The following is a 54,961-nucleotide window of genomic DNA, read 5'->3' as shown; positions in this document are numbered from 1 at the left end:
TGTCGCGCGAGGCGTAGTCGTAGATGCCGTCTGAGGCGCAGCCGGTGACGTGGGGGTCGATGAGGGTGACGCCGCGCACGCCCTTGACCCAGATGCCCCATTTGCAGTTCTCGACGACGACAGAGTCGAGGACGGTGCGGGTGAAGGCGGTGACGGTCTCGGCGTCGGTGACCGTGGTGGAGCTCGAGACGCGCAGGCCTACCTGGTGGCCATTGACGATGCGGATGTCCCGCAGGACGGCCTTGCCGGTCCAACCGGTAGAGGTGACGGCGAGGTAGATGCCGACGCCTTGCGTGTCGGCGCCCGGGGCGAGGGTGTTCGCCTTGTTCAGGTCGATGGTCAAGCCGGTGGCACTGAAGGGCGCCGCCGACTGGAGGACGTTGAGGGTGGCGCTGAGCCCGTCCTTGACCTTCAGGGTCGAGGAGTTTCCTTCGATGACGACCCCGGCCGGGTTGAGGGTGGCGGACACGATGTGTGTCTTGCCGAAGCCGAACTTGATGCGGGCCTTGGCTGCTCGGGCGGCGGTCAGGAGGGACTGGATCGCGGTGGTGTCGTCGGTGGCGCCGTCGCCTGTGACGCCGTAGTCGCTGGCGTTGAAGATCAGGGCGCCCTTGTCGACCTTGTTGCCGGCTGACACTGTCGCCGATGACGCCGCAGCAGCAGCTGCGGTTGCGGAGTTCGCCGCATCGGTCGCCGAGGACGAGGCCGCTGCCGCGGAGGACGCACCAGCGGTGATGGCTTCGAGGGAGTGGATGACGACTGTCCCGATGCCGAAGTCGACCTGCACGGAAGGGATGTCGGTTGTGGTGAATGCCGGGATGAGCCCGTTTGCGTCGGACTCGATGTACCCGGCCTTCGTCGTGCCGCCCTGCACGACAGTGGCCGTTGCCCCCGCAATGGTCGTCACGGGGAAGGTGCGGGACCGGGCGGCGCCGATGCGGCCGAACTGTCCGGGGGAGCCCCAGACGGGGACGGGCTTGAAGGTGTAGGTGCTCATGGTTTCCTTTGCGAGAGTGTGGAGGTCGTCAGATGCCAGCTGCGAGCGCGGCGTCGATCTGACGGGACGACACGGTCGTGACGATCGGACGCGTCGACAGGATCGCGGCCAGCCGGTGCAGCGACGCATCGGACAGGTCGACCTTGCCGCCGGCGGCGCCACCGACGACACCGAGGGTCGCGCCGTTGTTCGCAGCCTCAAGCGCCGCCTGATTCCGGCGGCGAGACGCGTCTGTCGAGATGAACTCGCCATTGCTGACCCGGATCAACTCCGGCGTCCCAGCGATGCCAGCGAGGATCGAGTCGGACCGGCCCGAACCCGGGCCGATGATCGTGCCGCCCGCGTAGCCCGGGATCCGCGACCGGACCGTGCCACCATCAGCGAACGTCTGCCCGCCAGCCGTGGACACGCCACCGTTCGGGCGTCGCCCCTCGTACGCATAGCGGACCGTCGCTGTGACCGTCTTCCCGCGCAGTTTGTCGATGGCCGTCTGGAACGCCTTGAGGCTGGCGAGGCCCTGAGCGGTCTGCACCTCAAGCTTCGTCGGCGGAACCTTCTTCGGGATCGCGTACAGCTTGTCGATGTACGCCTGCACCTTGCCCGTCAGCCGGCCCTGCGACCGAAGCGTGTCCTCAAGCTGACCCTTAGACGTCTTCAGCGACTCCGTGCCGGCCTTCGTCGACCCCGTCGCCTTCGCCGTCGCCTCCGCCAGGGCCTGATCCGCGCTGATCTTCGCCTCGATCGCGCGCCGGTTCTCGATGCCCTTCTGCGTGTTCGTCGACAGCGTCGTCCCGTTGTCCTTGAACGACTTCGTCAGGCCGAGAGTCGCCGACGCCGCATTGGTCTGCGCCTGAGCCACATTCAGCGACTTCCCGTTCAGCAGATCCAACTGCTGCTTGAGCAGGCCAGCGGCATCACCCTGGAGCTGCATCGCCAAGGTGGCGTCGTTGGCCGTGTTACCGGCCTTGCGGTTCTTCTCCTCGAGCGCCGCGAGGGCGGCGTCGGTGGTGCCGAGCCCGGCCGCGAGCGGGGATTGGATGTTGGCGAACGCGACGGCCGAATCGGTGTTCGCCGCGAGGGCGGCGCTTGCCCGGTCCGCACTGCTGGAGGTGTCGACGAAAGCCGCACCGAGCGCACCCCACGAGCCGGCGCTAGCGTTCAGCACCGGGATGCCCTTGCCGATCAGCGTCATCGCCTGCCCGTTCACGGCGAAGGTGTCGACCATCAGCTCACCGATCGGGGCGAGCGCCACCGCTAGATCCTTCACGCCGACGACGAGGTCGCCGATAGCCGAAGCAACCTCCGGGAGCTCTCGCCGGGCGTACGCAACGAAGTCCTTGAAGTCCTGAGAGGCAGTGAAGTCCGCAAACTTCTGCGCCAGAATCTCCGCGTACTTCCCACCGTCCTGAAGGAGCGGCATCGCGTTCTCGAGCCCAGAAATCAGCCCGGTCGTCGAGGTGCGGAACGCCCGACCCAGCGACGCCGACAGCATCGCCACGTCATCGTTCAGCGTGGGCAGGTAGTCGTTGAGGTCGTTCAGACCGGCCAGCACCCCGCCCGACATCGACGACGACGCCGTGCGCGACAGGCCCTCGAGCGTCGACTGCAAGCCACCGATCTGCTCCTGCAACGCCGACCCCAGAGCGGTGCCGTCCTCGATCTCCTTCTTGTACCCCTGGAACGCGAGTACGCCGGTCCCGACCACGCCCGTCAGACCGGCCACGCCAGCCGTCGCAGCGCCCGTCACAGGCCCCAGCAGCGCCACCGCCGCCGCCAGCCCGCCAACGATCACCGCAGGGCTGTAGATGCCTCCACGGGTCAGCCCGCTGAACGAGTCCGATAGACCACCGACGGCGTCTCCTGCGCCGCCAGCGGCCCTGCCCGCGACCTTCGCCGCAGAACCCACCTTCAGCAGGTCGCGCTCAGCAGAACGCGATCCCTTCGCTTCGACGTGGACCTTGGCGTCCATCCCCTTGAGGACTTTCACCTCAGCGATGGCGCGAGTGATCTCCCGGTGGAAGTCGTCCGCGTCCAACTTCAGGTAGCCCACGATGCTCCCGACCACTTCTGCTCCAGCCATGCCCATCTCCTCTTCAGTCGTTCATCAGGCCCGCGGCGGCACAGTGCCGGGCGAGCTCTCGTCTGTATCGGTCCCCTCGAGCAGGGTCCGCATCTCCTCACGCAGCCGGGCCACCTCGGATGCCCAGAAGCCGACGACCTCGTCCACTCCGCGCCGCCCAAAACCGCGGGCGACATCCAGCCGGGCATCCTGCTCCGCCCGCATCGCCCGAGTCAGCAGCACCTGAGCCCGCCGAATCGCGTACTCCGCCGCCCGTCGACACGTCGGCGAGCAGTACACCGCCGGCCGGCCCGGACCCGACGGCGGAGCCAGCGGCCCAGAGCACTCAGCGCACGCCATAACGGGTTTCTCCACCGTTTTCGAAAGACGAGCGTTTGGCCCACGCAGATAGTGTGCTGCCAACCCGCATCGCCTTCCAACCCTTGGGGTGGGGGACCCTGCCCCCACCCCTTCCGGTGCGCGATGGGGTTAGCGGCTGACCTTGGCTACGGGTCTGGGGCTTCAGGCTTGTGCCTGCCTCAGCGGCGGAAGAGTCCATTGCTCTCTCGCATACGGTCGGCGACCTGTCGGTTCCTTTCGGCCCACGCAGCGCCTTCCTCGCGCAGTGCAGCCGTGAAGCTGTCCTCGAGCTCGCGTCGCTGGCGGTTGCGGTCGGCCTCTTCGGCTGCGCGCTGCTGCATCGTCTTGGTGGGCCAGCCGTTGCTCCCGGCGATCTGGGTGTAGAGGGCGTCGGCTTCTGCGGCCTGGACGTCATCGGGGCGGGGGTCGGGGGTTTCGCGGGCCCACTGGTTGAAGCGGTTGCGGGCGTCGCGGAGTCCGTCGTGGCCCACTTCGGCGCCGGGGTGGCCGGCGAACTCGTCGAAGTAGCCGTGCACGGTGGGCAGGTCCGGGGCGGAGGCGGCGGCGTGCCTGACGCCGTAGGGCAGTCGCATGAGGAGGTTGGGGTCGATGCCGGAGGCGGTGACGCTGGGCAGGTCTCTGGTGCCGCCGTCGAAGAGTTTGGGCGGTTCGGTGACGGAGGCCTGGGCCTTGGCGTGGCCTGGCTGGGCGGCGGTGTACTCGTCCATGAGGGGGTTGGGGTTGTAGCTGTAGTGCTTGTCGGTGCTCATGTCTTCTCCTGCTTGGGGTTTGGTGTTGCTTGGGGGTTGTGCGGTTCTTGGGGTGGTGTTGTGCGTTGGCGGGGGGCGTGAGTCGGTCATGTGTGGTCCTCCATCTGTTCAGCGGCGTCTTGGGTGGCTTCGTCGATGACGCGGTCGATGAGGTTGGCGAGCGAGCGGAAGGCGTCGGTGACTTCGATGACGCTGGCCGGCCCGGCATCGGCGAACTCCCTGAGGAGTGAGGCCGCCGCGGTGAGGTACTGCAAGTCCTCAAAGCTGAGGGCGATGCGGCGGGTGGTCATGCCGCCTCCCTCGCGCAGTCGGGGCAGCCGGTCCCGCGCCAGGACACGGGGTGGTCCGGGTGTGAGCGGCAGCGGTAGCGGCCGAGGCTCGCCACTGGGGGGTCCGGCAAGGGCGGGGGTGTGGGCGCCGCAGCCAGGGTGTCCCGGTACGTGCCGAGCCGGATGGCGCAGTGCCGGCAGGTGCGGTTCTGGGGCTGGCAGTTGCCGCCACAGCCCTCGCACACGCCGGGGACGCTGTGCGTCGTGGTCACGCGGCTCTCCTTCTGCTGGGGGTTCATGACGCAACCTCGTCGACGGGGGAGTGGTCAGTGATCGGACCCGCCCCCACCCCCACCCCTCCCCTATAGGAGGGGTGGGAGGGGTTGGGGTGGCCATCCCGGGGATGGGTTCGGGAGGGGTTGGGATGGGTTGTGGGGATATCGATGGCGAAGTGGCGCGAGCGCTTGCCCGGGCCTCCGTCTTCGATCAGCAGCAGGCCCTGCTCTCTCGCGTACTTGGCCGCCTTGGACACCTCGCCGTTGCGGACGCCAGGGCAGTCGTCCATGACCTTCACCGCGGTCTCGAGGTCGGCAACGCTGGCGCCCGGCTCCTCACGCGCCGCCCGGACCACCAGCACTGCGAGCTCGGACAGCCGCTTGGTGGCGGTAGCGGCCTTCCTCGAGCCGAAGCCGCTGAGGGAGAGGGTGCGTGTGGTCTGGTCGAACGCCAGCCGGTCTTCTGCGACGTCGATGTCGCGCCCGACCGCGCGCAGGTATCGGGCGTCGGTGGCGTCGTCCCGGGTCATGGTGACGATGGCGTCGGCCCAGTCCTCAAGCGCTGATGCGCCGCGGGTCCGTTCGCCGTTCCAGCCAGCGTGCGCGGTCAGGACCAGGTCGACGGCGCCGACCTCGGAGCGGACGAACCGGTCGAGGCTCAGCAGCCACGAACCGACCTCGCCGGAGTCGTTCTGGCTCTTGCCCGAGAACGCGCGCCCGAATGGGTCGACGATGACCGACTCGACACCGAGCGCCCGGAACGTTTTGGCGAGCGCGTCGCGGTCCTGCGGGTCGTCCAGAGGGTTGCGCCGGCCACGCACGTTCGCGATCACCAGACGGTCTTCGTCGACGCCATGCCCGGACGCCCAGCGGGCGAGCTGGGCAGCAGACACCTCGTAGTTGAGGACCGCTACACGGCCCGCGACGGGCCTGGTCTCGAACGTGCCCAAGAACTTCTCGCCCGTGAGGAGGCACCGCACGAGGTTTAGTACAAGCGTCGTCTTGCCGGTTTTGCGCTGCGCGACAACGAGGGTGGACGCGTCGGACGGGATGAGCCCGTCTACGCGCATTGGCGGCTCGTCCGGCCGCGCCAGGAGGTCACCGAGGGTTGCGACGTCCGCAAAGTCTCCGGGGTTGCTCTCGCGCTTCTCCGGTGGCTTCCGGCCGAGGATCACGGCTCGAGCGAGCCGGCCATTGATGACCTTTTCTCGGTTCTCCAGCCACCGGTCCTCGCCGCGCCAGGAGTCGGGCATCGGGTGTGCGTCGCACTCGCAGGACAGGCACCACGGGTGCCGGCCGGCCACGTGCTCGCCGTCCTCATGGTCCGCGTACGCGTCATCCCCGTACTGAGTGGCGAGCTGCTTCTGGCGGTCGGTGATGAAGGCATCCGACGCGCGAAGGTCGTCTTCGGTGAACCCTGGATACAGGTCGGGCCAGGCCATCAGCGCACCCCCCGCGGACGGACGGTGTAGCCGTCGATCTCAAGCTGGGCGACGAGGTCGGCCAGCCGCTCACGGCGGATCCACCAGCCGCGCTCGACGGCGGACCGGGTCGCCGGGATGCCGTTGCGCCTCAGCCAGTCACGGATGGGACCGCAGACGAGGACGTGACGGCCGGTGTGCTCGTAGATGTAGACAGGCAGCCGACTCATGAGGCCCACCGCCGTTCACGGCGTGCCGCGGCCTCGCGTGCCGCTTCCCGGTCCACCTCAGGCAGGCCGGCCATCAAGTGCACGACTCGCACGGCCTCGCGGTGCAGAGATGCGGCCTGGTCGTCGGCGAACCGAACGCCGGCCTCGTGACCCTGGCAGTAGCCCGACTGGTAGCCGCTCCAGAACAAGTCTCGCTCGCGTGGCGTGAGCGTGACGAGGTTGACCTGTGGGAGAATGGAGTCCGAACGCTCGCCCGTGTTCCTGATCGCCGTCCCGTTGCCCGCGGGGCGGCTTTCGTTTTCCCGCCTCATCCGACGGCACCTCCCATGTGCTGGGAGGTAGACGTACGCCACGGCCACCGCCGGGGAGTGCGCGTGAAGATCAGGTCACCGCGACCACGGCGCGTCAGCTCGGCGTCAGCGAGGGCGACGTGTGCGCGAAGGTCGCGGTCTGAGATGCCATTCACGAAGGCCCGCAGCCGGCGCACCCCGGTCGTCGACCAGTAGCCGAGGAGGTCGCGCACGTCCTCCTCAGTGGCGCCGTGGGCCTTGAGGCGGAACGCGACGTGGCACACGTCTTCGTCGGTCCAGGTGCTGGGGGTCGAGCGGGGAGCGGCATCCCTGATGGTCCGGGTCGTGCCCGGCGGCGCGGTCACGCGGGGACCGCCGTCGCGGGGATGGGCTCGAGGAGGGCGTCGACGTCTCGACGGCGGATGCGCACGGGGCCCGGGCGGCTTTTGCCGTTGCGGATGCGCGAGGCGGGGAGGACCCCGCGAGCGATGAAGTTTCGGACCGTGCGGTCCGTGACGCCGAGGAGGTCAGCGACCTCGGCCTGGTTCAGCCACTCCCGGGGGGTGGGTGGGGCAACAGAAAGGGCCACAGCGACTCCTTCAAGGAATCGGTGCGGCCCAAGCGATCCGACGGTACCCGCTTAGCAGCGGAGGCAACTTGCACCACTGTACACCGCCTACAGGAAACGGCATGCAGCGGCGTGTCCGCGTGTCACCCCAAACGCAGTCGGGTGGGATCTTCGACGTCAACGACGACGATACGAGTCGTGCCGCACCCTCCGCAGATTGCTTCCTCATCGCTCAAGCCCACAAGCCCGGAGGCGCGCAAAGTGGTCAGGTTGACTGCACGCGGACAGAGTCGCGGCGACTCGACGCCCTCGCGTAGCCGCGCCGCGCGACCCAACAATTCGCGGCCGTTGGCCTTGATCTCCTGTGACCACGGCAAGCCGACTGGGTACTCGGCATCCCTTTCGCCGTCGGCCTCCAAGGTCTGAGCGAGCGCTTCGCGGCTACCAGCGCGCCCCTGAGGGAGGAGCAGGATCACCTCATCGGCGACCGCCAGGGCGACTGCGAGGGTGCCATGGCAGCGTGGACACCAGGCCTGCGCGAGAACCCGCCACCTTTGGGTCTTTTCGCGCCGATCACGCTTCCACTCCGCATGAAGCAACGTCGCGTCGGGGATGTAAGCGGAGTGAGGGGACGGGCGGGTCATGTGTTCTCCTCAGCGAGGTTGGAGAGGCGTGACGCGAGGTCTTGCATCCGATCCTGGGCGGCGTGCTGGTAGCGCATCGCGGCCCCGGCGGTGGAGTGCCCGGCCATCTGCATGAGCTCGGCGAGGGTTGCGCCGACGGTGGCAGCGTTCGTGAGCCCGGTGTGGCGCAGGTCGTGAAAGCGAAGGTCTGGGCGGCCCGCAACGCGGCGCGCCTCGAAGTAGCCGTGTCCGCTGCGTCGCACCGTGCCCTGGTCGTCGAGGGCAGCGGCCCGCCCATAGAACGCGCTCGTCGACAGGTGGGCGCCGTCTCGGCCCGGGAAGAGCAGGCCCTCCCGCCCAGGTGCCGCGTGCCGCAGGAGGTGGTCTCGAACGTCGGCGAGCAGGTGTGGCGGGATGGGCACGTCCCTCACGCCGGCGGCGCTCTTCGGGCCCTTCACCTTCCGGACCATCCGGACGCCATCTTCGTCCTCGAGTCGCACCCTGACCACGCCACGGCGGACTCGGATGACGCCCTGCTTGGTGTCGACGTCCTCGCGGCGCAGCTCGGCCAGCTCGCCGAAGCGGAGGGCGCACCACGCCGCGAGCGCCACCATCAGGCGCCGCCGTTCGGGCATAGCCGCCACGATCACCGCGAGCTGCTGCGTGGTCGCCGGCCGGACCTTCTTCGCTCGCGACGTCGAGCCGCCACCGCGGATCTGGGCCGGGTTCGCGGTCTTGATGAGCCGACGCTCGACCGCGGTCCCGAGGATCGTCCGGACGAGGCTGTAGGCGTGCGCCTGGGTAGTGGGCTTCCCGACGGCGCAGATCTCGTACCAGCCGTCAACCATCTCCGGGGTGATATCGGCCAACGGCACGTCGGCGAACGTCGGCAGGATGAAGCGGTCGAGCAGGTCGCGATAGTGGTCCCGGGTCCGGTCGGCGAGGGGCCGGCCACGGACCTTGCGGCCGGCGAGCCAGGCGTCGGCGTAGGGGCCGAAGGTCAGGGGAGTGGTGCGGCGGGCGGCCTTGCGTTCGGCCGGGGGGGTCCAGGCACCAGCAGAGATCAGGCGGCGCTCGTCGACGAGCCACGCCTCGGCGTCGACCTTCGCGTCGAACGTCGTGGGTGCGGGGTGGCGGACGGGTGTCGCGGTGCCGGAGCGGCTGACCGTGGTGCGCCCGTCGGGGTCGTTGTAGAACGCCTGCCAGCGCCCGCTGGGGAGCTTGCGGACGCGGCCGAAGGTGCGCCGCCCCTGCTGTCCGGCCATCCAGAATCGCCTCTCCGTGCTACGAACGTGCTACTGGAGACACCATAGCGTTGCCGTTGCTTTCCGACCGCTTCCTAGATACTGTGTCGCGTATCAGCAGGTCAGTGACCTGTTTCGGCACGTCAGCCCAGTGATGGGTGACAGGCGGGCGGTCTGGTTCAAACCCAGTATCGCCCACCAGAGAGAACGGCCCCGGACCACCAGGTCCGGGGCCGTTGTCGTGTGCTCCGGGTAGGCCGGGACATGGCGAGGTTCCGCGCCGTCACCGTGACGACGCGGAACGTGGGTCGTGACGCGGATGCATCCCCGCCGCCGAGGAAGTTCCGCGCCGTCAGCGTGACGTGGATCGAAGCGCTCCTGCCCCTCAGACCGTGACGTCGCGCTCGCCCTGCAGGACGCGGCCGAGGACCGGGCCGGGGTCGTCGCCGAGCAGGGTCGCGGCCACCCACTGCGCGGCGAGGCCGTCGAAGTCGGCGTGGTGGCGCAGCATCGAGTGGCTCCCACCCCGCACCGTGACGAACCCGGTGCGGGCCGATGCCTCGAGCCGCCGGGCCGCGGCCATCGCGGGTGCGATGCGGGCGACGCGGTCGGCGTCACCGTGGACGAGGAGGACGTCGCGCGCCGGCAGCGGACCGATCGGCTCGCTGCCGCTCAGCCAGGTCGCGAGCCCGACGACCGAGCGCACCTGCGGGTCCGCCGCGGCCAGGAGCGCCGCGCGCCCACCCAGGCTGTGTCCGACGAGGGCGACCGGCACGTCGTCCCCGAACCGCTCACGCACCCGCCCGAGCGCCCAGCGCACGTCGTCGACGGGGGTGGGCCGCTCGCTCCACCCGCGCGCCGAGTTGAGCAGCCGCCAGACCGCCAGCCGGCCCTTCCCGGCGCGCGCCACCCGGGCGGCGACCGGCACCATCCGCAGGACGGAGAGCTGGGCCGGGCTGACCGGTGCGGACCCGCGGCCGCCACCGCCGTGCAGGACGAGCACGACGCCGTCCGGACGGTCCGGGGTGGCGGTCTCCACGAGCCGCGAGCGCACGTCGGTCATGCCGGATGTCTACCCGACGACCGTCCGTCGCACCCGGGCGGCGGTCACCCGCACGGTGACCCGGGGGTGGACCCGGGACGGACGCCGGTCAGGCGAGCCGCTCGGTGAGCTCGTCGAGGAAGGCCCGGGCGTCGCCCAGCGCCGGGTCGTCCGGGGCCGCCCGGCGCACTGCACCGTGCAGGATCTTGGCGGCCTGGGCGACGTCGTCCCTGCTGTCGGCCAGGACCATGGCGTCGAGCAGCGTGCTGCGCAGCGGCGAGGACTCCGGCTCGACCGTCGCCTCGCCCGAGGACATCACGCGGATCCAGTTCCCAGCGGGGTCGACCAGGCTGAACCCCGACAGGCCGCCGGCGTTCTTGCGTGGCCGGGGCCGGGTGAAGGGGGACGCCCGAGACCGGCAGCCTGCCGTAGCGCGCCCGCAGACCGGCCGCGAAGGCCTCGAAGAGCGGCCCAGGGTCGGGTACCGCCACCCCGAAGGTGCTGTGCGAGTCCTCGGCGCGGTGCCCGGGCATCTCGTAGTAGTGCACCGGGAAGCCGTGCCCCTCGAGCGCGAGGTACGGGTTCGGCCGGACCTGCCGGTAGGTGACCGCGAAGCCCAGCGGGACGAAGAACGCCCCGATCTCGTCGATGTGCGCGCACGGGAGCATCGGGACGACCTGGAGCGGCGTGCCCGCCAGTGTGCCCACCGGCCGCCGGGGTGGACAGGGTGAGTGCCGCTCATCCGGGACCCGCGCCCGTGCCGAACCACCGGCGTGCACGACCTCACGTACCGCCTCGTCGTCCGGCTGGCCCGCGTCCTGTTCCGGGTGCTCGGGCTGCGCCTCGACGTCCGGCACGCCGAGCGGGTGCCCTCGACCGGTCCGGTGGTCCTGGCCGCGGACCACCAGAGCTTCCTCGACTTCCTCGTCGTCGGGCTCCCGTCCGTGCAGCGCGGCCGGCTGACCCGGTTCATGGCCAAGGAGTCCGTCTTCCGGGTGCCCGTGGTCGGCGCGGCGATGCGGCGGATGGGGCACGTCCCGGTCGACCGTCGCTCGGGTGCGGCCGCCGCGGTCCGGGCGTACCGGGCGCTGCTGCGCGGCGAGGTGGTCGGCGTGTACCCGGAGGCGACGATCGGGCACGCCTTCGCCGTCAAGGACCGCGCCGACCTGCGGCTCGGGGCCGCCCACCTCGCGATCGCCACCGGCGCGCCCATCGTGCCCGTGGCGCACTGGGGCCTGCACCGCGTGCTCACGGTCGGCCCGCACGGGTCGCTGCGCCGGGGCCGATGGGTCGGCGTCGTCGCGGGCGAGCCGCTGGTGCCCCGCCCGGGCGAGGACGCCGCGGCGCTCACCGACCGTCTGCACGCCGCGCTCACCGACCTCGTCGAGGAGCTCCTCGACCGGTATCCGGACACCCCGAGCGAGCCAACGCAGGAGTGGTGGTGGCCGGCGCACCGCGGTGGCGCCGCGCCCGGCGCCGACGAGGCCCGTCTCCTCGACCTCCGGGCCATCGCCGTCGCCGACGGCCTCGACGCTGACAACGTTGTCGCACAAGCGAAATCGTTTACATCACACGTAACCGGTGAGTAGGTGTGAGCAGGATCTCTGGTGGGTGCACCGATGTGACGAAGGACTCCCGGGTCGAACCGGTTCGACGGTGGACCCTCCACCCGCCGCTACGGTGCAATGGCTGTCTCGCAGGGCGGACACACGGCGTCGTGGGTCGGCCCTCGGGTTGACCTGCGCGACGACCGAAAAGGGTGAGCATTGTGGCCGACCTGGAGAAGTCCCTGGATGATGCGGGGCTGACCAACAGCAGCGTGAGGGAGTACGTCCTGCACTGGGCGCAGTTCCTCGGCGCCGAGCGCATCGAGGTGGTCAGCGCGTCCGACGACGCCCGCCTCGTCCAGGAGTCCCTGGACGCCGGGGAGATCCAGCCGGCCGGCGACGGTCTGTACTACTCGCGCAGCTACTCCAAGGACACGGCTCGCTCCGAGGAGCGCACCATCGTCGCCACGAGCCGCCCCGAGGACGAGGGCGTCTACAACAACTGGCGCCACTCCGACGAGATCCGCCCGGTCGTCGAGGGGCACATGAAGGGCGCCATGGCCGGCAAGACCATGTACGTCATCCCCTACCTGATGGCCCCGCCCGGCAGCCCGCTCGAGCGCTTCGCCGCCGGTGTCGAGATCACCGACAACCGCACGGTCTGCCTCCACATGATCCGGATGGCGCGCGTCGGCGTGAACCACATCAACCAGCTCGCGGACCAGGACATGTTCGTGCGCGCGGTGCACGTGACGGGCGACCTGCCGAACCTCGGCCAGGGCACCCCGGACGACAAGCGCTACTTCGTCACCGTCGCCGACGAGCGGACCATCCTGCACTTCGGCTCCAGCTACGGCGGCAACGCGCTGCTCGGCAAGATCGCCCACGGCCTGCGCCAGGCGGCCTACGACGGCTACGCCTCGGGTGAGTTCCTCGGCGAGCAGTTCATGCTCCTCGGCATCACCGACAAGGAGACCGGCGAGACCCACCACGTCTGCGGCGGCTTCCCGAGCGCCTCCGGCAAGACCAACCTCGCGATGACCCTCGCGCCCGACGCCCTCGGCGACCGGTACCACGTGTCCTTCTACGGCGACGACATCGCGTGGCTGTGGGTCGGCGAGGACGGCAACCTCTACGGGCTCAACCCCGAGAACGGCGTCTTCGGCGTCGCCAAGGACACCAACGAGAAGACCAACCCGACCGCGCTGGACTCCATCGCCGAGGGCACCACCGCGCTGTTCACGAACGTCGCGTACAACGAGGACACGCACGAGGTCTGGTGGGAGGGCAGGACGCCCCACCACCCGCAGGACGCCACCGGCTGGCGGGACTGGAAGGGCGAGCTCATCAGCGAGCGCAACCCCGACGAGGCCGGCGACCCCTGGGCGCACCCGAACAGCCGGTTCACGACGACGCTGGCCAACGTGCCGAACGTCGCGCCGGACTTCGAGGACCCCAAGGGCGTCAAGATCGACGCGATCATCTTCGGCGGCCGCACCCGCGACCGCGAGCCGCTCGTGCGGGCCATCGACGACCTCGCCGAGGGCGTCTACGACGGCCTGACCCTGGGCGCCGAGGCCACGGCCGCCGCCGAGGGTGTCGAGGGCAAGCTGCGCTACGACCCGATGTCGATGCGCCCGTTCATGTCCTACCCCGAGGGGCCGTACGCGGCGCAGTGGCTGAAGATCGTCGGCGCCGCGAAGGACCAGCCCGTGTTCGCGCACGTCAACTGGTTCCAGCGCGACCCCGAGGACGGGCACTTCCTGTGGCCCGGCTACCGCGAGAACCTGCGCGCCCTGCTCTGGCTCGTCCAGTACAAGAAGGGCGAGGTGACCGGGCGCCGGACGGCCGTCGGCACCATCCCGCTCAAGGAGGAGCTGAACCTCGACGGGCTCGACATCGACGCCGGCGACCTCGACACCATCCTCGACATCGACGTCGAGCGGTGGCGCCAGGAGATGGGCTTCCGCGAGGAGCACCTCAAGCAGTTCCCCGACCTGCCCGAGGAGATCTGGGAGGCGCACCGCCGCGTCGCCGCCGCCCTCGAGCAGGAGGCCACCGTCACCGCCTGACGAAGGGTGACGGGCCGGCCGCCCGCAGCGCTACGCTGCGGGCGGCCGGCCCGTCGCGTTCGGGCCCCGGAGCGCGGAGGCGGGCATGACGAGCGCGTCGACACGGTGGCGGGCCTGGCGCTCGGACCCCGTGGACCGGTTCGGCGTCGTGCTCTTCCTCGTCGTCGTGACGATCGTGGTCTCCGCGCTGGTCGACGTCCGGGCCTCGCCGGTCGGCACCGTGGTCGTGACGGCCACGAGCGGCGCGGCCCTGCTCGCGGCGTCGCGGGCGGTGGGCCTCGGGGGTCGGACCGTGCGCGCCGTGGCCGCGTTCGTCGTCGTGGTGGTCCTCGGCTCGGCCGTGGCCGCGGGCCTCGCGGGCGCCGGCCCCGCCTGGTCGGCGACCGGGAACGTCCTGGCCCTCCTGTGGCTGGCCCTCGTGCTCGCGGTGCCGGCGCTCGTCATCCGCCGGATCGTGGCGCACCGGGCCGTCGCCGTGCGCACCGTGCTCGGTGCCGTGACCGCCTACCTGCAGATCGCGGTGGCGTACGCGGTCCTCCTCCGGGCGCTGGACTGGTGGAGCCCGACCCCCGTGCTGGGCGCCGAGCAGCCCTCGACCGCCTACACCTACCTCAGCCTGACGACCATCTCCACGCTCGGACTCGGGGACCTCACCCCGCGCACCGACCTGGCCCGTCTGGTGGTCGCGTCCGAGGCCGTGCTCGGCCAGGTCTTCCTCGTGAGGGTGGTGGCCGTCGTGGTCAGCCGCTTCGCGGAGTCGCACCGCCCGGGGTGAGCGGGAGGGGGGCGGACGACGATGCCCCGGACCCCTACGATGCAGGGCGTGGCGGAGGCGAGGTTCGGGTCGCTCGTGGCCCGGGGCGTCGAGGCCGTGGTCCACGACCCGGCGGCGATGACCTCCGGCTTCTGGGCGGTCGTCCTCACCTTCGAGGGCGCGCTGACGGCCGTCCGGCTGGGGGAGGTGCGCCGCGAGCGTCCGGATGATCCGGCCCCCCCGGCGGCGGGCCCCTCCTGGCCCGCGCTCCGTGGCACGTGGCGCTCCAGCCTGGACCGGCACGCCTACGTCGCAGGGGTCGACGAGGTGCGCCGGCGGATCGCGGCGGGCACCGTCTACCAGGTCAACCTCTGCCGGGTGCTCGAGCACGACCTCCCCGAGGACGCCTCGATGTCCGCGCTCGGCCGGGTGCTCGCCCGCGGCAACCCCGCGCCGTACGCCGCGACCCTCGACCTGCCCGAGGCCGGGCTCGAGGTGGCCTGCGCCTCGCCCGAGGCCTACCTCGTGCGCCACGGCGAGCGGCTGACCTCGAGCCCGATCAAGGGCACCGCGACCCACGCGGAGGCGATGCTCCCGAAGGACTACGCCGAGAACGTGATGATCGTCGACCTCGTCCGCAACGACCTCGGCCACGTCTGCCTCCCGGGCACGGTCGACGTCGAGGCGCTGTGCCGCCTCGAGGAGCACCCCGGGCTGGTCCACCTCGTCTCCGACGTCACCGGCAGGCTGCGCCCCGGGACCACCTGGCGCGACGTCCTCGCCGCGAGCTTCCCGCCGGGGTCGGTCAGCGGCGCGCCCAAGCACACGGCGCTGCAGGCGATCGCCGACCTCGAGCCGGTTCCGCGTGGCCCGTACTGCGGCGCGGTGGGGTGGGTCGACGCCGACCGCCACGAGGCGAGCCTGGCGGTGGGCATCCGGACGTTCTGGGCGGACCGGACGCCCGCGGGGGTGCGGGTGCTGCGGTTCGGCACCGGCGCCGGCATCACGTGGGGCAGCTCCGCGCAGGCGGAGTGGGACGAGACCGAGCTCAAGGCGGCGCGTCTGGTCGCGCTTGCCACGGGTCGGCACCCGGTGTCTGGGAGGCTGTGACGCATGAGTGACATCCGCGTGTGGGTCGACGGCGCCCTCGTGCCCCGCGGCGAGCCCGCCGTGAGCGCCGTGGACCACGGCGTGACCGTGGGTGACGGTGCGTTCGAGACCGCCAAGATCGTCGACGGCGTGCCGTTCGCGGTGAGCCGCCACCTGGCGCGGCTGGACCGGACGATGGCCGGCCTCGGCCTGCCGCCCGCCGACCACGACCTGCTGCGCGAGGGCATCGCCGCGGTGCTGGGCGCGGAGCCCATCGCCTTCGGCCGGCTCCGCTGGACCGTCACCGGGGGCCACGGGCCACTCGGGTCGGACCGCCTCGACTCGGCACTGACCCACATCGTCACCGCCGTCGCCCACGACCGGCCGCCGGAGTCGGGGGCCGTGGTCACGGTGCCGTGGGTGCGCAACGAGCGCTCGGCGACGGCCGGGCTGAAGACCACGTCGTACGCCGAGAACGTCGTGGCGCTCGCCCGGGCCGCCGAGCAGGGAGCCGTGGAGGCACTGTTCGCCAACACCCGCGGCGAGCTCTGCGAGGGGACGGGGAGCAACGTCTTCGTCGTCACCGACGGCGTCGTCCGCACCCCTCCGCTCGAGAGCGGGTGCCTCGCAGGCATCTCGCGGGCGCTCGTCGTCGAGTGGTGCCGGGAAGAAGAAGTCGAGGTGCGCGAGGAGGCGTTGCCGATGTCGGTGCTCACCGAGGCCGCCGAGGTGTTCATCACCTCCTCGGTCAAGGACGTCCTGCCGGTCTCGGCGGTCGACGGCCGTTCGCTGCCGGCGCCGGGTCCGGTGACGGCGCGGGTGCGCGACGTCTGGGCCGCCCACGAGGCACGGACGGTGGACCCGTGACCGAGACCCGGACCAAGCGGCCGTTCTTCCGGCCCGCCGACGACGACGACCACTGGGAGTGGCGACGCCGGCTGCGCTCCAACTCGACGACCCGCCCGGTGCTGCGCACGGCCGTGGCCCTCGTCGGGCTCGTCCTCGTGCTCGGCGGCTTCGCGCTCGTGCCGCTGCCGGGGCCGGGGTGGCTCATCGTCATCGTCGGTCTGGCCGTGTGGGCCTCGGAGATCGAGCCCGCCGACGACCTGCTCCAGTGGGTCAAGCGCCGGGTCCGCTCCTGGGAGGAGTGGGTCAAGCGCCAGCCCCTGTGGGTCAAGGCGGTCGTCGGGCTGCTCACGTTCGTCTTCGTGCTCGCCGTCGTGTGGCTCGCCCTGCGGCTCACCGGTGTTCCCGCGTTCCTCCCGGACGGCGTCGAGGGCTGGCTGCACACCACCGCGGGGCTCTGAGCCGCCGACCGGGGGCCGATTTCCGCCTGCCCCCGGCCGTTGGGTATCCTCGGCAGGCCGCACGGCACCCGGATGTGTAGCTCAGTTGGTTAGAGCGTTCGCTTCACACGCGAGAGGCCGGGGGTTCGAGTCCCTCCACATCCACCGAAAGCCCCCGTTCGCGCCAGCGAGCGGGGGCTTCGGTGATGTGGGGGAGCCGGGAGCGGATGTCAGTTGCGTTCGTAGCCGGTGCGGAGCCAGCCCTCGAGCTCGGCGTCGACGTCGTCGACCGAGCGCACGTCGACCGTGTGCGAGCACATCCCCGTGGCGGCCGTGAGCCGCTCGGACGTGGGATGGTCGCGCAGCTGCAGACCGAGGCGGATGCGCGCCGCGCTGGCCGGCTCGACGAGGGCGAACTGCTTCGAGCGGCGCAGGGAGACACCCGTCTTCTTCGGGGCGACCTCCACGTCGGGTCCCAGCGCCCGGGCGGCGTTCACCAGCGCCTCGTAGACGGGTCGGAGAGCCGCCTTCGCCCCGCTGTACTGCGCCTCGACGAGGTCGTCCGCCGCGGACGAGGTACCACGCGACCGGAAGGCGAGGGCGATGCCGTTCGCGAAGCCGTGGCTGACACCGTGCTCGCCCTTGAGCCAGGCCATGATCTCGCCGTGCTTCTGCAGCCCGCTGCCCTCGAGCACGGTCATCCACTTATCCATCGAGCGGCCGGTCCGGGCCTGCAGGTTCTGGAAGGGGTCGTCCATGTCGCCATGATCCTGCAGACCGGTCCGGACGGCCAGAGCCCACGGACGGCACGTCCATCGATCGACACATTCGTCGATCGATGGACAGGGACGAAAGGCTTGGGGATTCCTGAGGGCCGCAGGGTGATCGGCGGGAAATGCAGTGGACGCAAGAATGCGTTCCGGGTGTATGCATGAGCCCATGACGATGTCGGTGCGGAGCATCCACACCTTCCCGGAGCGTCGGGCAGCCGGCCACGAGCACGAGCAGGCCGACGTGCGCGCCGACGGCCTGGTGGGGGACCGGCCCAAGAGGGCGGCGGTCTCGGTCGTCGGCAACGACTCGCCCCACACCCGGGCCAACCTCGTCCTCGACGCCCCCACGGCCCAGGTGGAGGCGCTCACCGGGCGCGTGGTGCGGGTCGGGGACGTCGTGCTCGCCGTGGAGGCCACCGGCAACGCGTGCGCGGGACTGTACGGCGCGGTCGGACGCTCGGGAACGGTGCGCGTCGGCGACCCGGTGGAGGTCGTGGAGGACGCGTCGTGACCCTCCCCGCCCCCGCGACCACGGGGACCGCCCTGCACGACACCGGGGTCCAGCGACTGGTGGCCAGCTACCGGGCCATCCCCGAGGGTGCTCCGGTGCGTCTGGCCAAGCGCACGAGCAACCTCTTCCGTGCGCGGTCCGCCACCGACGCCCCCGGGCTCGACACGAGCGGGCTGACGGGGGTCGTCGACGTCGACCCGTCGGCGCGGACCGCGGACGTCCAGGGCATGTGCACCTACGAGGACCTCGTCGACGCCACCCTGGCGCACGGCCTGACGCCCCTCGTCGTGCCGCAGCTGCGCACCATCACGCTCGGGGGAGCGGTCACCGGGCTCGGCATCGAGTCCGCGTCGTGGCGCAACGGCCTGCCGCACGAGTCGGTCCTCGAGATGGACGTGCTCACCGGGACCGGCGAGGTGGTCACGGCCGACCGCACGAGCCGGCACACGGACCTCTTCCGGGGCTTCGCCAACTCCTACGGCACCCTCGGGTACGCGACGCGGCTGCGCATCGAGCTCGAGCCCGTCGGGCGCACGGTCTCGCTGCGGCACGTCCGGTTCCACGACCTCGACGCGCTGCTCGCCGCGGTCGACGAGGTGATGTCCACCGGCGCCCACGACGGCGAGGACGTCGACTACCTCGACGGCGTCGTCTTCACCGCCGACGAGTCCTACCTCGTCCTCGGCCGCCGGAGCGACGAACCCGGGCCGACCAGCGACTACACGGGGCAGCGCGTCTTCTACCGGTCGATCCAGCACGACCGACCGCGCCCCACCCGCGACACCCTGAGCACCCTCGACTACCTGTGGCGCTGGGACACCGACTGGTTCTGGTGCTCGCGGGCCTTCGGGGCGCAGAACCCCCTCGTGCGCCGGGTGTGGCCGCGCCGCTGGCTCCGCTCGAGCGTCTACTGGAAGCTCGTCGCCCTCGACCGGCGCTTCGACGTCGCCGACCGGCTCGAGGCCCGTAGGGGACGGCCGCCGCGCGAGCGGGTGGTCCAGGACGTCGAGATCCCGCTCGAACGCACCGCCGAGTTCCTCCGCTGGTTCCTGCGCGAGGTGCCCATCGAGCCGATCTGGTTGTGCCCCGTCCAGATCCGTGACGACCGGGCGTGGACGCTGTACCCCCTCGAGCCGGGGGAGCGGTACGTCAACGTCGGCTTCTGGTCCACCGTGCCGGTCGACCCGGCCGGTGGGCCCGGTGCCACGAACCGCCGCATCGAGGACGCCGTGAGCGACCTCGGTGGCCACAAGTCCCTGTACTCGGAGGCCTTCTACGACGAGGAGACCTTCTGGCGCCACTACGGCGGTGCCGACTACCCGGCGCTCAAGGAGCGCTACGACCCCGGACACCGGCTGCCCGACCTCTACGCCAAGGCCGTGCGCGGTGCCTGACCAGACCAGGAGGAGCACGTGAGCATCGCCCAGATCGTCGAGTCCGTCGTCGACGGACCCCTGCCGCTGCGCGTCGAGGCCTACGACGGGTCCGCCGTCGGGCCCGCCGAGGCGGCCCGCCGTCTCACCGTCTCGACGCCGCGCGGTCTCAGCTACCTGGCGACCGCCCCCGGCGACCTCGGGCTCGCCCGCGCGTACGTGTCCGGCGACCTCCTGGTCGACGGCGTCCACCCCGGCGACCCGTACGACCTGCTCGCCGACCTCTCCGGGGTGCACTTCCGCAGGCCGGGCCGCGAGCAGGTGCTCGAGCTGTCCCGGATGCTCGGCGTCCGCGGGCTCACCCCGCCGCCGCCCCCGCCCCAGGAGAGCCTGCCCCGGTGGCGGCGCCTCGCGGAGGGGTTGCGGCACAACCACACCCGCGACGCCGAGGCCATCCACCACCACTACGACGTGTCGAACCGCTTCTACGAGATGGTCCTCGGTCCGTCGATGACCTACACCTGCGCCTGCTACCCGAGCACCGACGCCACGCTCGAGGAGGCGCAGGAGAACAAGTACCGGCTCGTGTTCGACAAGCTCGCGCTGCGACCGGGGGACCGGCTGCTTGACATCGGCTGCGGCTGGGGCGGGATGGTCCGGTACGCCGCCCGGCAGGGCGTGAGCGTCCTCGGCGTCACGCTCTCGCGCGAGCAGGCGCTGTGGGCGCAGAAGGCGATCGCGGAGGAGGGCCTGGCCGACCTCGCCGAGGTGCGGCACAGCGACTACCGCGCGGTCACCGAGACGGGTTTCGACGCCGTCTCCTCGATCGGGCTCACCGAGCACATCGGGGTGCGCAACTACCCGACGTACTTCGGCTTCATCCGCGACCGGCTGCGCACCGGCGGGCTGCTGCTCAACCACTGCATCACCCGTCCGCACAACCGGCGCACCGAGACCGGCGCGTTCATCGACCGCTACGTCTTCCCCGACGGCGAGCTCACCGGGTCCGGCCGCATCATCACCGAGGCGCAGGACGCGGGTCTCGAGGTCCTGCACGAGGAGAACCTGCGCGAGCACTACGCGCTGACCCTGGCCGGCTGGTGCCGCAACCTCGTCGAGCACTGGGACGAGTGCGTCGAGGAGGTCGGTGAGGGCACGGCCCGGGTCTGGGGCCTCTACATGGCGGGTTCGCGACTCGGGTTCGAGCGCAACGAGATCCAGCTGCACCACGTCCTGGCCGCGAAGACCGACGCGGACGGCCGTCACGGCCTGCCCCTGCGCCCGTGGTGGAGCGCCTGAGGCGGCTCAGCCGCGGGGTCGCAGCCCGTCCCAGACGAGCGTGGTGAGGTCGTCGGCGAGGGCGTCCGCCGTGCGCGCCCGGCCGCCGTCCGCGAGCCACGCGTCGGCGGCCGCCCGGACCATCCCGACCAGGGCCACGCCCCAGAGGCGGGCCGTGGCGTCGTCGACGGTGCCCGGGCCCTCCACACCGCCGACGATCCCGGCCACGTGCTCGGCGATGCGGCCGGTCATGCCGGCGGTCACGTCACCCTCCGGCCGCTCGCCCGGGGGCAGGAGCGGGGCGTTGACGATGAACCGGTAGACCTCGGGGTCGTCCTCGACGAGGTGGAGGTAGGCCGCGATGACCCCGCGCACGACCTCGCGCGGCGGGGGCGGGGCGCCGTCGGCACCGCTCGCCGCCCGGGTGATGCCGCGGATGATCGTGCCGTCGACGCGGTCGGCCACAGCCGCGTACAGGCCGGCGCGGTCGGTGAAGTGCCGGTAGACCACCGTCTTCGAGGTGCCGGCGGCGGCCGCGACCTCGTCCATCCCGACGCCCGCGCCGTGCGCGCGGATGGCGCCCACGGTGGACTCGACCAGCGCGCGGCGACGGGCGAGGCGGTGCTCGTCCCAGCGCGCGCTGCGGCCGTCGGTGGGGGAGGCGGAGGTCACGGGTCAGGACGGTAGCAGGAACTCCCGGTACCTGTTACCGTCGGTACCGGATACTCGCGACGCCGACGACCGTCCGCGCCGCCCCCGACGCACCAGGAGCCAGACCGGTGACCACCACGCGCCGCGCCGCCGTCCTCGGCGGCAACCGCATCCCCTTCGCCCGCCAGTTCGGCGCCTACGCCGAGGCGTCGAACCAGGACATGCTCACCGCCGCCCTCGAGGGGCTCGTCGCCCGTCACGGGCTCGCGGGGGAGCGCCTCGGCGAGGTCGTCGCCGGCGCCGTCATCAAGCACAGCCGCGACTTCAACCTCACCCGCGAGGCCGTGCTCGGCTCGAGCCTGTCGCCCACGACGCCGGCGTACGACATCCAGCAGGCCTGCGGCACCGGGCTCGAGGCGACCATCCTGGTCGCGAACAAGATCGCCCTCGGGCAGGCCGACTCCGGCATCGCCGGTGGGGTCGACTCCGCCTCCGACGCGCCCATCGTCGTGCCGGAGAAGCTGCGCCGGAAGCTGCTGCGGCTCAACCGGGCCAAGACGCCGGCCGACCGCGCGAAGGCGGCGCTCACGCTGCGCCCCACCGACCTCGGCATCCAGGTCCCCGCCGCGACCGAGCCCCGCACCGGGATGTCGATGGGCGAGCACATGGCGATCACGGCGGCGCGCTGGGGCATCACCCGCGAGGCGCAGGACGAGCTGGCGCTGGCCAGCCACCAGAAGCTCGCCGCGGCCTACGACCGTGGGTTCTTCGACGACCTGCTCACCCCCTACCTGGGGCTGACCCGGGACCAGAACCTGCGCCCCGACTCCACGCTCGAGAAGCTCGCCTCCCTGCGCACGGCCTTCGGGTCCGGGCCCGACGCGACGATGACGGCCGCCAACTCCACGCCGCTGTCCGACGGCGCCTCCACGGTGCTGCTCGGCTCCGAGGAGTGGGCGGCGCAGCACGGGCTGAAGCCGCTGGCCTACTTCGTCGACGGCGAGACCGCCTCGGTGGACTACCTCGGCGGTGACGAGGGGCTGCTCATGGCGCCGGCCTACGCGGTCCCGAGGATGCTCGCCCGCCAGGGCCTGACGCTGCAGGACTTCGACCTCTACGAGATCCACGAGGCCTTCGCCGCCACCGTGCTCTCGACGATGAAGGCCTGGGAGGACGAGGAGTTCTGCCGCGACCGGCTGGGGCTCGACGCCCCGCTCGGCTCGATCGACCGGGCGAAGCTCAACGTCAACGGCTCGTCGCTGGCCGCGGGGCACCCGTTCGCAGCGACCGGTGGACGCATCGTCGCGTCGCTGGCCAAGCAGCTGCACGAGAAGGGCTCCGGTGCACGGGGACTCATCTCCGTCTGCGCCGCCGGTGGGCAGGGCGTCGTCGCCATCCTCGAGGCGGCCTGACGTGCCCCGCTCCGACGGCTACACCTCCTTCGTCAACAGCGGGTTCGGCAAGAAGCTCGCCTCGACCCTCGGTCTGCCGCAGCCCGTCCCGCTCCGCCGACACCGGCCCGGCCGCCCGCTCGTCGACGGGCCGGTCCTCGTGGGCGGCCACGCCGACACCCCGGCCATCACGGCGCTGCGCGACGGGCTGACCTCCGCCGGAGCCGTGCTCGTCGACACCGTGCCCGAGGGCGTCCGCCTCGGCGGGGTCGTCGTCGACCTCACCGCCGCCGAGACGCCGGCCGACCTCGAGTCGCTGCGCGCCACCCTGGCCCCGGCCCTCAAGCGGCTCGGGCGCTGCGCCCGCGTCGTGGTCGTCGGCCGTGACCCGGCGCGCGCCGGCTCGGTCGCGCAGCGGGCCGCCCGGCGGGCCCTCGAGGGCATCACCCGCTCGGTGGGCAAGGAGCTGCGTGCCGGCGCCACCGCCAACCTCGTCCTCGTCGCCGACGGCTCGGAGGCCGCCGCCCTCGGGACGGTCACCTTCCTGCTCTCGGCCCGCTCGGCGTACGTCGACGGCCAGGTGTTCCGCGTCGGCGAAGGAGAGGCCACGGCCCCGGCCGATGCCGACCGCCCGCTCGCCGGGAAGGTCGCCGTCGTCACCGGCGCGGCCCGCGGCATCGGCGCCGACATCGCCCGCACCCTGGCCCGCGACGGCGCGACGCTGGTCTGCGTCGACGTCCCCGCGGCCGGGGCCTCGCTCGCCGCGGTGGCCAACGAGGTCGGTGGCACCGCCCTGCAGCTCGACGTCACGGCCGCCGACGCCGGCTCGCGCATCGCCGAGCACGCGCGCACCCGGCACGGTGGCCTCGACCTCGTCGTCCACAACGCGGGCATCACCCGCGACAAGCTGCTGGCCAACACCGACGCCGAGCGGTGGGACTCGGTGCTCCGGGTCAACCTGCTCTCGATCCTCGCGATGAACGAGGCGCTGCTCGCGAAGGACGGTCTGCGCGAGGGCGGCCGGGTCGTGCTCGTGTCGTCGATCGCGGGCATCGCGGGCAACCGGGGCCAGAGCAACTACGGCGCGTCCAAGGCCGGAGTCATCGGGCTGGTCGACGGCTACGCGGCCGACCGCGGCCTGCGGCGTCGGGGCATCACCGTCAACGCCGTCGCGCCGGGGTTCATCGAGACGGAGATGACGGCACGCATCCCGCTGGCGACCCGCGAGGTCGGCCGGCGCCTCAACAGCCTCGCGCAGGGCGGTCTGCCCGTCGACGTCGCGGAGACCATCGCCTACTTCGCCGCCGACGCGCAGGCCGCGGTGTCCGGCAACGTGGTCCGCGTCTGCGGCCAGAGCCTGCTGGGGGCCTGAGCGTGGCCCTCGAGACCCTGCCGGGGACGCCCTCCACCGTGCCGCTGCTGGCCCGGGCCGCCCTGACCGCCCGCGGCCGGAGCGGCGACACCGTCCCGGACCGGACGCTGCGCGTCGACGGCGTCACCGTGGACCGGCAGCGCTTGGCGGCCTACCAGCGGATCACCGGCCACGACGTCTCCGACACCCTGCCGCAGCCGTACCCGTGGGTGCTGGCCTTCCCGGTGCAGACCGCCCTGATGGCGCGGCCCGACTTCCCCGTGGCGCTGCCGGGGATGGTGCACCTCGAGAACCGGGTGACGACGCACCGCACCCTCGATGCATCCGAGCCGCTGACCCTCGACGTGAGCGCCGGTGCGCTGCACCCCCATCGGCGCGGGCGGACCCTCGACGTCCGACTCGAGGCCCGCGTCGGCGACGAGCTCGTGTGGGAGTGCGACAGCGTCTACCTCTCCCGGGGGCGGGGCACCGAGGACGCGCCCCGGGGTGACTCACCGCCGTCGCTGCCCGACGGTCCGGCGGCCGGGGTGTGGCGCCTGCCCGAGGACCTCGGCCGCGAGTACGCCGCGGTCTCCCGGGACGTCAACCCCATCCACCTGCACCCGCTGTCGGCGCGGGCCATGGGGTTCCGGCGGCACATCGCGCACGGGATGTGGACCTACGCCCGCACCCTGGCGGCCCTCGGCCGCGCCTCGCTCGGGCCCTCGACCAGCCGGGTGTGGTTCACCAGGCCCGTCTTCCTCCCCGGGACGGTCGAGCTCGCCGTCCGCCGGGAGGGCGGCATCGTGACCGCCGGCCTGCGGTCGCGGAAGGACCCCGAGAAGACGCACGTCGTCCTCACCCTGCACGCCTGACCCGCGCCGACCACGGGCGCGCACCCGTGGCTAGGGTCGGAGCATGTCCACGCAGGTCGCCCCGGCCCGGAGGGGCGTGCGCGCCACGGTGGAGGGCTGGCGGGCCACCGTGCGCGCCGTCCTGCAGGGTCCCGGGCCCGAGCGGGACGACGCGCTCATGCTCCTCAAGTCGGCCGGCGCGGCCGTGCTCGCCTGGCAGCTGGCGGTCGTCGTCGTCGACAGCAGCACCTCGTTCTACGCCCCGCTCGCCGCCCTCCTCGTCGTGGACCGCACCATCGTCCGCTCGCTCTGGCAGAGCGTCGAGCGGCTCGTGGCCGTCGTCGTCGGGATGCTCGTGGCCTGGGGCGTCGGGAACCTCGTCGGCGTCACCTGGTGGTCGATGGTCCTCGTCCTGCTCCTCGCGCTGGTCATCGGCCGCTGGGACCGGCTGGGCGCCCACGGCGTCCAGGTGCCGACGATGGTCCTGCTCTCGCTGCTCAGCCTGCAGTGGGACAGCGTCTCCTTCACCGCGGCCACGGTCCTCGACACGCTTCTCGGGGGTGTCGTCGGCGTGGTCGTCAACGCCGTCGTCCTCGCGCCGATGCACCTCACCGCCCCCCGGCGAGCCGTCCTCGAGCTCACCGAGCGGCTGCGCGGCCTGCTCGACGACATGGCCGAGGGGCTGCGGTCGGGCTGGGACGCCGAGGCGGCGCGCGGCTGGCACGACCGCGCCACGAGCGTCGGGGTCGACGTGCCGGCGGTGCTCGAGGCCGTCGAGACGGGACGCGAGAGCACGCGACTCAACCTGCGGCACCGGCTGCGGCCGGCCCGGGTGGACTGGGACGGCTACGTGGGGGCGGCGCACGCCGTCCAGCGCAGCCAGTGGCCGGTGGCGGGCATCGCCCGGACGCTCGCCGACGCCGCGGCCGAGGCGCCCTGGCAGCCCTCGCCGTCGCCGGAGTGGCTCGGCAGCTACGCCGGGGTGCTCGAGCACCTCGGGGCGGCGGCGGCGCGCTTCGGCGTGCACCGGGAGGGAGCCGACCGCGAGGTCGAGGAGCACCTCGAGGCCGCCGGAGCCGCGCTCGACGCCCTCGCGGAGGAGGTGCGCTCGACACCGCTGGACGACCCGCGGGCCTGGCCGGCGTACGGGACGCTCATCGTCGAGGCCCGCCGCCTCGTCGAGGAGATCCGGGCCGGCCACGCCGGGGCCTCCGTGCCGAGCGACACCGGCCCGTTGCGCGCACCGCTCGCCGAGGGCATCGCCGGGGTGGCCGGGGCCCGCGCGCAGGAGGTCCTGCGGCGGCGCGAGGAGGGCGGCCCCGGGTCAGGACCCGAGGCGTAGCACCCGGGTGTAGAAGGCGAGCTCGCGCTCGAGGGCGTCGACCACGGTCTCCGGCCGCCGGAAGCCGTGCCCCTCGCCCTCGTACACCGCGAGCTCGACGTCGCGGCCGGCGGCGCGCATCGCCGCGGCCATGTCCTCGGCCTGGGCGAGCGGGACCACCTTGTCGTCGGTGCCCTGGAGGAGCAGCAGCTCGCCGTGGAGCCGGTCGGCGTGGTGGATGGGGGAGCGGTCGCGGTAGACCTCCTCGCCCTCCGGCCACGGGGCGACGAGCCGGTCGCAGTAGCGCGACTCGAACTTGTGGGTGTCGCGGGCCAGGGCGGCGAGGTCGGCGACACCGAAGAGGCTCGTCCCGGCGGTGAAGGCGTCGCTCGTGGTCATCGCGCGCAGCACGACGTACCCGCCGGCGCTGCCACCGCGCACCGCCAGGCGGGCGGCGTCGGCCCGCCCGGCCGCGGCGACCGAGCGCGCGCCCGTGACGCAGTCGTCGATGTCGAGCTCGCCCCAGCGCCCGCGCAGGCGGTCGCGGTACGCGCGGCCGTACCCCGTGCTGCCCGAGTAGTTCACCGACAGGACGGCGAAGCCGCGCGTCGTCCAGAACTGCGTGGCCGACAGGTAGGAGGTCTCGGCGCGGCTCGTCGGGCCGCCGTGGGCGACCACGATGAGCGGCGGCTGCTCGCCGTCCGGTCCGGTGACGCCGGCGAGGCACGGCGGGTTGAGGATGCCGTGCACGACGTCGCCGTCGGAGTTCGTCCACGACCACGGCTCGGGGGCGGACACCGAGGCGGGGTCGGGGTCGGTGGGGGCCGAGGACGCGAGGACGCGGAACGGGCCGCCGGCCGGGCCACGCACGACCTGCGGCAGACCGTCGGTGCGGCCGCGCTTGAAGGCGACCTCGTCACCGGCGGTCCCGAAGTGGTCGTGGAAGGACCCCGCGCCGGCGACCGGCGTCACCTCGCCGGTGGAGGCCGTGAGCACACCGACCCCCTGCCCGCCGACCTCGAACCATCGGACGAGCGCGCGGTCGGCGTCGAGGACGGTGAGGTCGTGCATCCCGAGCGACCACTGGGGCTGCGCGTGGTCGGCCTCGGTGTCGTGGACCGGGTGCGGGCCGTCGCCGGCGTCGCGGTGGACGAGCCACCAGCCGGACTCGTCGGAGACGAACCACAGCGCGCCGTCCGGACCGAAGTGCGGCTGGGACACCGAGACCCCGTCCTCGCCCGCCACGACGTGCGCGTCCCGGAGGCCGTCCGGGGTGAGCTGCGCCCGCAGGAGGCGGGTGGTGTCCCACGGCATGTCCGGGTGGTCCCAGACGACGAAGGCGATGTCCGTGCCGTCGGGCGAGACCGCCGGGCGCGAGACGAAGTCGGTGCCGGTGTGCAGCACCGTTCCCGCGTCGGTGTTCTCGCCGTGCAGGTCGAGCCGCACCAGCTCGTTGGCCGGCTCGCCGCCGCCGGTGTGGTCCTCGCGCACGGCGTACACGTGCTCGCCGTGGAGCACGAGGCCGCCGTAGCGCCAGGCGCCCTCCGGGGTGATGGCCACCGGCTCGTCGGCGCCCGGGTCGAGCCGGCGCAGCCGGTCGTCCCCGAGATGGGAGAAGACCACCGTGCCCCCGGACACGGCGTACGCCCCTCCGCCGTACTCGTGCACGCGGGTCCGCACGTTCCACGGGGCGGCGAGGAGCTCCGTGGACGAGTCACCGTCGTGGCGCACCACGGTGACCCTCCCGCCCTCGGCGGGGCGGCTCTCGAGCCAGTAGGTGTGGGGCCCGTCGACCCGCACCTCGTCGAGCAGCACCTGGCCGCCCGTGAGGTCCTCGGGGGTGATGGGGGAGGGCCAGGTGCCGAAGGGGAGGGTCCGCATCACCCGACCCTAGGTGGACGACCCGCCGCGGCGGCCGCGGGGACCGGAGCGTCTCAGCGGTCGAAGTCGCCGGCGCGCCCCTCGGGGTCGAGGCGGGTCAGGAGGGCGTCGCAGAGCCGGTGCAGCTGCTCGACGTCCCCGGGGCCCAGGGCGTCGAAGGCGTGCTGCCGGACCGCCTCGACGTGCCGCGGCGCCGCGGCGACCACGGCGTCCCACCCGGCCTCGGTGAGCCGGGCGTTCGTGGCCCGGCCGTCCTCCGGGCACGGGAGGCGCTCCACGAGGCCGCGCGCCTCGAGGCGGCGCACGACGTGGGACAGGCGCGGGAGCGTGGCGTTGGTGCCGTGGGCGAGCGCGCTCATCCGCAGGACGCGACCGGGCGCCTCGGAGAGCCGGGCGAGCAGGTAGTACTCGAAGAAGGTGAGGTTCGCGTCGCGGCGCAGCTGGGAGTCGAGGAGGCCCGGCAGCAGCTCAAGCACGGCGACCACCCGGATCCACGCGCTGCGCTCGGTCGGCGTCAGCCAGCGCGGTTCGGGGTCGGCCGGCGAGGACGCGGACGGTGCGGTGCGGCTCATAGGGCCATTCTGCCGTCTCGATGGTTGTCGCGACAACTTTCCGGTGCTACGTTCAGTTGTCGAGACAACCAAAAGGGTCGTCCGTCCATCCGAGGGAGAAGGTCGTCATGACCGCAGTGAGCATCATCGGCACGGGGAACATGGGTTCGGCGATCGCCGCCCTGGCGCAGCAGGGCGGGCACGACGTCCAGTCGATCGCCCACGCGAGCGACGAGGCCGTCACCGGGGACGTCGTCGTCCTCGCCGTGCCGTACCCGGCGCTGGGCGAGATCGCCGAGGCCCGCCGCGAGCAGCTGGCCGGCAAGGTCGTCGTCGACATCACCAACCCGCTCGACTTCGAGACCTTCGACGCGCTGGTGGTCCCGGCCGACGGGTCCGCGGCCTCCGAGCTCGCGGCGGCGCTGCCCGACGCCCACGTGGTCAAGGCCTTCAACACCAACTTCGCCGCGACCCTCGCGTCGGGGACCGTCGGTGGGCAGCCGACCACCGTGCTCCTCGCCGGGGACGACGCCGACGCCAAGGCGCGGGTGGCCGGGGTCGTCGCGGACGCCGGCCTCAGCCCCGTCGACGCCGGTGGCCTGCGGCGCGCCCGCGAGCTCGAGGCGCTGGGGTTCCTCCAGCTGACCCTCGCGGTCGCCGAGAAGGCGTCCTGGACGGGCGGGTTCGCGCTGCGCGACTGACCGCTCGCGCGGCGGCTGAACCGCGGGGGGCCGGGGTGCGTGTCAGGAGTCACCAGGGGTCGTCGCCGTCCGGGCGGTGGCCCGCGAGCACAGGCGAGAGGACTCCCCATGACCAGGACACTCACGAGCCGCACCCTCCCCGCGGCCGCCGCGGCCACGCTGTCGGTGCTGGCCCTCGCGGCCGGGCCGGCCGTGGCCGACGGCGGGCACGACGTCCTGCGCGCCGACCTCGTCGGCAGCATGCCCGCGCCGGCCAGCCCGCAGGTCGCCGGGATCAACCCCGGCGGCGCACCGTGGGTCAACGGGCCCAGCGAGGTCCGGGTGCGCGAGGACGGCCGGGTCGACGTCCGCATCCGGGGGCTGGTCATCCCGCCGCCGCGCGGGACGAACACCAACCCGATCGCCTCGGTCGTCGTGACGCTCGTCTGCGACGGGATGGTGGCCACCTCGACGGCCCCCTTCGCGCTCAGCACCGCGGGTGACGGGCGCACGCGTCAGTGGGTGATGGTCCCGAAGCACTGCGAGGACGCGGTCGCCCTCGTCCAGCCGGACGCCAACCGCGCCGTCTACATCGCCTCCGGCATGGCCGAGGACGACGACTGAGGCAGACCGCTTCGGCCGAGTGGCCGGAGTTCTCCCCGAACCGCCGATGGAGGGGTGCCGCGCGCCCCTACCCTGCGGCATCCGGTCCGCTCGGACCGGGTGCCGCAGGGGGCCTTCGGGCCGTTCAGAGGAGAACCATCATGCGCACCACCCATCGCATCGCCGCCGCCGCCGTCACGGCGACCGTCGCGGTCCTGACCGTCGTCGGGACCGCCTCGGCCAAGGTCGACCCGTCCCTCAACCACACGACGTACTGGGAGCAGGGCGGCGCCTACACCTGCTCGAAGGTCGACCTGTCCGGCGGGACCAGGACGTGGACCATCGAGCCCGGCGCGTTCTACGTCATCAAGGCCGGCACGACGAGCACGGTCGTGCAGGCCGAGGGTGACACCGCCACGACGTACACGTCCGCCAAGGACATCAGCCACGTCATCACCTGCGTGGGTGCCGGCCAGAACGAGTGACGTCGTCCCGCCCCGGTCACCGGAACCCGGTGGCCGGGGCGGTCCGCGGGGTGGTTGGCTGACCGGGTGGACGCCGCCGACTACCCCGGCCTCGACGAGGAGGCCCAGGTCGAGGCGCTGCGCCCCGCGGCGCTCGCGGCCGCCGAGGCCTTCGGGCTCGACGTGCACCGCATGGAGGTCGTGCTCCACGCCTACAACACGACCTTCCGCGTCGACACCCGGGACGGGCGCCGGGTCGCCCTGCGGGTCGGGACCAACTCCAAGAGCACCCCGGCGAACGTCCTCGCGCAGCAGGCCTGGCAGGAGGCCATCGCCACCGGGGCCGGGGTCGTCGTGCCCCGGCCGCTGCGCACGACGGAGGGCGAGTGGTTCGTCCGCGCGACACCCGAGGCCCTGGGCCACCCGGTGCTCGTCACGGCCGCCTCGTGGCTCGACGGCGACGACGCCCGCGACGGCGACGGCGCCGGGTGGGCCCCGGCGCTGGGCCGCGCGACGGCGCTCCTGCACCGGCACGCCGCCGGATGGACGCTGCCCCCCGCGGCGGAGCTGCCCCGCTTCGACGAGCCGCTCTTCGGGGACCGGGACGTCCTGAGCACCGCCCCGGGCCTCGACCCGGACGAGCGGGCGACGGTCGCCGAGGGGATGGCCCGCGCCCGCGAGGTCTTCGAGCGCCTCCACGCCGGGGCGGCCGTGGTCCCGCTGCACGCCGACCTGCACGGCGGGAACCTCAAGTGGCACGAGGGCCGGCTCGCGATCTTCGACTTCGACGACGCCGGCCTCGGCCTGCCCGTGCTCGACCTCGCCATCACGACGTTCTACCTGCGCCGCAGCGGGGCCGAGGGGGCCGAGGAGGCGCTGCGGGCGGGCTACGCCGAGGTGCTGCCGCTGCCGGACGTCGCGCGTGAGGACGTCGAGGCCCTCGTCGCCTCGCGTCAGCTGCTCCTCGCCAACTCCCTCCTGGACTCGAGCACCGCCTCGCTGCGCGCGATGGCCGAGGACTACCTCCGCACGACGGTGGCGCGGCTGCGGCACTGGCTCGGCACGGGCACCTTCCGCCTCGAAGTGGAGGCCTGAGTCCACCTGGCGGGGGAGGCGAGCGCGGGCGGGCGGTGGTCCGATGGGAGACCACGACGGAGGAGGACGACGATGACCCTCTCGCTGACCGACGAGCTGCTGCTGCTCGTCCTGGACCCGACGAGCGGACGGCTCGGGCTCGACAGCACCACGCTCAAGGCGGCGGTGGGCGGTGCGACCGTCGCCGGCCTCGTCCTCGACGGCGCCCTGGCCCTCGACGGCACGGGCAAGCGCGCCCGGCTCCGGCGCACCGGCACCGCCGAGCCCACCGACCCGCGCCTGCTCGAGGCGCTCGGCACGGCCGACGGCCGCACGCCCAAGGACGCGGTCTCGAAGCTCGGCGGGGCCGGGGCGTGGCGCGACCGCGCCGGGCCGCTGCGCGACCTCTCCCTGGGCTCGATGACGGCGAGCGGCGTCCTGCGGGCCGAGGAGGGCAAGGTCCTCGGGCTGTTCCCCCGGACGCGCTGGACGGTCACCGACGCCGCCCTCGTCGACGGTCTCCGCGGCCGGGTCGCCGCCGCCCTCGGGGACGGCGCCCCACCTCCCGACGCGCGCACGGCGACCCTCGTCGCCCTGCTCGCGGCCACCGGCCGGCTCACCACCGTGACCGGGCTCCCGAAGCGCGAGGCGACGCGCCGCGCCGAGGCCGTGACCCGGGGCGACTGGGCCGCCCCGGCGGTCCGCGCGGCCGTCCAGGAGGTCAACGCCGGGATCATGGCCGCCGTGGTGGCGGCCACCGTGGCGGGGACGGCGGGAGCGGCCTCGAGCTGACCCGCGCGCGGGAACTGCCGCGACCGGGCGGGTGGGCCCTCGATAGCATCGTGGGCGGGCCGGAGCACCGGCTCGTCCACCACCGCGAGGAGTGCCTCACCATGGCTGCCCAGATCACCGTCCACGTCGCCGGGAGCGAGCGATCGGTGGCCGAGGGCACGACCTACGGCGACCTCTTCGAGGGCGACCGGGCCGTGCTCGTCGCCCGCGTCGGCGGCGAGCTGCGCGACCTGCACGTCGCCGCGGCCGACGGCGACGTCGTCGAGCCGGTGACCGCCGACGAGCAGGACGGCCTCGACGTGCTGCGCCACTCCGCGGCCCACGTGCTGGCCCAGGCCGTGCAGGAGGTCCACCCGTCGGCGAAGCTCGGCATCGGCCCGCCGGTGCGCGACGGCTTCTACTACGACTTCGACGTCGAGACCCCCTTCACCCCCGAGGACCTCAAGGCCCTCGAGAAGGTGATGCAGCGGATCGTCAACGAGGGCCAGACCTTCCACCGGCGCGAGGTGTCCGACGCCGACGCCGCCGTCGAGCTCGCCGACGAGCCGTACAAGATCGAGCTCATCGGCCTCAAGGGCGGCGCCGCCGAGGACGCCGCCGAAGGAGCATCCGTGGAGGTCGGTGGCGCCCAGCTGACCATCTACGACAACGTCCGCCGCGACGGCTCGGTGGCCTGGGGCGACCTCTGCCGCGGCCCGCACGTGCCCTCGACCAAGGTCCTCGGCAACGCCTTCAAGCTGATGCGCAGCGCCGCCGCCTACTGGCGCGGCTCGGAGAAGAACCCGCAGCTGCAGCGCGTCTACGGCACCGCGTGGAAGACCAAGGACGAGCTCAAGGCCTACCTGGAGCGGCTCGCCGAGGCCGAGAAGCGCGACCACCGCAAGCTCGGCGCCGAGCTCGACCTCTACTCCTTCCCCGACGAGATCGGGTCCGGGATGGTCGTCTTCCACCCGCGCGGCGGCGTCATCAAGCGCGAGATGGAGGACTACGTCCGCCGGCGGCACCTCGAGGAGGGCTTCCAGTACGTCGGGACCCCGCACATCAGCAAGGACGGCCTGTTCCACACCTCGGGCCACCTGCCGTACTACGCCGACACCATGTTCCCGCCGATGGAGCTCGAGCACGCCGAGTACCGGCTCAAGGCGATGAACTGCCCGATGCACAACCTGATCTTCCGCTCGCGCGGCCGCTCCTACCGCGAGCTGCCGATGCGCCTCTTCGAGTTCGGGTCCGTGTACCGGTACGAGAAGTCCGGCGTGGTCCACGGCCTGACCCGCGTGCGGGCGATGACCCAGGACGACTCGCACTCCTACGTCACCCCCGAGCAGGCCCCGGCCGAGATCGAGCACCTGCTGCGCTTCGTCGTCGGTCTGCTCGAGGACTTCGGCCTCGACGACTACTACTTCGAGCTGTCCACGCGCGCCACCGACGGCGACAAGAAGGACAAGTTCATCGGCTCCGACGAGCAGTGGGAGACCGCCACCGAGGTGCTGCGCACCACCGCCGAGGGCTTCGGCGTCGACCTCGTCGAGGACCCGGGAGGTGCCGCGTTCTACGGCCCGAAGATCTCGGTGCAGACGCGTGACGCCATCGGGCGGACCTGGCAGATGTCGACCATCCAGTACGACTTCAACCAGCCGCACCGCTTCGGGCTCGAGTACCAGGCCGCCGACGGCTCGCGCCAGGAGCCGGTGATGATCCACTCGGCGAAGTTCGGGTCCATCGAGCGCTTCATCGGGGTGCTCGTCGAGCACTACGCCGGCGCGTTCCCGGTGTGGCTCTCGCCGGTCCAGGTGCTCGGGGTGCCGGTCGCCGAGGAGTTCGTGCCCTACCTGCGCGAGGTCGGCGCGAAGCTCGCCGAGCACGGCGTGCGCTTCGAGCTCGACGAGTCCGACGACCGCTTCCCGAAGAAGATCCGCAACGCCAGCAAGGGCAAGGTGCCGTACGTCCTCATCGCCGGTGGTGAGGACCGCGACGCCGGGGCCGTCTCGTTCCGCTACCGGGACGGGTCGCAGAAGAACGGCGTGCCGGTCGACGACGCCGTCGCGGAGGTCCTCGAGGCGGTCCGGACCAAGAGCCAGGTCTGATGCGGGCGGCGTGCCGAACCCGGTTGTCACGCCTGTCACACGACACGCCGACGACACGCCGGTCGGACGCACAGGTCCGGAAACCGGTCCGGAAAGTTCGGCGAAACCTCTTGCGGGACAGCCTGTTCGAGGACTAGAAATAACCCACTCCACCACTTCGGTGGCGGAGGGATCGGAACGGAGAAGGTTGCCAGGCCGCGCGGTTCGTCCGCGAGGAGCCGCCGGGTGATGCCGGTGGTGGCAACGGGAACCGAGCCGTGAGACACGGAGCATCACGCCGAGTCACCGAGGCCCCGGAACCACTCATACTGGTTCCGGGGCCTCACCCATGTGCGGGCCGCTGCGGCCCGGCCGGCTGACCTGCTCGATCCCTCGCCGCCGGGCCGATCGTCGGCCATGCTGGGGGCGTGGAGACCACGCAGGACGTCCGGGTGCGCGAGGCGGTGCCCACCGACGCCTTCTCGGTCGGGGCACTGCACATCCAGGACGAGCGCGAGCGCGGCATCACGCCTGCGCCCGGCTTCCTCGACGCCTTCGCCGACGCCTGGCTGCGCGACCGGGCCCGGCGCACGTGGCTCGCGGAGGACCCCTCCGGCCGGCCGCTCGGCGTGGTCCACGGCACCCGCGTCCAGAAGCTGCCGAGCGCCCACCGCCCGGCCGACGCGTGGTTCCACGTCAGCCTGCTCTTCGTCACCCCGGACGCGCGGAACGCCGGCGTCGGCGAGCGGCTGCTGCGTGCCCTGCTCGCCTGGGCGCCGACGGACCGGGTGACGCGCGTGCAGCTCAACGCCGTCCCCGAGGCACGCGGCCTCTACGAGCGCGTCGGGTTCGGGGCGCCCTCGGACCGGATGATGGAGCTCCGGCTCGACACCTAGGGTGGGCGGCATGAGCGATGCCGCCACCCCGTCCCGGGGAGTCCTCGTCACCGGCGCCTCCCGGGGGGTCGGCGCCGCCGTCGCGCGGGCCTTCGCCGCCCGGGGCGACCGGGTGGCGGTCCACCACCGGGGCGCGGACAGCGCGGAGCGCGCCGAGGAGGTCCTCGCCTCCCTGCCGGGCGACGGCCACCTGCGCGTGGCCGCCGACCTCGCGGACCCGGACGCCGTGCGCGGGCTCGCCGACGCCGCCGCCGCGGGACTCGGCCGCGTCGACGTCCTCGTCAACAACGCCGCGATGATCGTGCCGCCGGGCTCCTCCGGCAGCCGGCGCGGCGACCACCCGCTCGACGCCACGTCCTACGAGGACTGGGTGCAGGTCTGGCAGCGCACGCTCGCGACCAACCTCCTCGGGCCGGCGAACCTCACGTGGTGCGTCGCGCGGCACATGGTCGACGTCGCGCCGGCCGACGGCGTGCCCGTGGGGCGCGTGGTCAACGTCGGCTCGCGCGGCGCCTACCGCGGCGAGCCGGACATCCCGGCCTACGGCGCGAGCAAGGCCGGGCTGCACTCCTTCGGGCAGTCGATGGCCCAGCACCTCGCGCCGCACGGCATCGCGGTCACGAGCATCGCGCCGGGGTTCATCGCCACCGAGATGGCCGGCTACGCGCTGGCCGACCCCGAGGCCGCCGAGCGCACGCGCGCCCAGAGCCCCTTCCACCGGGTCGCCACGCCCGAGGAGGTCGCCGCGGCCGTGCTCACCCTCGCCTCGCCCGGCGCCGAGTGGGCCTCGGGTGCCGTGATCGACTTCAACGGCGCGAGCCACCTGCGCTGAGACGGTGGGGGCGCCACTCCATCCGGACGTCGGGCACGCCCTCCTCGTTGTCGCCGTCGGTGCCCCCGACCTCGACGAACCCCTCGCGCGCGTAGAAGCGCCGGGCGCCGGTGTTCGCGGCGAAGGTCCACAGGGCGAGCCCGGAGGGACGGGCCTCGCGGGCCAGGTCGAGCAGGCGTGCCCCGGTGCCGCGGCCGGTCGCCACCGCCCGGAGGTACAGGTGCTCGACCTCGCCCCCCGCGCCGAGCGCGAGGAAGCCCACGAGCCCGTGCTCGTCCTCGGCCACCCACACCGTGTCGGTGGCCACCACGTGCGCGAGGAACGGCCGGACGGTCGCCGCCGGGTGCGCGATCGGTGGGATGCGCGGGGCGTTCTCGGCCCGCACGGCGAGGAACAGCTCGGCGAGCGCCGGGACGTCGTCGGTGGTCGCGCGGCGCATGGTGGGGGAGCCGGGCACAAGGGCACCCTGCCACGCGCCGGCCCCGCGGACGGCACCTAGGATCGACCCATGCCCGAGCACGAGGACGCCGCCGACTTCGCGGGCGAGCCCGACGGGTTCGACCGGCTCTGGACCCCCCACCGGATGGTCTACATCCAGGGCGAGCGCCCCGACCCGGACGCCGGCGACGGCTGCCCGTTCTGCGCGGCCCCCGGCAAGTCCGACGAGGAGGGGCTCGTGGTGCACCGCGGCGAGCACTGCTACGTCGTGATGAACCTCTTCCCGTACAACCCCGGCCACGTCCTCGTCTGTCCGTACCGGCACGTCGCGCTCTACGTCGACCTCACCGACGAGGAGACGGCCGAGTTCACGGCGCTGACCAAGGCGGCCATCCACGCCCTGACCAGCGCCTCGGCGCCGATGGGCTTCAACCTCGGGATGAACCAGGGCGCGGTCGCGGGGGCGGGGGTCGCGGCGCACCTGCACCAGCACGTCGTGCCGCGGTGGGGTGGCGACAGCAACTTCCTGCCGATCGTCGCGCGCACCAAGGCGCTGCCGATGCTCCTCGAGGACGTCCGCTCCCGGCTCGCGGAGCACTGGCCCGCCTGAGCGCAGGGCTCCTCAGTCGGGGCGGCCCGACGCCGCGAGGTGCTCGCGCGCCAGGCGGGCGGGCAGCTCGTCGTAGCCGCGCGGCTCGCGCCGGAAGCTCCCCGTGCCGTGGGCCAGCGAGCGCAGGGCCACCGCGTAGTCGAGCAGCTCCAGGCGCGGCACGGCGGCGGTGAGCACCGAGCGCCCGGGCTCGCCGTCGGCCGGCTCGGAGCCGATGATCTGCCCGCGCCGGCTGCTGACGTCGGTCATCACCGCCCCGAGGTGCTCGTCGTCGACCGTCACCGTCACCGTGTCGACCGGCTCGAGGAGGCACATCGAGGCGCTGGAGGCCAGCTCGCGCAGCGCCAGCCCGGCTGCGGTCTGGAAGGCGATGTCCGAGGAGTCGACGCTGTGCGCCTTGCCGTCGGTGAGGGTGACGCGCACGTCGGTGACCGGCCACCCGGCGAGCAGGCCCTTGGCGAGCTGGCCGTGCACGCCCTTCTCGACGCTGCCGATGAACTGGCGCGGCACGGCCCCACCGACGACGACCTCGGTGAACTCGACGCCCGACCCGCGCGGCAGCGGCTCGAGGACGAGGTGGCACACGGCGTACTGCCCGTGCCCGCCGGACTGCTTCACGTGCCGGCCCTGGGCCTCCGAGCGCCCGACGGCGGTCTCCTTCAGCGCCACCTTGACCGGCACCTGCTCGACGCCGACGTTGAACCGCTCGCGCAGGCGGTGCAGGAGCAGGTCGAGGTGGGCCGGCCCGGTGGTCCACAGGACGACCTGCCCGGTCTCGGCGTCGTGCTCGATGCGCAGCGCGGGGTCCTCGGCGGCGAGCTCGCGGAAGGCGACGGGCATCCGGTCCTCGTCGGCGCGCGAGGCCGGCTGCACGGCGGCCGGCAGCAGCGCCTCGGGCAGCGCCCACGGCGTGACGAGCAGCGGGCGGGAGGGGTCCGAGAGCGTGTCGGAGGTCTGCGCGCCGGCGAGCTTGGTGACGACGACGACCTCGCCGGCGACCGCCTGCTCCTTGGGCAGCAGCTCGCCGTCGAAGGGGGCGGCGATGGCACCGGGTCGCACGTCGTCGTCGTGGGCCTCGTGGCCCTCGCCGGTCGGGCCGTCGAGCAGCTCGAGGTGGCCGGAGACGTGGACGGGCCGGTCGGCGCGCAGCGTCCCCGAGAAGACCCGCACGAGGGAGAGGTGCCCGACGTAGGCGTCGGACTCGGTGTGCACGACCTCGGCGACGAGCGGGCCGTCGGGGTCGGCGGTCAGGGCCACCGGCTCGCCCCCACCGACGGGCGTCACCGTGGGGAGCGGGTGCAGCCCGGGGTGCGGGAAGGCGACCTCGACGAGGTGGAGCAGCACCTCGACCCCGGCGCCGGTCTCGCCGGACACCGGCAGCACCGGGTGGAAGGTGCCGTGGGCGACGGCCTCGAGCAGGTCGCGCTCGAGCGTCGCGAACTCCAGCTCCTCGCCCGCGAGGTAGCGGTCCATCAGGTCGGGGTCCTCGGACTCCTCGATGATCCCCTCGACGAGTCCGGGCCGGTGGGTGTCGAAGACGTCGGCGTGCTCGGGGCCGGCGGGCCGCACCGAGCGCCGGCCGCCCTCGTAGTCGTGGATCTCCCCGAGCAGCAGGTCGGCGATCGAGGTGACCGCGCCGTCGGCCCCGGCCACCGGCACCCCGAGCGGCTGGATGCCCGGGCCGAAGTGCGCCCGGCAGTCCTCGAGCGTGGCGGCGAAGTCGGCGTCGCGCGCGTCGAGCTGGGTGACGACGACCGCGCGCGGCATCCCGACGACCGCGCACTCGTGCCACAGGGCGCGCGAGCGCGCGTCGGCGCCGTCCGCGGCCGAGACGACGAAGAGGGCGGCGTCCGCAGCGCGCAGACCCGCCCTCACCTGCCCGACGAAGTCGGGGTTCCCCGGGGCGTCGAGGAGGGTGAGCACCACCTCCCCGAGCCGGAGGGTGGCCGCCCGCAGGCCGCCCGAGCCCTCCGAGCGCGAGCGGCCCGCCCGTCGGGGCGAGAGGGTCTCGACGACGTGGTCGAAGAGGCGGGAGGTGCCGGCGCCGCTCGGTCCGACGAGGACGACCGTGCGCAGCCGGGTGGTGTCGGTGGGGGTCGGGGCCGCTGTGCCGCTCATGCCCCCAATCAACTCCTCCGCGCCGCCCCGCACAAGGGGTCGCGGCCGACCCGGGGGAGACCTGCACCACCCCGGGCGGCGGCGGTGGCGCGGGCAGTGGCGCGCCACCCCACTACGCTGGCCGGACCATGCTCAACCGCTACGCGCGCGCGTTCTTCACCAAGATCCTCACGCCGGTGGCCTCGCTGCTCATCCGGCTCGGGGTCAGCCCCGACGTCGTGACCGTCATCGGCACCCTCGGGGTGGGCTTCGGCGCGCTCGCCTTCTACCCCCGCGGTGAGTTCCTCGTCGGCACCCTCGTCATCACGGCGTTCGTGTTCTCCGACACCGTCGACGGCATCATGGCGCGTCGCCTCGGGCGCTCCAGCAACTGGGGCGCCTACCTCGACTCCACCCTCGACCGCGTCGGCGACGCCGCGGTCTTCGGCGGCCTCGTCCTCTGGTACGCGGGCAACGGCGGCAACGCCTACATGGCCGCCCTCGCGCTGGCCTGCCTCATCCTCGGCAGCGTCGTCTCCTACGCCAAGGCCCGCGCCGAGGGGCTCGGGATGACCGCGAACGTCGGCATCGCCGAGCGCGCCGACCGGCTCGTCGCCGTGCTCGTGGCCACCGGTCTCACCGGGCTGTTCGGCATCCCCACGATCTTCCTCGGCGTCGTCCTCGCGCTCCTCGCGCTCGCGAGCCTGGTCACCGTCGTGCAGCGGATCCTCGAGGTCCGGCGGCAGGCCCTGGAGCTCGCGTGACGGGGGTGCGCTCCACCGTGGCGGACGCCGCGACGCTCGCCGCGCACCGCCTCGGGTGGGGGGCCGTGCGGCGGCTGCCGGAGCGTGCCGCGTACCGCCTCTTCGACCTCGCCGCCGACGTCACCGTGCGCCGCGGCGGCGCCGAGCGGCTGCGGGCCAACTACGCGCGCGTCCGCCCCGAGCTCGACGCCGCCGCGCTCGACGCCCTCGTCCGCGAGGGGATGCGCTCCTACCTGCGCTACTACTGCGAGGCCTTCCGGCTCTCCGGGCTGGGCCCCGACGACCTCGCCGCGCGGGTCCGCGTCGAGGGCGACGGGCCGGTCCGCGAGGTGCTCGCCGACGGCGGCTCGGTCGTCGGCTTCCTCGGCCACCTCGGCAACTGGGACCTCGCCGGCGCGTGGGGAACGGTGCACCTCGGACCGGTGACCACGGTTGCCGAGCGGCTGGAGCCGGAGGAGGTCTTCCGCGAGTTCCTCGAGTTCCGCGAGGGCCTCGGGATGACCATCCTCCCGCTGACCGGCGGCCCGGACGTCTTCCCGGCGCTGCGCGAGGCCGCCCGGAGGCGTGGGCTCATCCCGCTGCTCGCCGACCGCGACCTCACCCACCGCGGTGTCACCGTCGACTTCTGCGGGCTCCCGGCCCGGATGGCCCCCGGCCCGGCCGCGCTGGCCCTCGCCGAGCGCCGGCCGCTGCACCCGGTCTCCATCCGGCACGAGCGGCGGGGGAGCGGCTGGGGCATCGTCATCACCTTCCACCCGGCCGTGCCGGTGCCGACGTCCGGCGCGACCCGCGAGAAGGTCGTCGCGATGACCCAGGCCTGCGCCGACGCGCTCGGCGCTGCGGTCCGCGAGCACACGAGCGACTGGCACATGCTCCAGCGGGTCTTCGTCGAGGACCTCGACCCCGAGCGCCTGGCCCGGGCGGGGGCCACGCCATGAGGATCGGCATCGTCTGCCCGTACTCGTGGGACGTGCCCGGCGGGGTGCAGTTCCACGTCCGCGACCTCGCCGAGGTCTTCATCGCCCAGGGGCACGACGTCTCGGTGCTCGCCCCGGCCGACGACGACACCGAGCTGCCGCCCTACCTCGTCCCCTGCGGGCGCGCGGTGCCGGTGCGCTACAACGGCTCGGTCGCCCGGCTGACCTTCGGCCCGGTCACCTCGGCCCGCGTCACGCGCTGGCTCGAGCAGGGCGACTTCGACGTCGTGCACCTTCACGAGCCGGTCACGCCGTCGGTCTCGCTCATGGCCCTCTGGGCCGCGGAGGAGCCGGTCGTCGCGACCTTCCACACCGCCAACGTGCGCTCGCGCGCGATGCACGCCGCCAACCCGCTGCTGCGCCCGTCACTGGAGAAGATCCGCGCCCGGATCGCGGTGTCCGAGGACGCCGCCCGCACCGTGCGCCGGCACCTGGGGGGCGACACGTACATCATCCCGAACGGGGTGCACGTCGACCGCTTCGGCGCCGCGCGGCCCCGGGCGGAGTGGGCCGGCCGGGAGGGTGCCCCCACCCTGGCCTTCCTCGGCCGGGTCGACGAGCCGCGCAAGGGCCTGGACGTCGCGCTGCGTGCCCTGCCGGCCGTCCTCGACGCCCACCCGGGCACCCGCCTGCTCGTCGCCGGTCCGGGTGACGCCGCCGACGTCCTCAAGCACGCCGACCCCCGCGCGGTCGCCGCGACCACCGTGCTCGGCGCGGTCTCCGACGCCGACAAGGCCGCCCTGCTCGGCTCGGTCGACGCCTACGTCGCCCCCCACCTCGGCGGCGAGAGCTTCGGCATCGTCCTCGTCGAGGCGATGGCCGCCGGCGCCCCGGTGGTCGCCTCCGACCTGTCGGCCTTCCTCGCCGTCCTCGACGACGGCCGCACCGGGGCCACCTTCGAGACCGGGTCCGCCCCCGAGCTGGCCCGCACCCTCACCGAGCTGCTCGCCGACCCGGCCCGGCGGGGCGCGCTGCGCGACGCGGGGCGGGCGCGGGCCGCCACCTTCGACTGGTCGCGCGTCTCCGGGCAGGTGATGGCCGTCTACGAGACCGTCCTCGAGGGAGCCCACGCCGAGCTCGCCGACCAGGGCCCGCGCGGCCTCTGGAGCCGGCTCGTGCGCAGCGTGCCCGGCGGGGGCCCGTCGTGAGCGGCACCGGCGTCGACGTCCTCCAGGTCACGACCTTCGTCGTCATCCTCCTCATCGGCGTGGCGTGGTACCTCTCCTACGCCGCCGCGCGCCTCGACCGCCTCCACGCCAAGGTCGAGGGCGCGATGTCGGCCCTCGATGCCCAGCTGGTCCGCCGGGCCGAGGCCACCCTCGAGCTCGCGAACAGCGGTGCCCTCGACCCCGCCACCGCGCTGCTGCTGGCCGACGCCGCCACCGACTCGGTCGAGCGAACCACCGAGCACCCCCTCGACGAGGACCTCCTCGACGGCCAGCACTTCGGTGGCCGCGAGGAGGTCGAGACCACCCTCACCGAGGTGCTCACCGTCACCCTCACCGACGACGTCGTGGGCGGCCTGCGGGCCGAGGACGACGAGCTGGTCCGCGAGGCCCTCGAGCGCATCTCGGCCAGCGCCCTGCGGGTCCGGATGGCGCGCCGGTTCCACAACGACGCCGTCCGGGAGGTGCGCCGGGTGCGGCACAAGCGCGTCGTGCGCTGGTTCCGCCTCGCCGGCCGGGCGACGCTGCCCGAGCGGGTCGAGTTCGACGACGACCTCCCACCGGCGCTGGCCCGCTGAGCGGCGGACCGTGGTCGGGAGCACCCCCGGCGCGGTCCTATGATCTGGCGCATGACCGAGCAGCAGAGCGCCCCCTCCACCGGCACGACCCGCGTCAAGCGCGGCATGGCCGAGATGCTCAAGGGCGGCGTGATCATGGACGTCGTGACCGCCGAGCAGGCCAGGATCGCCGAGGACGCCGGCGCCGTGGCCGTCATGGCCCTGGAGCGGGTCCCGGCCGACATCCGGGCGCAGGGCGGGGTGTCGCGGATGAGCGACCCCGACATGATCGACAGCATCATCGAGGCCGTCTCCGTGCCCGTGATGGCCAAGGCCCGCATCGGGCACTTCGTCGAGGCGCAGGTCCTGCAGTCCCTCGGGGTCGACTACATCGACGAGTCCGAGGTCCTCACCCCGGCCGACTACGCGAACCACATCGACAAGTGGCAGTTCACCGTCCCCTTCGTCTGCGGCGCGACCAACCTCGGTGAGGCCCTGCGCCGCATCACCGAGGGCGCGGCGATGATCCGCTCCAAGGGCGAGGCCGGCACCGGCGACGTCTCGAACGCGACCACGCACATGCGCTCGCTGCGCAAGGAGATCAACCGGCTGCGCTCGATGGAGCCCGACGAGCTCTACGTCGCCGCCAAGGAGCTCCAGGCGCCGTACGACCTCGTCAAGGAGGTCGCCGAGACCGGCAAGCTGCCCGTGGTCCTCTTCACCGCCGGCGGCATCGCCACCCCGGCGGACGCCGCGATGATGATGCAGCTCGGCGCCGAGGGCGTCTTCGTCGGCTCGGGCATCTTCAAGTCCGGCAACCCCGCCGAGCGCGCCGAGGCCATCGTCAAGGCCACGACCTTCCACGACGACCCCGACGTCATCGCCAAGGTCTCGCGCGGCCTCGGTGAGGCGATGGTCGGCATCAACGTCGACGAGATCCCGCAGCCGCACCGGCTCGCCGAGCGCGGCTGGTGAGCGAGAACCTCCTCCGCGAGATCCTCATGGCCCTCTTCTGGGGGCTGTTCGCCGCGAGCGCCTGTTTCGGCGCCGTGTGGGTGCGCAGGCAGCAGCAGCACCGTGAGCGGATGACAGGTCGGGCCGGCTCGCTGCCGGGGGCGGCGGGGCAGGCGAGCACCTCGTGGTTGGCCTGGACCGTCAGCCGCAGCGGTGAGTTCCACCGGAGGGCCGCTCTGTCCGTCGAGGGGGCCACCGTCACCTACTCGAGGCCTCGCCGGACCGTCCGCTGGAGCGCGCCGGCCCCCTCCGTACAGGTGCTGGTCGAGAAGCGCCCGCGCGACAACGGGCGCAGCCTCGTGCTCTCGCACGGGGGTGACAGCGTGCGGCTCATGGTGAGCCGCGACCGCCGCTTCCCGTTCCTCTCGCTCGGAATCCCGTACTACGAGCCGCGGCTGAGCGCCTACGCGTTCGACCTCGCGATGGCGTTGCGTGTCGCCGGGGCCGAGGTGCGGCTCGACGTCGAGCTGGACACGGACGAGGTCGAGCGGTCCGCGACCCGCTGAGGGTCGAACCGGACCGGGAGGAGGCGACGTGGTCGTCGAGGTGGGCATCGTCCTCGGGATGGCCGTGCTGGCCGTCGTCGTCGGGCGGGTGCGGGCGCACCGGCAACGGGTCCGGATGGATCGCTCGGCCGGGCAGCTGCGCGACGCGCTGCTGCCGGGTGGCGCGTTCGCGGTGTGGCGCTTCCAGGGACCGGTCGCGCGCGCGGCCGGACGGTTGGCGATCGACGGTGACCGGTTGCGGTGGACCGCGCCCGGTGCGGTCCAGCCCGACCGGGACGTGCCGGTGCGCGACGTGCGGTTCCGGGTGCTGCGCGCGACCCGCTGGTCCGACGTGACCAGGGTGCGGCTGCAGCTGCCGGGGGAGCCGGCCCGCACCCTGCGGGTCAGTCGCGAGGCCACCCGCCCGCTCGGTCCGCTCGACGCCGCGTACGAGAACCGGCTCGAGGGCTACCTCGCCGACCTCGTCGACGCACTGCGCCGGGGCGGTGCCACCGAGGACCGGGTCTGACACAATCCGGCCTCGTGACCGAGAGCGCCGCGAGCCCCACCACCCCCACGCACGTCGTCATCACGACCGCCCCCCTCGACGTGGTGCTCGGTCGTCTCGGTGAGGAGGCGCCCGTCGGCCGGCTCGACGGCTGGACCGTCGCCGCGCTCTCGCCCCGCGTGGTCTCCTTCCCCACCCCTGCGGCGCAGCGGGTGAGCGCTGCGGGCGAGCGCGTCTTCGCCGTGCTCGACACCGGCCACGACGTGGGCCTCTGCGTCGCCACCGGGCGCAGCGCGCAGTTCATGGTCTGGTCACCCGGGTGGCAGGCCCCCTCCGGCAAGGAGCTGGACCGGTTCGCGAAGGGCTGGCGCCAGCTCGCCCACGCGATGGCCTCGCTGGCCGGTCACCCCGAGAACGCCGAGGCCTTGGCCCAGACGCTCGACGCCCCGGGTTTCCAGGGTCACGGGATGCCGCTGGACGTCACCCTCGACCACGCCCGGGCGCTGCTCGGCGTCCCGGCCTCCGTCATGGGCATCTCCGCGGACTCCTTCGAGCCGCTCACCGACGTCGCGGTCGCGGCCCCGAGGAAGCGTGGGCTGTTCGGCCGCCGCTGAGGACGTGCGGCGGCTCAGTGGTGGCTGGGCGCCGGCGGGGCGTCCGGCATCTCCAGCGCGACGTCGTCGACGTAGCAGTAGAACCACTCCTCGCCCGGCTCGAACGAACGGACAACCGGATGGTCCGCGCCCCGGGCGTGGGCCGTCGCGTGGCGTCCCGGGGAGGAGTCGCAGCAGCCCACGTGGCCGCAGGCCTGGCAGAGGCGCAGGTGCACCCACGTCTCCCCGGTGGCGAGGCACTCCACGCAGCCGTCGGCCGCGGGTGTCGGGGGCGTGGTGTCGGTGAGGTGCGTGCAGGTCATCGGGTCCTCCTCGGTGACGGTCAGGAACGGGACGGGGTCGCAGTCGGGCCGGCCGTCGGCATCGACGCGGGTGGCGAGCGGCGGGCCCCCGATGCCGGCGCAGAACTGCAGCTGCCGGACGCCGGGGGAGTCGCTCAGGACGTCGTCGCTCACGGTGACGGCGGCCAGCACCCCGCCGATGACGAGCGCGCCCGCGCTCACCCAGAGCGCGACGGCGAAGCCCGCGTCGAAGGCGACGGGGTCGTCGTAGGCACGGCCGGTCAGCCCGGCGAGGGCGGGGACGACGGCGACGGCCAGCAGCCCGGCCGTGCGGGCGACCGCGTTGTTCACGCCCGAGGCCATCCCGGCGTGTTCGGGGGGCGCCGCGGCCAGCGCCGTGGCGGTCAGCGGCGAGACCATCGTGACCAGCCCCAGGCCGAGCACGACGACCGCGGGGAGGACGTCGAGCAGGTACGACGCATCCGGACCCAGCCGCAGCATGAGCAGGACCCCGACGGCGGCGAGCACCGGCCCGGCGGCCATCTGGCGTCGCGGACCGAGCCGGGCCGCCAGCGCCCCCGAGCGGGAGGACAGCAGCAGCATCACGACGGTGACCGGCAGCAGGGCGGTCCCCGCGGCGATCGGTGAGAAGCCGGAGACCACCTGGAGCTGCACGACGAGCAGGAGGAAGACCGCCCCGAGCCCCGCGTAGACGACGAAGGTCACGAGGTTCGCGGCGCGGAACTGCGCACCCCGGAAGGCGTCGAGGGGGAGCATCGGGGAGGCGGCGCGTCGCTCGACGACGACGAAGGCCACGGCGGCGAGCAGCCCGACCGCGGCCGCGGCGAGCACGCCCGGTGACGCCCCGGACTCGCCGGCCGAGATGAGCGCGTACGTCGTCCCGCCGAGGGCGACCGCCCCGAGGGCTGCCCCGGCCACGTCGACCGGACCCTCGGCGCCGGGGTCGCGGCTCTCCGGCACGTGCCTCAGCGCGAGCACGACCACCACCGCGGCGAGCGGCACGTTCACCAGGAAGACCCAGCGCCACGAGAAGCTCTGGACCAGCCAGCCGCCGAGGAACGGCCCGACCGCCGTCGCCACGCCGCCGAGGCCCGACCAGGCACCGATGGCCCGGCCGCGGTCCTCCGGCGCGATGCTCGCCTGGATCATCGCCAGGCTCCCCGGCGTCAGCAGGGCCGCGCCGACCCCCTGGAGGGCGCGGGCGAGCACGAGCAGCTCGGCGTTCGGGGCGGCTCCGCAGAGGAGCGAGGCGGCCGCGAACCACACGACCCCGACGAGGAAGACCCGGCGCCGCCCGAACCGGTCCCCGAGGACACCGCCGAGCAGGATGAACGCTGCGAGGGTCAGCGCGTACGCCGACACCGTCCACTGCAGCGTCGCGAAGGCGGCGTCGAGCGAGTCGCCGATCGCGGGCAGCGCGACGTTGACCACGGTCGCGTCGATGCCGGCGAGCGCCGACCCCAGGATGGAGGCCACGAGCAGCCAGCGACCCCCGGGGGAGCCGAGCGGCAACCCGTCCGTGACGGTGGGGGTCCGGACGCTCATCAGGTCACGGTGGTCCGGACGGAGTACTCGGGCTGCTCGTGCTCGGCACCGTCGAGGACGGCGCGCAGCTGCTCCGCGGCCCGCAGGACGTCGGCGTGGGTGAGGTACATCGGCGAGAAGCCCAGCCGCACGATGTCGGGCTCGCGGAAGTCGCCGACGACGCCGCGCGCGATGAGGGCCTGCACCACGCCGTACGCGCCCGGGTGGCGCACCGACACCTGCGAGCCGCGCCGTGCCGGGTCGCGCGGCGTGGCGACCTCGAGCTCGGGGGCGAGGGCGTCGAGGCACTCGAGGAAGAAGCCGGTGAGCGACAGCGACCGCGCCCGCAGGTCCGCCACCTGCTCGCCGTCGTACGCGTGCAGCGCCGCCTCGAGGGCGAGCATCGAGAGCAGGGGCGGGGTGCCGACCCGGCCACGGGCGATGCCGGGCGCCGGCGCGAAGTCGGGGGCCATCGCGAACGGCGTGGCGTGGCCGTTCCAACCCGAGAGCGGCTGGTCGAAGTCGTCCTGGTGGCGGCGCGCGACGTAGAGGAAGGCCGGCGCGCCGGGTCCGCCGTTGAGGTATTTGTAGCCGCAGCCGACGGCGAGGTCGGCCCCGTGCTCGTCGAGCCCCACCTCGAGGACGCCGGCGGAGTGGCAGAGGTCCCAGCAGGCCAGCGCCCCGACCTCGTGCGCCGCGCGGGTGATGCCCGCGAGGTCCCAGAGCTCGCCGGTGCGGTAGTCGACCGAGCTGTAGGAAGCGAGCACGAGCTCCTCGCCGAGCTCGGCGATGCGAGCGGGGGCCTCATCCGGCGCCACGAGCTCGACGACGAGCCCGGCGTCGCGGGCCGCGGCCCGCGTCACGTAGAGGTCGGTGGGGAAGGACGCGGGGTCGGTGAGCACGACGCGGCGGCCGGGCCGCATCCGGGCCGCCGCCACGACGCACTTGTAGAGGTTGACGGTCGTGGAGTCGGTGCAGACCACCTGGCCCTCACCGGCGCCGACGAGCGCACCGATCCGGTCGCCGACCCGGGTGGGCGCGCCCCACCAGTCGGACTCGTTCCAGCTCGCGATGAGCCGGCTGCCCCACTGGCGGTGCACGACGTCGGCGACCGCCTCGGCCACCCCGGCCGGGAGCGCCCCGAGCGAGTTGCCGTCGAGGTAGACGACACCGGCGGGCAGCCGGAAGCGGCCCCGCAGGTCGGTGCCGGCGTGCTCGAGGTCGAGGGCGCGGGCGCGGTCGGTCAGCGGTGACGACATGGGACGACGCTAGCCGGTCGGCGCCGGGGCGACCCCGGACCATCCCGCCCCGCTCGGCGGGCCCGGTTCGGCGCAGGGATGGACGTTCGGCCAGACCTGCGCGAAACACGCCGACCTGCGTGCATCCGCGGCCCGGGCGGCGCAGACTCCCCTCATGGGGGGAGCCATCACATCCGTGTCGGGGACCGCGCGGGCGCGCACGTCGGACCACGAGGCCCTGCTGATGGAGGCCCGCGGGCTCATCCTGTCGGCGCAGACGCCCGGGTCCCTGGACACCGAGCAGCTCGCCGGGCTCGAGGCGCGCGCCGCCGACGACGACTGGGACGACGTGCTCATGGTGGCCGGCTACGTCCGGCTGCTCGCCGCGGACACCGTCGAGGAGCGCCGGCCGCACCTCGGGCGGCTGCTCGAGCGGGCCCGGGCCGAGGGCGACGTCGTCTGGGAGGCGCTGGCGCTGGGCCTCGGGGCGACGGCCGAGATGTGGGACGACCGCCCCCGCCTGGACGCGGACCGCGACCTGACCCGCGCGACCGTCCTGCTGCGCGGGGCCCCACCCGGCCACGTGATGCTGGCCTCGGCCCACGTCGAGTGCGCCACCGGCTACCTCGACCGCGACATGTGGGACCTGGCCCTCGAGCACACGTCGTCGGCGGCGGACTCCCTCGGGGCCGACGAGCGCGACGCCTCGCGCATGGCGACGACGATGTACAACCGGGCCGAGATCCAGCTGCGGCGCCTGTGCGTCACCCGCCAGTCCGGTCCCGCCGAGGAGCTGCACGAGCTCGGGGTCCTGGCCCGCGCCGCCGTCCACCGGGTGCCCCTCGAGCTCCTGCCCGAGAGCTGGCGCGTCGACCTGCACATCTTCGAGAACCTCGTCGACGCCATCGCGCCCCCGACCTCGGGGGAGCCGCGCCCGCTCGCCGAGGACGACGAGGCCGAGTTCGCCACCTACCTCGGCCTCGCCCGCTCCTTCACCGACCCCGACCCCGCGAGCGCCCGGGCGCACCTCGCCTCCGCGATCGAGGCCTGGGACCGCGTCCGGATGCCCGAGCTCTACCTGCTGGCCCTGACCCGGGACGCCGAGCTCGAGGCCGAGCAGCTGGGGTACCCGACCGCCGGCCTGCGCGTGGCCCGCGAGCTCGCGCAGCGCCGGCAGGAAGCACGGCTCGCGGCGCTCGAGGCGATCGGCTCGCTCATCCAGAACGAGCACCTCTCCACCGAGCACGCGCGCCTGCGCCTCGCCGCCGAGGTCGACGCGCTGACCGGCGTGGCGAACCGCCGGGGGCTGGAGTCGCACGTCGCGATGCTCCTCGAGGGGGCGCACGGCAGCCCGCGCGAGGACGTGACCCTGGTCCTCGTCGACGTCGACCACTTCAAGAGGGTCAACGACACCCACGGCCACGAGCTGGGCGACGAGGTGCTGGTGCGGATCGCGAGCTCGCTGCGCACGGTGGTGCGCGGCACCGACCTCGTCGTGCGCTGGGGCGGGGACGAGTTCCTGCTCCTCCTCGACACCGACCGGCTGGGGACCGCCCGCAGCCGATGCCTGGAGCTCGCCGAGCGGGTGCGCCACGACTTCTGGGAGGACCTCGCCGAGGACCTGCGCGTCACGGTGAGCGTCGGGCTCGCCGTCGGCAAGCTGGCCGACCTCGACGGGCTGCGGCAGTCGGCCGACCGGGCGCTCTACCGCGCCAAGGAGCGCGGCCGCGACGGCGTCTCGACCTGAGCCACCGGACCCGCGGGCACCTCAGCCGTCGAGGGTCATCAGCAGGACCGGCCGGCGGTCGGCGGGCAGCCAGTGCGGCCGGACCTCGCCGACCACGCGCCAGCCCCGGCGGCGGTAGAGGTCGGCGGCGGGGGAGTGCTCCTGGACGACGTCGAGCACCGGCACCCGCCCGAGCGCGCGGGCGTGGGCCACGGCGGTGTCGAGCAGCCGCGTGCCGATGCCCCCGGTACGACGCGCCGGGTCGACGAAGAGGGTGGACACGGTCCCCATCGCCTCCGCCGGCAGGTCCATCGCCGCGGCGAACGCGTCGGCCTCCCACCCGGCGGCCGGGTGCAGCAGGGCCGCGTGCCCCGCGACCACGCCGTCGACCTCGGCGACCCACGCGCCGAGCTCGCCGTCGCGGACGAGGAACTCCTCGACCGGGAACGGCAGCGGCCAGCGCACGGGGTAGCCCGACGCCGCCTGCTGGGCGGCGAGGACGTCGACGAGGACCGGGACGTCGGCGGGCACACGGGGGCGGACGAGCGGCTCGGGCACGTCCCGAGGCTAGGGCCCGCCACCGACGGGGCCGCGGCCGCCCGTAGCATCGGCCCTCGTGACCAGCACCCCGACCGTCGGCGTCCTCGCCGTGCAGGGCGACGTCCGCGAGCACGTGGCCGCCCTCGAGCGCGGCGGCGCCCGTGCCGTGACCGTGCGCCGCCCGGCCGAGGTCGAGGCCGTCGACGGGCTCGTGCTGCCCGGGGGCGAGTCGACGACCATCGACAAGCTCGTGCGGGCCTTCGACCTCCAGGCGCCGCTCCGCGAGCGCATCGTCGGCGGCCTGCCGGTCTACGGCTCGTGCGCCGGGATGATCCTGCTGGCCGACCGCCTCGCCGACGGCGCGAGCGGGCAGCAGACGCTCGGCGGGATGGACATCCTCGTGCGCCGCAACGCCTTCGGTCGGCAGGTCGACTCCTTCGAGGAGGACCTGCACATCCGCGAGCTGGGCGGCGAGCCGGTGCGCGCCGTCTTCATCCGCGCGCCGTGGGTCGAGGAGGCCGGGGAGGCCGTCGAGGTCCTGGCGCGGGTCGAGCACGGACCGGCCGCGGGTAGGATCGTCGCCGCGCGGCAGGGGAACCTGCTGGTCACGTCCTTCCATCCGGAGGTGACCGGTGACCACCGGGTCCACCGCCTGTTCGTCGACATCGTGAAGCAGAGCCAGAGGGAGCGTTCATGAGCGGCCACTCCAAGTGGGCGACCACCAAGCACAAGAAGGCGGCGATCGACGCCAAGCGCGGCAAGCTCTTCGCCAAGCTCATCAAGAACATCGAGGTCGCGGCCCGCACCGGTGGCGGTGACCCGGCGGGCAACCCGACGCTCTACGACGCGATCCAGAAGGCCAAGAAGTCCTCGGTCCCCAACAACAACATCGACAACGCGGTCAAGCGCGGGTCCGGTGCGACGGCGGGCGGGGCCGACTGGCAGACCATCACCTACGAGGGCTATGCGCCCGGTGGGGTGGCCCTGCTCATCGAGTGCCTCACCGACAACCGCAACCGTGCGGCCGCCGAGGTGCGCACCGCCCTGACCCGCAACGGCGGCCAGCTCGCCGACCCGGGCTCGGTGGCCTACGTCTTCAACCGCAAGGGCGTCGTCATCGTCCCGAAGAGCGAGGACAAGGGCGAGGACGAGATCCTCGAGGTCGTCCTCGAGGCCGGCGCCGAGGAGGTCAACGACAACGGCGACTCCTGGGAGGTCGTCTCCGAGGCCACCGACGTCGTCGCCGTGCGGACCGCGCTCCAGGACGCCGGCATCGACTACGACTCGGCCGAGGCCTCCTGGGTGCCGAACCTCCAGGTGCCGCTCGACGCCGACGGCGCGAAGAAGATGATCCGCGTCATCGAGGCCCTCGAGGACTCCGACGACGTCCAGGACGTCTTCGCCAACGGCGACATCCCCGACGACGTCCTCGCCGAGCTCGACGCCGAGGACTGACCCCGCCGACGTCCGGACAACCGCGTCGTCACCGTGATGGCGCGCAAGCTCCGTCGGGACGGGGATGCATCCCCGTCTCCGGGGAGGAGGCCCGTCGTCACCGTGACGACGCGGACGTTCGCGCCCGACGACGCCACCCGACGGTCAGGTGCGGCGGTTCTGCGGGCGCACGACGCCGCGTGTTGCTGCCGTCCGGACCGACGATGAGTGGGTAGCGTGGGGCACCGAACAGGTGTTCCAATCCGTCGGCAGGAGTCCAGCGTGCGCGTCCTCGGGGTCGACCCCGGCCTGACCCGGTGCGGTCTCGGTGTCGTCGACGGGCGGCCCGGCCGCGCCACGATGGTCGCCGTCGGCGTGGTGCGGACCCCGGGCGACGCCGACCCCGGGCAGCGTCTGCTCTACCTCGAGTCCGAGCTCGGCACCTGGCTCGACCGCTTCGCCCCCGAGGTCGTGGCGATCGAGCGGGTCTTCGCCGACGTCAACGTCCAGAGCGTGATGACCACCGCCCACGCCACCGCCGTCGCGCTGCTCTGCGCCGCGCGCCGTGGCCTGCCGGTCGTCTTCCACACCCCGACCGAGGTCAAGGCCGCCGTCACCGGCAGCGGCCGCGCCGACAAGGCGCAGGTGACGCAGATGGTCACCCGCATCCTCGGCCTCGAGGTGGCCCCGAAGCCGGCCGACGCCGCCGACGCCCTCGCGCTGGCCATCTGCCACGCGTGGCGCGGGGCGCAGGAGTCGCGTCTGGCGGCCCTCGCCGAGGGGACCCGGCGGTGATCGCCTCGGTCCGCGGGCCGGTCGCGCACGTCGGCCTCGACCGCGTCGTCGTCGAGGTCGGTGGCGTCGGGATGCTCGTCCACACCACCCCGGCCACCGCCGCGGGCTGCCACCGCGGCCAGGAGGCGTCGCTCGCCACGAGCCTCGTCGTCCGCGAGGACTCCCTCACCCTCTACGGCTTCTCCGGCGCCGCCGAGCGCGACATGTTCGAGACCGTGCAGACCGTCTCGGGCGTCGGGCCGCGCCTGGCCCTGGCGATGCTCTCGGTCATGGGCCCCGACGAGCTCGCCGGCGCGCTGACCGCAGGCGACGCCAAGGCGCTGAGCGCCATCCCGGGCATCGGCGCGAAGTCGGCGCAGCGCCTCGTCCTCGAGCTCCGCGACAAGGTCGGCGCGCTGCACGGCACCGGCACCCCGCCCGCCGGTGCGGCCCCGGCCACGCCGGCCGCCGAGCCGTGGCGCGAGCAGGTCACCGAGGCCCTCGTCGGCCTCGGCTGGAGCGGCAAGCAGGCCACCGACGCCGTCGAGCGCGTGGCCGACGCAGCTCCCGCCGGCTCCGAGGTCGCCACCTACCTGCGCCTGGCCCTGCGCGAGCTGCGCCGGTGAGCGGCGGTCCCGCCGACGGGTTCGGCAGCGAGATGCGCGAGGCCGACGGCTCGCTCGACGCCACCGCCCGGGTCGTCGACGCCGGCGGCAGCGACGACGAGCGGGTCGTCGAGGCCGCCCTGCGCCCGCGCCGGCTCGCCGACTTCCCGGGCCAGCCGCGCGTGCGCGACCAGCTCGAGCTCGTGCTCACTGCCGCCCGCCGCCGGGGGAGCCCCCCCGACCACGTGCTGCTCTCGGGCCCACCGGGGCTGGGCAAGACGACGCTGGCGATGATCGTCGCCGCCGAGCTCGAGCGCCCCATCCGCGTCACGAGCGGCCCCGCCATCCAGCACGCCGGCGACCTCGCCGCCGTGCTCTCCAGCCTCGACGAGGGCGAGGTGCTCTTCCTCGACGAGATCCACCGGATGAGCCGGGCTGCCGAGGAGATGCTCTACCTCGCGATGGAGGACTTCCGGGTCGACGTCGTCGTCGGCAAGGGCCCGGGCGCCACCGCCATCCCCCTCGAGCTGCCGCCCTTCACCGTCGTCGGTGCCACCACCCGCGCCGGCCTGCTCCCGGCGCCGCTGCGCGACCGGTTCGGCTTCACCGGCCACCTCGACTTCTACGACGTCGAGGACCTCGTGACCATCCTCCACCGCTCGGCCGGGCTGCTCGGGGTCGAGGCGGACGAGCCCGGGGTCCGCGAGGTCGCCGGGCGCTCCCGGGGCACGCCGCGCATCGCCAACCGGCTGCTCCGACGCGTCCGGGACTGGGCCCAGGTGCACGGAGCCGGGGTCGTCGACCACCACGCCGCCCGCGAGGCCCTGGCCCTCTTCGACGTCGACGAAGCCGGCCTGGACCGCCTCGACCGTGCCGTCCTCGAGGCCCTGTGCCGCCGCTTCGCCGGCGGCCCGGTGGGGCTCTCCACGCTCGCCGTCGCCGTGGGGGAGGAGTCCGACACCGTCGAGACCGTCGCCGAGCCCTACCTCGTGCGCGAGGGCTTCATGGCCCGCACCCCCCGGGGGCGCACCGCCACGGCCCAGGCGTGGGCGCACCTCGGCCTGCGTCCCCCGGCCGACGCGCCGCAGCAGGCCGCACTGCCGCTCGAGGGCGAGGGCCCCGGGCGCTTCGGCGGCTGACCCCGCGCGGCCTCCGTGGCGGGGGCACGCGGAGCTCCCCCGCTTCGTTGGTGAGGTGTCCGGCTCTGACCTAGAGTGGGTCCTGGGGGGGGGGGGGGGGGGGGGGGGGGGGGGGGGGGCGGGGGGGGGGGGGGGGGGGCGGGGGGGGGGGGGGGGGGGGGGGGGGGGGGGGGGGGGGGGGGCGGGGGGGGGGGGGGGGGGGGGGGGGGGG

Annotated in this window: 57 protein-coding genes and 1 tRNA gene (1 of these 58 cut by a window edge); 37 read left to right on the top strand and 21 right to left on the bottom strand. The window is 73.6% G+C overall.

What is annotated here, in order from left to right:
* The 12 genes from ACQZ2A_RS08910 to ACQZ2A_RS08855 all read right to left on the bottom strand — a co-directional run.
* Window positions 1-997, bottom strand: the 5' portion of a protein-coding gene (locus ACQZ2A_RS08910; protein ID WP_430209711.1) for a right-handed parallel beta-helix repeat-containing protein. 587 nt of this gene lie to the left of the window's left edge; the window shows 997 of its 1,584 coding nt (coding positions 1-997); it begins with the start codon at window positions 995-997; its stop codon lies beyond the left edge, outside the window.
* A gap of 28 nt (window positions 998-1,025) precedes the next feature.
* Window positions 1,026-3,077, bottom strand: a complete 2,052-nt coding sequence (locus ACQZ2A_RS08905; RefSeq protein WP_430209709.1) for a hypothetical protein — start codon at window positions 3,075-3,077, stop codon at window positions 1,026-1,028.
* Between the two features lie 518 nt (window positions 3,078-3,595).
* Window positions 3,596-4,186, bottom strand: coding sequence for a hypothetical protein (locus ACQZ2A_RS08900; protein ID WP_430209706.1), 591 nt, complete (start codon window positions 4,184-4,186; stop codon window positions 3,596-3,598).
* Between the two features lie 86 nt (window positions 4,187-4,272).
* Window positions 4,273-4,476: a hypothetical protein gene (locus tag ACQZ2A_RS08895; RefSeq protein ID WP_430209703.1), complete on the bottom strand. Its 204-nt coding sequence runs from the start codon at window positions 4,474-4,476 to the stop codon at window positions 4,273-4,275.
* 274 nt (window positions 4,477-4,750) lie between these two features.
* A complete protein-coding gene (locus ACQZ2A_RS08890; protein WP_430209702.1) occupies window positions 4,751-6,172 on the bottom strand; it encodes an AAA family ATPase in 1,422 nt (473 codons plus the stop codon).
* Window positions 6,172-6,381 carry a hypothetical protein gene (locus ACQZ2A_RS08885; RefSeq protein WP_430209700.1) on the bottom strand — a complete coding sequence of 70 codons (210 nt, stop codon included), beginning with the start codon at window positions 6,379-6,381 and terminating at the stop codon, window positions 6,172-6,174. Before ACQZ2A_RS08885 ends, ACQZ2A_RS08890 begins: the two co-directional genes overlap by 1 nt.
* Entirely contained in the window at window positions 6,378-6,692 is a 315-nt protein-coding gene (locus ACQZ2A_RS08880) for a hypothetical protein (protein WP_430209697.1), read from the bottom strand. Before ACQZ2A_RS08880 ends, ACQZ2A_RS08885 begins: the two co-directional genes overlap by 4 nt.
* Window positions 6,693-7,032: 340 nt before the next feature.
* Window positions 7,033-7,260, bottom strand: coding sequence for a helix-turn-helix domain-containing protein (locus ACQZ2A_RS08875; protein ID WP_430209694.1), 228 nt, complete (start codon window positions 7,258-7,260; stop codon window positions 7,033-7,035).
* Between the two features lie 122 nt (window positions 7,261-7,382).
* Entirely contained in the window at window positions 7,383-7,883 is a 501-nt protein-coding gene (locus ACQZ2A_RS08870) for a hypothetical protein (protein WP_430209692.1), read from the bottom strand.
* The gene (locus ACQZ2A_RS08865; protein ID WP_430209689.1) at window positions 7,880-9,127 is read right to left on the bottom strand and encodes a tyrosine-type recombinase/integrase; all 1,248 of its coding nucleotides are present in this window, start codon (window positions 9,125-9,127) and stop codon (window positions 7,880-7,882) included. The genes ACQZ2A_RS08870 and ACQZ2A_RS08865 overlap by 4 nt, the downstream gene beginning before the upstream one ends.
* Before the next feature lie 364 nt (window positions 9,128-9,491).
* Entirely contained in the window at window positions 9,492-10,169 is a 678-nt protein-coding gene (locus ACQZ2A_RS08860; RefSeq protein ID WP_430209686.1) for an alpha/beta hydrolase, read from the bottom strand.
* An 88-nt stretch (window positions 10,170-10,257) separates the two neighbouring features.
* Complete coding sequence (locus ACQZ2A_RS08855) at window positions 10,258-10,464, bottom strand: hypothetical protein (protein WP_430209683.1); 207 nt, start codon at window positions 10,462-10,464, stop codon at window positions 10,258-10,260.
* 457 nt (window positions 10,465-10,921) lie between these two features.
* Between ACQZ2A_RS08855 and ACQZ2A_RS08850 the strand changes: the two genes are divergently transcribed.
* From ACQZ2A_RS08850 to ACQZ2A_RS08820, 7 genes are all read left to right on the top strand, one after another.
* Window positions 10,922-11,737 (top strand): lysophospholipid acyltransferase family protein, encoded by an 816-nt coding sequence (locus tag ACQZ2A_RS08850; RefSeq protein ID WP_430209681.1) that lies wholly within the window; start codon window positions 10,922-10,924, stop codon window positions 11,735-11,737.
* Window positions 11,738-11,916: 179 nt separating this feature from the next.
* Window positions 11,917-13,767 carry a phosphoenolpyruvate carboxykinase (GTP) gene (locus ACQZ2A_RS08845; protein WP_430209679.1) on the top strand — a complete coding sequence of 617 codons (1,851 nt, stop codon included), beginning with the start codon at window positions 11,917-11,919 and terminating at the stop codon, window positions 13,765-13,767.
* A gap of 85 nt (window positions 13,768-13,852) precedes the next feature.
* On the top strand, window positions 13,853-14,542 hold the full coding sequence (locus ACQZ2A_RS08840) for an ion channel (protein ID WP_430209676.1): 690 nt from the start codon (window positions 13,853-13,855) through the stop codon (window positions 14,540-14,542).
* 39 nt (window positions 14,543-14,581) lie between these two features.
* Window positions 14,582-15,631 carry a chorismate-binding protein gene (locus tag ACQZ2A_RS08835; protein ID WP_430209979.1) on the top strand — a complete coding sequence of 350 codons (1,050 nt, stop codon included), beginning with the start codon at window positions 14,582-14,584 and terminating at the stop codon, window positions 15,629-15,631.
* 3 nt (window positions 15,632-15,634) lie between these two features.
* On the top strand, window positions 15,635-16,477 hold the full coding sequence (locus tag ACQZ2A_RS08830) for an aminotransferase class IV (protein WP_430209674.1): 843 nt from the start codon (window positions 15,635-15,637) through the stop codon (window positions 16,475-16,477).
* Window positions 16,474-16,917: a TIGR02611 family protein gene (locus ACQZ2A_RS08825; protein ID WP_430209671.1), complete on the top strand. Its 444-nt coding sequence runs from the start codon at window positions 16,474-16,476 to the stop codon at window positions 16,915-16,917. The genes ACQZ2A_RS08830 and ACQZ2A_RS08825 overlap by 4 nt, the downstream gene beginning before the upstream one ends.
* Window positions 16,918-16,987: 70 nt before the next feature.
* Window positions 16,988-17,061 (top strand) — tRNA-Val (locus tag ACQZ2A_RS08820).
* A 65-nt stretch (window positions 17,062-17,126) separates the two neighbouring features.
* On the opposite strand, the gene ACQZ2A_RS08815 is transcribed toward ACQZ2A_RS08820, so the two are convergent.
* The gene (locus tag ACQZ2A_RS08815; RefSeq protein WP_430209669.1) at window positions 17,127-17,654 is read right to left on the bottom strand and encodes a DUF5655 domain-containing protein; all 528 of its coding nucleotides are present in this window, start codon (window positions 17,652-17,654) and stop codon (window positions 17,127-17,129) included.
* Window positions 17,655-17,823: 169 nt separating this feature from the next.
* On the opposite strand from ACQZ2A_RS08815, the gene ACQZ2A_RS08810 reads away from it, so the two are divergent.
* From ACQZ2A_RS08810 to ACQZ2A_RS08800, 3 genes are read left to right on the top strand one after another with little or no spacing between them, the layout of a single operon-like run.
* Window positions 17,824-18,180, top strand: coding sequence for a hypothetical protein (locus tag ACQZ2A_RS08810; protein ID WP_430209666.1), 357 nt, complete (start codon window positions 17,824-17,826; stop codon window positions 18,178-18,180).
* Complete coding sequence (locus tag ACQZ2A_RS08805) at window positions 18,177-19,574, top strand: FAD-binding oxidoreductase (RefSeq protein WP_430209663.1); 1,398 nt, start codon at window positions 18,177-18,179, stop codon at window positions 19,572-19,574. The genes ACQZ2A_RS08810 and ACQZ2A_RS08805 overlap by 4 nt, the downstream gene beginning before the upstream one ends.
* A gap of 18 nt (window positions 19,575-19,592) precedes the next feature.
* Window positions 19,593-20,852, top strand: a complete 1,260-nt coding sequence (locus ACQZ2A_RS08800) for a class I SAM-dependent methyltransferase (RefSeq protein WP_430209662.1) — start codon at window positions 19,593-19,595, stop codon at window positions 20,850-20,852.
* Window positions 20,853-20,858: 6 nt separating this feature from the next.
* Here the strand turns inward: ACQZ2A_RS08800 and ACQZ2A_RS08795 are convergent, their stop codons facing one another.
* Entirely contained in the window at window positions 20,859-21,503 is a 645-nt protein-coding gene (locus ACQZ2A_RS08795) for a TetR/AcrR family transcriptional regulator (protein ID WP_430209660.1), read from the bottom strand.
* A 107-nt stretch (window positions 21,504-21,610) separates the two neighbouring features.
* Here ACQZ2A_RS08795 and ACQZ2A_RS08790 point away from each other — a divergent pair, with 107 nt between their 5' ends.
* From ACQZ2A_RS08790 to ACQZ2A_RS08775, 4 genes are read left to right on the top strand one after another with little or no spacing between them, the layout of a single operon-like run.
* Complete coding sequence (locus ACQZ2A_RS08790; protein WP_430209659.1) at window positions 21,611-22,894, top strand: acetyl-CoA C-acetyltransferase; 1,284 nt, start codon at window positions 21,611-21,613, stop codon at window positions 22,892-22,894.
* Between the two features lies 1 nt (window position 22,895).
* Window positions 22,896-24,245, top strand: a complete 1,350-nt coding sequence (locus ACQZ2A_RS08785) for a 3-oxoacyl-ACP reductase (RefSeq protein WP_430209658.1) — start codon at window positions 22,896-22,898, stop codon at window positions 24,243-24,245.
* A gap of 2 nt (window positions 24,246-24,247) precedes the next feature.
* Window positions 24,248-25,099 (top strand): MaoC/PaaZ C-terminal domain-containing protein, encoded by an 852-nt coding sequence (locus ACQZ2A_RS08780; RefSeq protein WP_430209656.1) that lies wholly within the window; start codon window positions 24,248-24,250, stop codon window positions 25,097-25,099.
* Between the two features lie 43 nt (window positions 25,100-25,142).
* Window positions 25,143-26,420, top strand: coding sequence for an aromatic acid exporter family protein (locus tag ACQZ2A_RS08775; RefSeq protein ID WP_430209654.1), 1,278 nt, complete (start codon window positions 25,143-25,145; stop codon window positions 26,418-26,420).
* On the opposite strand, the gene ACQZ2A_RS08770 is transcribed toward ACQZ2A_RS08775, so the two are convergent.
* On the bottom strand, window positions 26,403-28,280 hold the full coding sequence (locus ACQZ2A_RS08770) for a prolyl oligopeptidase family serine peptidase (protein WP_430209651.1): 1,878 nt from the start codon (window positions 28,278-28,280) through the stop codon (window positions 26,403-26,405). The genes ACQZ2A_RS08775 and ACQZ2A_RS08770 overlap by 18 nt on opposite strands.
* A 53-nt stretch (window positions 28,281-28,333) precedes the next feature.
* Window positions 28,334-28,852, bottom strand: a complete 519-nt coding sequence (locus ACQZ2A_RS08765) for a MarR family winged helix-turn-helix transcriptional regulator (protein WP_430209649.1) — start codon at window positions 28,850-28,852, stop codon at window positions 28,334-28,336.
* Window positions 28,853-28,959: 107 nt separating this feature from the next.
* Between ACQZ2A_RS08765 and ACQZ2A_RS08760 the strand changes: the two genes are divergently transcribed.
* The 8 genes from ACQZ2A_RS08760 to ACQZ2A_RS08725 all read left to right on the top strand — a co-directional run bounded on the left by ACQZ2A_RS08760 (window position 28,960) and on the right by ACQZ2A_RS08725 (window position 36,238).
* Window positions 28,960-29,532, top strand: coding sequence for an NADPH-dependent F420 reductase (locus ACQZ2A_RS08760; protein ID WP_430209646.1), 573 nt, complete (start codon window positions 28,960-28,962; stop codon window positions 29,530-29,532).
* Window positions 29,533-29,640: 108 nt separating this feature from the next.
* Window positions 29,641-30,135 (top strand): hypothetical protein, encoded by a 495-nt coding sequence (locus ACQZ2A_RS08755; protein ID WP_430209644.1) that lies wholly within the window; start codon window positions 29,641-29,643, stop codon window positions 30,133-30,135.
* A gap of 140 nt (window positions 30,136-30,275) precedes the next feature.
* Window positions 30,276-30,599 (top strand): hypothetical protein, encoded by a 324-nt coding sequence (locus ACQZ2A_RS08750; protein ID WP_430209641.1) that lies wholly within the window; start codon window positions 30,276-30,278, stop codon window positions 30,597-30,599.
* 66 nt (window positions 30,600-30,665) lie between these two features.
* Window positions 30,666-31,673 (top strand): phosphotransferase enzyme family protein, encoded by a 1,008-nt coding sequence (locus ACQZ2A_RS08745; protein WP_430209638.1) that lies wholly within the window; start codon window positions 30,666-30,668, stop codon window positions 31,671-31,673.
* Between the two features lie 72 nt (window positions 31,674-31,745).
* Entirely contained in the window at window positions 31,746-32,444 is a 699-nt protein-coding gene (locus ACQZ2A_RS08740) for a GOLPH3/VPS74 family protein (protein WP_430209636.1), read from the top strand.
* Window positions 32,445-32,545: 101 nt separating this feature from the next.
* Window positions 32,546-34,531: a threonine--tRNA ligase gene (gene thrS / locus ACQZ2A_RS08735; protein ID WP_430209633.1), complete on the top strand. Its 1,986-nt coding sequence runs from the start codon at window positions 32,546-32,548 to the stop codon at window positions 34,529-34,531.
* A gap of 407 nt (window positions 34,532-34,938) precedes the next feature.
* Window positions 34,939-35,406 (top strand): N-acetyltransferase family protein, encoded by a 468-nt coding sequence (locus tag ACQZ2A_RS08730; protein WP_430209630.1) that lies wholly within the window; start codon window positions 34,939-34,941, stop codon window positions 35,404-35,406.
* A 10-nt stretch (window positions 35,407-35,416) separates the two neighbouring features.
* Complete coding sequence (locus ACQZ2A_RS08725; protein WP_430209627.1) at window positions 35,417-36,238, top strand: SDR family NAD(P)-dependent oxidoreductase; 822 nt, start codon at window positions 35,417-35,419, stop codon at window positions 36,236-36,238.
* On the opposite strand, the gene ACQZ2A_RS08720 is transcribed toward ACQZ2A_RS08725, so the two are convergent.
* Entirely contained in the window at window positions 36,213-36,695 is a 483-nt protein-coding gene (locus ACQZ2A_RS08720; protein ID WP_430209625.1) for an N-acetyltransferase family protein, read from the bottom strand. The two genes, ACQZ2A_RS08725 and ACQZ2A_RS08720, sit on opposite strands and share 26 nt — an antisense overlap.
* A gap of 51 nt (window positions 36,696-36,746) precedes the next feature.
* Here ACQZ2A_RS08720 and ACQZ2A_RS08715 point away from each other — a divergent pair, with 51 nt between their 5' ends.
* On the top strand, window positions 36,747-37,286 hold the full coding sequence (locus tag ACQZ2A_RS08715) for an HIT family protein (protein WP_430209623.1): 540 nt from the start codon (window positions 36,747-36,749) through the stop codon (window positions 37,284-37,286).
* A gap of 12 nt (window positions 37,287-37,298) precedes the next feature.
* On the opposite strand, the gene ACQZ2A_RS08710 is transcribed toward ACQZ2A_RS08715, so the two are convergent.
* Window positions 37,299-39,404 carry an elongation factor G gene (locus ACQZ2A_RS08710; protein WP_430209621.1) on the bottom strand — a complete coding sequence of 702 codons (2,106 nt, stop codon included), beginning with the start codon at window positions 39,402-39,404 and terminating at the stop codon, window positions 37,299-37,301.
* A 128-nt stretch (window positions 39,405-39,532) separates the two neighbouring features.
* Here ACQZ2A_RS08710 and pgsA point away from each other — a divergent pair, with 128 nt between their 5' ends.
* From pgsA to ACQZ2A_RS08670, 8 genes are read left to right on the top strand one after another with little or no spacing between them, the layout of a single operon-like run.
* Entirely contained in the window at window positions 39,533-40,147 is a 615-nt protein-coding gene (gene pgsA, locus ACQZ2A_RS08705; protein ID WP_430209619.1) for a phosphatidylinositol phosphate synthase, read from the top strand.
* A 5-nt stretch (window positions 40,148-40,152) separates the two neighbouring features.
* Entirely contained in the window at window positions 40,153-41,085 is a 933-nt protein-coding gene (locus tag ACQZ2A_RS08700; RefSeq protein WP_430209616.1) for a phosphatidylinositol mannoside acyltransferase, read from the top strand.
* A complete protein-coding gene (locus tag ACQZ2A_RS08695; protein WP_430209613.1) occupies window positions 41,082-42,272 on the top strand; it encodes a glycosyltransferase family 4 protein in 1,191 nt (396 codons plus the stop codon). Before ACQZ2A_RS08700 ends, ACQZ2A_RS08695 begins: the two co-directional genes overlap by 4 nt.
* Window positions 42,269-42,868, top strand: coding sequence for a hypothetical protein (locus ACQZ2A_RS08690; RefSeq protein WP_430209610.1), 600 nt, complete (start codon window positions 42,269-42,271; stop codon window positions 42,866-42,868). The genes ACQZ2A_RS08695 and ACQZ2A_RS08690 overlap by 4 nt, the downstream gene beginning before the upstream one ends.
* A gap of 51 nt (window positions 42,869-42,919) precedes the next feature.
* Window positions 42,920-43,822, top strand: a complete 903-nt coding sequence (gene pdxS / locus ACQZ2A_RS08685) for a pyridoxal 5'-phosphate synthase lyase subunit PdxS (protein ID WP_430209607.1) — start codon at window positions 42,920-42,922, stop codon at window positions 43,820-43,822.
* On the top strand, window positions 43,819-44,367 hold the full coding sequence (locus ACQZ2A_RS08680) for a hypothetical protein (protein ID WP_430209606.1): 549 nt from the start codon (window positions 43,819-43,821) through the stop codon (window positions 44,365-44,367). Before pdxS ends, ACQZ2A_RS08680 begins: the two co-directional genes overlap by 4 nt.
* Window positions 44,368-44,395: 28 nt before the next feature.
* Window positions 44,396-44,875, top strand: coding sequence for a hypothetical protein (locus ACQZ2A_RS08675; protein ID WP_430209603.1), 480 nt, complete (start codon window positions 44,396-44,398; stop codon window positions 44,873-44,875).
* A gap of 14 nt (window positions 44,876-44,889) precedes the next feature.
* Window positions 44,890-45,468 carry a hypothetical protein gene (locus tag ACQZ2A_RS08670; RefSeq protein ID WP_430209600.1) on the top strand — a complete coding sequence of 193 codons (579 nt, stop codon included), beginning with the start codon at window positions 44,890-44,892 and terminating at the stop codon, window positions 45,466-45,468.
* A 14-nt stretch (window positions 45,469-45,482) separates the two neighbouring features.
* Here the strand turns inward: ACQZ2A_RS08670 and ACQZ2A_RS08665 are convergent, their stop codons facing one another.
* Both ACQZ2A_RS08665 and kynU read right to left on the bottom strand, forming a co-directional pair.
* On the bottom strand, window positions 45,483-47,315 hold the full coding sequence (locus ACQZ2A_RS08665) for a DHA2 family efflux MFS transporter permease subunit (protein ID WP_430209598.1): 1,833 nt from the start codon (window positions 47,313-47,315) through the stop codon (window positions 45,483-45,485).
* Complete coding sequence (gene kynU / locus ACQZ2A_RS08660) at window positions 47,315-48,553, bottom strand: kynureninase (RefSeq protein ID WP_430209595.1); 1,239 nt, start codon at window positions 48,551-48,553, stop codon at window positions 47,315-47,317. The genes ACQZ2A_RS08665 and kynU overlap by 1 nt, the downstream gene beginning before the upstream one ends.
* Before the next feature lie 154 nt (window positions 48,554-48,707).
* On the opposite strand from kynU, the gene ACQZ2A_RS08655 reads away from it, so the two are divergent.
* Window positions 48,708-50,279, top strand: a complete 1,572-nt coding sequence (locus ACQZ2A_RS08655; RefSeq protein ID WP_430209592.1) for a diguanylate cyclase — start codon at window positions 48,708-48,710, stop codon at window positions 50,277-50,279.
* 21 nt (window positions 50,280-50,300) lie between these two features.
* Here ACQZ2A_RS08655 and ACQZ2A_RS08650 read toward each other — a convergent pair whose 3' ends face one another.
* Complete coding sequence (locus ACQZ2A_RS08650; protein ID WP_430209589.1) at window positions 50,301-50,816, bottom strand: N-acetyltransferase family protein; 516 nt, start codon at window positions 50,814-50,816, stop codon at window positions 50,301-50,303.
* 58 nt (window positions 50,817-50,874) lie between these two features.
* Between ACQZ2A_RS08650 and pdxT the strand changes: the two genes are divergently transcribed.
* The 5 genes from pdxT to ruvB all read left to right on the top strand — a co-directional run bounded on the left by pdxT (window position 50,875) and on the right by ruvB (window position 54,750).
* A complete protein-coding gene (gene pdxT, locus ACQZ2A_RS08645; RefSeq protein ID WP_430209587.1) occupies window positions 50,875-51,495 on the top strand; it encodes a pyridoxal 5'-phosphate synthase glutaminase subunit PdxT in 621 nt (206 codons plus the stop codon).
* Window positions 51,492-52,253, top strand: a complete 762-nt coding sequence (locus ACQZ2A_RS08640; protein WP_430209584.1) for a YebC/PmpR family DNA-binding transcriptional regulator — start codon at window positions 51,492-51,494, stop codon at window positions 52,251-52,253. The genes pdxT and ACQZ2A_RS08640 overlap by 4 nt, the downstream gene beginning before the upstream one ends.
* 261 nt (window positions 52,254-52,514) lie before the next feature.
* Window positions 52,515-53,027: a crossover junction endodeoxyribonuclease RuvC gene (gene ruvC, locus ACQZ2A_RS08635; protein WP_430209581.1), complete on the top strand. Its 513-nt coding sequence runs from the start codon at window positions 52,515-52,517 to the stop codon at window positions 53,025-53,027.
* Window positions 53,024-53,632: a Holliday junction branch migration protein RuvA gene (ruvA, locus tag ACQZ2A_RS08630; RefSeq protein WP_430209578.1), complete on the top strand. Its 609-nt coding sequence runs from the start codon at window positions 53,024-53,026 to the stop codon at window positions 53,630-53,632. The genes ruvC and ruvA overlap by 4 nt, the downstream gene beginning before the upstream one ends.
* A gap of 32 nt (window positions 53,633-53,664) precedes the next feature.
* Window positions 53,665-54,750: a Holliday junction branch migration DNA helicase RuvB gene (gene ruvB / locus ACQZ2A_RS08625; RefSeq protein ID WP_430209976.1), complete on the top strand. Its 1,086-nt coding sequence runs from the start codon at window positions 53,665-53,667 to the stop codon at window positions 54,748-54,750.
* Window positions 54,751-54,961 lie beyond the last annotated feature (211 nt).

It is taken from the genome of Phycicoccus avicenniae, from assembly GCF_050496545.1.
Taxonomy (GTDB): domain Bacteria; phylum Actinomycetota; class Actinomycetes; order Actinomycetales; family Dermatophilaceae; genus Phycicoccus; species Phycicoccus avicenniae_A.
Note: the sequence above shows the minus strand (reverse complement) of the source record. Positions and strands in the feature narration are given on the sequence as shown.

Bases quoted from the DNA above. Each gene is read 5' to 3' on its own strand.
- ACQZ2A_RS08905 (WP_430209709.1), bottom strand. From the start codon at position 3,077: ATGGCTGGAGCAGAAGTGGTCGGGAGCATCGTGGGCTACCTGAAGTTG.
- ACQZ2A_RS08900 (WP_430209706.1), bottom strand. From the start codon at position 4,186: ATGAGCACCGACAAGCACTACAGCTACAACCCCAACCCCCTCATGGAC.
- ACQZ2A_RS08895 (WP_430209703.1), bottom strand. From the start codon at position 4,476: ATGACCACCCGCCGCATCGCCCTCAGCTTTGAGGACTTGCAGTACCTC.
- ACQZ2A_RS08890 (WP_430209702.1), bottom strand. From the start codon at position 6,172: ATGGCCTGGCCCGACCTGTATCCAGGGTTCACCGAAGACGACCTTCGC.
- ACQZ2A_RS08885 (WP_430209700.1), bottom strand. From the start codon at position 6,381: ATGAGTCGGCTGCCTGTCTACATCTACGAGCACACCGGCCGTCACGTC.
- ACQZ2A_RS08880 (WP_430209697.1), bottom strand. From the start codon at position 6,692: ATGAGGCGGGAAAACGAAAGCCGCCCCGCGGGCAACGGGACGGCGATC.
- ACQZ2A_RS08870 (WP_430209692.1), bottom strand. From the start codon at position 7,883: ATGACCCGCCCGTCCCCTCACTCCGCTTACATCCCCGACGCGACGTTG.
- ACQZ2A_RS08865 (WP_430209689.1), bottom strand. From the start codon at position 9,127: ATGGCCGGACAGCAGGGGCGGCGCACCTTCGGCCGCGTCCGCAAGCTC.
- ACQZ2A_RS08860 (WP_430209686.1), bottom strand. From the start codon at position 10,169: ATGACCGACGTGCGCTCGCGGCTCGTGGAGACCGCCACCCCGGACCGT.
- ACQZ2A_RS08855 (WP_430209683.1), bottom strand. From the start codon at position 10,464: ATGTCCTCGGGCGAGGCGACGGTCGAGCCGGAGTCCTCGCCGCTGCGC.
- ACQZ2A_RS08840 (WP_430209676.1), top strand. From the start codon at position 13,853: ATGACGAGCGCGTCGACACGGTGGCGGGCCTGGCGCTCGGACCCCGTG.
- ACQZ2A_RS08835 (WP_430209979.1), top strand. From the start codon at position 14,582: ATGCAGGGCGTGGCGGAGGCGAGGTTCGGGTCGCTCGTGGCCCGGGGC.
- ACQZ2A_RS08830 (WP_430209674.1), top strand. From the start codon at position 15,635: ATGAGTGACATCCGCGTGTGGGTCGACGGCGCCCTCGTGCCCCGCGGC.
- ACQZ2A_RS08815 (WP_430209669.1), bottom strand. From the start codon at position 17,654: ATGGACGACCCCTTCCAGAACCTGCAGGCCCGGACCGGCCGCTCGATG.
- ACQZ2A_RS08810 (WP_430209666.1), top strand. From the start codon at position 17,824: ATGCATGAGCCCATGACGATGTCGGTGCGGAGCATCCACACCTTCCCG.
- ACQZ2A_RS08775 (WP_430209654.1), top strand. From the start codon at position 25,143: ATGTCCACGCAGGTCGCCCCGGCCCGGAGGGGCGTGCGCGCCACGGTG.
- ACQZ2A_RS08770 (WP_430209651.1), bottom strand. From the start codon at position 28,280: ATGCGGACCCTCCCCTTCGGCACCTGGCCCTCCCCCATCACCCCCGAG.
- ACQZ2A_RS08765 (WP_430209649.1), bottom strand. From the start codon at position 28,852: ATGAGCCGCACCGCACCGTCCGCGTCCTCGCCGGCCGACCCCGAACCG.
- ACQZ2A_RS08760 (WP_430209646.1), top strand. From the start codon at position 28,960: ATGACCGCAGTGAGCATCATCGGCACGGGGAACATGGGTTCGGCGATC.
- ACQZ2A_RS08755 (WP_430209644.1), top strand. From the start codon at position 29,641: ATGACCAGGACACTCACGAGCCGCACCCTCCCCGCGGCCGCCGCGGCC.
- ACQZ2A_RS08750 (WP_430209641.1), top strand. From the start codon at position 30,276: ATGCGCACCACCCATCGCATCGCCGCCGCCGCCGTCACGGCGACCGTC.
- ACQZ2A_RS08740 (WP_430209636.1), top strand. From the start codon at position 31,746: ATGACCCTCTCGCTGACCGACGAGCTGCTGCTGCTCGTCCTGGACCCG.
- thrS (WP_430209633.1), top strand. From the start codon at position 32,546: ATGGCTGCCCAGATCACCGTCCACGTCGCCGGGAGCGAGCGATCGGTG.
- ACQZ2A_RS08725 (WP_430209627.1), top strand. From the start codon at position 35,417: ATGAGCGATGCCGCCACCCCGTCCCGGGGAGTCCTCGTCACCGGCGCC.
- ACQZ2A_RS08715 (WP_430209623.1), top strand. From the start codon at position 36,747: ATGCCCGAGCACGAGGACGCCGCCGACTTCGCGGGCGAGCCCGACGGG.
- ACQZ2A_RS08710 (WP_430209621.1), bottom strand. From the start codon at position 39,404: ATGAGCGGCACAGCGGCCCCGACCCCCACCGACACCACCCGGCTGCGC.
- pgsA (WP_430209619.1), top strand. From the start codon at position 39,533: ATGCTCAACCGCTACGCGCGCGCGTTCTTCACCAAGATCCTCACGCCG.
- ACQZ2A_RS08695 (WP_430209613.1), top strand. From the start codon at position 41,082: ATGAGGATCGGCATCGTCTGCCCGTACTCGTGGGACGTGCCCGGCGGG.
- pdxS (WP_430209607.1), top strand. From the start codon at position 42,920: ATGACCGAGCAGCAGAGCGCCCCCTCCACCGGCACGACCCGCGTCAAG.
- ACQZ2A_RS08665 (WP_430209598.1), bottom strand. From the start codon at position 47,315: ATGAGCGTCCGGACCCCCACCGTCACGGACGGGTTGCCGCTCGGCTCC.
- kynU (WP_430209595.1), bottom strand. From the start codon at position 48,553: ATGTCGTCACCGCTGACCGACCGCGCCCGCGCCCTCGACCTCGAGCAC.
- ACQZ2A_RS08655 (WP_430209592.1), top strand. From the start codon at position 48,708: ATGGGGGGAGCCATCACATCCGTGTCGGGGACCGCGCGGGCGCGCACG.
- ACQZ2A_RS08640 (WP_430209584.1), top strand. From the start codon at position 51,492: ATGAGCGGCCACTCCAAGTGGGCGACCACCAAGCACAAGAAGGCGGCG.
- ruvB (WP_430209976.1), top strand. From the start codon at position 53,665: ATGCGCGAGGCCGACGGCTCGCTCGACGCCACCGCCCGGGTCGTCGAC.